Below are 56037 nucleotides of genomic sequence, written 5' to 3' on the forward strand. Positions count from 1 at the left end.
GCGCCACCGTCGGCATCACCGAATATGCCCAGGACCAGCTGGGCGACATCGTCTTCGTGGAACTGCCCACGGTCGGCGACAACGGTCGAAAAGGGCAAGGAAGCCGCCGTGGTCGAATCCGTCAAGGCGGCGAGCGACGTCTACGCGCCGATCTCGGGCGAAGTGACCGAGATCAATTCCACGCTCGAGGACGAACCGGGCCTCGTCAATTCCTCTCCGGAAGAGGACGGCTGGTTCTTCCGCGTCAAACGTCTCCGACGAAGGCGAGTTCGAAGGGCTGATGGACGAGGACGCCTACAAGGAATTTCTCGCCAACCTTTGAGGCTGCGGCTTCGTAGCTTCGTGCGCTTCGCCCACCTCTCCACCAACAGGGCCTGAAACCATGCGTTACCTTCCTCTCACCGACACCGACCGCAGCGAAATGCTGGCCAAGATCGGCGCGAAATCGATCGACGACCTGTTCGTCGACGTGCCCGCGGTCGCCCAGCTCGACGGGCCGATCCACGACCTGCCGATGCACGCCAGCGAGATGGCGGTCGAACGCCACATGAAGGCCCGCGCGGCGAAGAATCTCGCGGCGGGCGATGCGCCCTTCTTCCTCGGCGCAGGCGCCTATCGCCACCACGTGCCCGCGACGGTGGACACGGTGATCCAGCGCGGCGAGTTCCTGACCGCCTACACGCCCTACCAGCCGGAAATCGCGCAGGGCACGCTGCAGATGCTGTTCGAGTTCCAGACGCAGGTCGCGCGGCTTTACGGCTGCGCGGTGGCGAACGCCTCGCTCTACGACGGGTCGACCGCGTGCTGGGAAGCGGTGGCGATGGCGACCCGCGTGACGAAGAGGAAGCGCGCGGTGCTGTCGGGCTCGCTCCACCCGCATTACGCGCAGGTGGTCAAGACCATGGCCCAGTTCACCGGCGACGAGATCGCGGACGCGCAGCCCGCGATCACTCCGGAAGTCGATCTCGACGGCCTGATCGCGCGGATCGACGAGGACACGGCCTGCGTCGTGGTGCAATATCCCGACATCCTCGGGCGCGTGTGCGACCTCTCGAAAGTGGCCGAGGCGGCGCATGAAAGGGCGCTCTGCTGGTCGCGGTCAACACCGAGCCGGTGGCGCTGGGCGCGCTCAAGTCGCCCGGCGAGATGGGCGCGGACATCGTCGTGGGCGAGGGCCAGTCGATCGGCGTCGGCCTGCAGTTCGGTGGGCCTTACCTCGGCCTCTTTGCCGTGCGCGATCCCAAGCACGTGCGCCAGATGCCGGGCCGGCTGTGCGGCGAGACGGTGGACGCGGCAGGGCGGCGCGGCTTCGTCCTGACGCTGTCCACCCGCGAACAGCACATCCGGCGCGAGAAGGCGACGAGCAACATCTGCACCAATTCCGGCCTGTGCGCGCTCGCCTTCAACGTCCACATGACTCTGCTCGGTGAAAAGGGCCTGCGCGAACTGGCGGCGGAAAACCACCGCCTCGCCTGCCTCGCCGCCGACCGGCTGGCGAAGGTTCCCGGCGTCGAAGTGCTCAACAATTCGTTCTTCAACGAATTCACCCTGATGCTCGGCGGCAAGCCTGCGCGCGAAATCGTGCGCGACCTTGCCGACAGGGGCGTGCTCGGCGGCGTGTCGCTGGGCCGGCTCTATCCCGGCGTCGAGGCTCTGGAACACGCGCTGCTCGTCGCCGTGACCGAGATGACGACCGAAGAGGACATCGAAACGCTCGCGAGCGAACTCGAAACACTGGTCAGGAGACCGACTGATGAACGCGCCCAACAAGTCCGGATGGAAGCCCGCGATGGAAGTCGCCGAGGACGGGATGCATAATGGTCCCGCGACGACGACCGGCAACCGCGCGCTGATGCTGGAAGAACCGCTGCTGTTCGAAATCGGCCATGCCGAGACGACCGGCGTCGACCTTCCCGAAGTCGATCCCGAAGCGCCCAATCGCCTCGGCGGGTTCGAGCGGGCCGAGCCGATCGGCCTCGTCGGCCTGACCGAGCCGGAAACCGTGCGCCACTACACGCGCCTGTCGCGGCAGAACTACGGCATCGACCTCGGCTTCTTCCCGCTCGGTTCGTGCACGATGAAGCACAACCCGCGCCTCAACGAAAAGGTTGCGCGCCTGCCCGGTTTCGCCGACATCCACCCGCTCGCCCCACAGGCCACCGTGCAGGGCGCGCTTCAGGTGATCCATGAACTGGGCGAATGGCTGTGCAAGCTGACCGGGATGCCCGGCGTCGCGATGAGCCCCAAGGCGGGCGCGCATGGCGAGCTGTGCGGCATCCTCGCGATCCGCGCGCGCGCACGAAGCGCGCGGCGACGCGCGCGAGGTCGTACTCGTCCCCGAAAGCGCGCACCGGCCCGCCTTCGCGCGCGCCGGATACCGGGTGGAAGACGCCCCGTCGCCGGCCGGGTGGCCGAGGCCAAGACTTGCCAAGATCAGGAGCGGCTCGGGCCGGACGTCGCCGCGGTGATGATCACCAATCCCAACACCTGCGGCCTGTTCGAAAAGGACTTCCGCGAAATCGCCGATGCGGTCCACGAGGCGGGCGGCTACGTCTATTGCGACGGGGCCAATTTTAACGCGATCGTCGGCCGGGTGCGCCCCGGCGATCTCGGCGTCGATGCGATGCACATCAACCTGCACAAGACCTTCTCCACCCCGCATGGCGGCGGCGGTCCGGCTCCGGCCCGGTCTTTTCGGAAGCGCTGGCTCCTTACGCCCCGCTGCCCTTCGTCAAGAAGCAGGGCGAGGACTATTACCTCGTCGAGGAGGAAAACCGCGAGGAGCGCGGGCCTTCGTTCGGCCGGATGACCGCCTTCCACGGGCAGATGGGGATGTTCACCCGCGCGCCCTCACTGCCTATGCTCTCCACGGTGCGGACGGGCTGAAGCAGGTCGCCGAGGACGCGGTGCTGAACGCGAACTACATCCTCAGGAGCATGGAGGACATCCTCCACGCACCCTTCGCCGACAGCGGCCCGTGTATGCACGAGGCCCTGTTCGGGGACAGGGACTTCGGCGGCGACCTCTCGACGCTCGACCTTGCCAAGGGGCTGATCGACGAGGGCTTCCACCCGATGACGGTCTATTTCCCGCTGGTGGTCCACGGCGCCATGCTGGTCGAGCCGACCGAGACCGAGAGCAAGGCGAACATGGACCAGTTCATCGCCGCCTTCCGCAGCCTCGTCGAACGCGCGCGCGCCGGGGACGAGACGCTCAAGCACGCGCCCTACTATGCGCCGCGCCGCCGTCTCGACGAAACGACCGCGGCGAGGAAGCCGAAACTGAGCTGGACCGAAGACGCGTAAGGCTTACGGGCGGGGCCGGGCGTCCTCCGGCTCCGCCTCCTCGCCTTCCGCCATCGCCTCGCCCCCCACGGCCTCACCGACAAGGATGCGGATTTCCTTGAGGTTTAGGATCGCGACGTAAAAGCCGATCACGGCAAGGCTGCTCGCCCCCAGCACGGCGAAGGCCGCGCCCTTGGCCCCGTTCCAGTCGATCGCCACGTCGAGCAGCACCAGCGAAAGCACGGTCGGCACCGCGCGCACGATGAAGGCCGTGCCTGCGCGCCCCGCCGAAACGAGCAGCGATTCAAGGCTCGCGCCCACCAGTTCGACCGCGCCTGCAATGCTGAGAATGACCATCGCCCAGTAATAGGCGCTGAAATCCTCCTCCGCGATGGTCGCCAGCGCCCAGCGCCCGCCCAGCAGCGCCGCGACCACGGCGATCACGCCCGCGATCACCGCGATGTTCGCCATGCGCCGCGCGATCGACAGCGCGTTCTCCTCGTCGTGGACGAGCTCGGGCAGGATCGCCTTGGAGATCGTCTGGGCGAGCGTCACCAGCGCCTGCCCCAGCTGCGCCGCGACGCGAAAGCCTCCCGCCAACGCCGCCCCGCCGAACGTCCCGACCAAGAGCACGATCACCTGCTTGCCCGCGATGTTGAGCGAGCCCGACATATTGGTCGACCACACGAAGCGCCAGGCATCCGGGTGGCGCGCGGGAATGCGGGTGAGGCTGAGAGCGGAGAGGTCTATCGGCGCATCGCGCGTCGCGACGATCCATAGCGCGGCGGCGACCGCGACTTCGGCGGCGGCCCAGGCGAGGATGAAGCCGAGCACGTCGGGCATCATGAACCACGCCAGCACCGCCCCGCCGGCGCGGATCGCGGGCTGCACCGCCTCGGCCGCGGTCGCACTCGCATAGCGGAAACGCAGCCGCAAAAGCCCCGTCGGCGTGGTGCGGATCGCGGCCAATGAAACGACGCAATAGCCGAAAGCGACCCACAACAGGTCTTGCGGAAGCGGCAGCCACAAGGGCGCGCTCCATACAAGCAGCGCCGCCGCCGCGGTCCCCATGACCACCGAAAGCAGGTCCAGCGCGATGGCGAAGCCCGTCGCCTCGCCCGCGCGCGCCGGGTCCATCACCGGCTCGCCCTCGGCGTCGCGCCCCTTCGCCCCCCAGCGCACGATGAACTGCCACGTCTGGAAATTGGCGAGGCCGGTGACCGTCTGCCCCAGCGCGACGATGATCGCGAAATGGCCGAAGCTTTCGATCCCCAGCGCATTGGTGGCGAGGTAGATGTAGACGAGGCTCATCGCCGCGTTGAAGCCGCGCCCGCCGAGGAGCCAGCCGATATTGGCGAAGAGGCGCTTCATCGCATCCTGCTCTTGTCGTGCGCGCGGGGCTACGCCGCGGGAGCGCTCCCGCTCCGGTCCCCTTCACGGCGCTTCAGGATCTTCTCGGTCACGCCGAGCGTGCGCTCCTCGTCGACATCGATCGCGTAATGCCCGTCGGACAGCACCACGGGGACCAGCTTGAACCCGAAGCGGCGCGAGATCTGGGCGAACAGCTTTTCCTTCGTCCCCCAGCCGAGCCGGAAGCGGATCAGGTTGACGAGGCCGAACGCCTTGATGATGCGGCTGGGGTATTTCATGAACTGCCCGCCCTCGCGCATGATCTCGGCCGCCGACAGCGCCTCGCGGCTGCCGATCCAGTACATGTTGCAGTTGGAATAGCCGCCGTCGGAAAACTCGTAGAACCGCTTCTGCCCGACCGGGTCGGCTTCCTGCACCGCTTCGCGCGTGGCGAGCCCGGCGGCGCCCTGCGCGTCTTCGGCGAGGCACTTGGCGATGAATTCGCGGTAGCCTTCGGGGTGACGAGGCAATTATCGGCGGTCGTGATGAGGAGCGGGAAATCCACCCCTTGCGCGCCCGACAGGACCGAATCGACGATGTTGAACCTGCCTTCGGCGAAAGCGAGGCGGCCTTCCTCCATCAGAGCGGCGATCAGCGGGATCGCGGCGATCTCGTCCGGTTCGTGCGCGACGATACGGATCGCGGCGACCTCGGGGCAGGCGGCGACCGCGGCGACGACGCGCTCGATCATCGGCACGCCGTTGACCGGCACGACCGCCTTCTGCGCGACGCCCGCCGCCTCGGCGAGGGGATCGAGCGCGCCCGAACGCTTGCCCGCCATGACGAGTGCGGTGACGGGGGCGGTGATCTTGGTGTGAGTGGCCATTGCGGAGCGCGCCTTAGACCGGGCGGGCGGGGTTGCCAAGCGACAGGCGCGCACCTTGTGCCTGTTCCCCGCGCGCGGCAGGGTCGGGGCCATGAAGATCGTGTTTTCGCGCAAGGGCTTCGACAGCAGCGCCGGGGGCGGGCCGTCCCCGATCGTGGCCACCAATGACGAATGGGGCCGCCCGGTCAGCCTGCCGATCCCTGCAGGCGCGGCGAGCGTCACGACCTATGGCGACCTCGGCCTCGGCGAGCACGCCGCGCGGGCGAGCCGGGGAAGCTCGGGGCGGGGGACAAGTGCCATCACGACCCGATGTTCACCGAGGACGGCGAGTGCCTGTTCGGCCAGTGCGGCGCGGCGCAGACCCATCTCGAGCGGCAGGGCGTGGGCGTGGGTGACGTGTTCGTCTTCTTCGGGCTTTTCGCGGAGCAGGGGGGCGGCGAGCCGCATCACCGCATCTTCGGCTATCTCAAGGTCGAGGAGATCGTCCCGCTTGCGCCCGGCGCCCCGGCGGAGCTGGTCGAAAGGGGCCACCCCCACGCGCTCGCCTTGCACGCGCGGAACGACTGCATCTGGCGGGGCGAGGGGCGCGTTGCGACGCGCGCGAGCGAGGCGCTGCGCCTCACCGTGCCGGGCGGCCCGCCCAGCCTGTGGCGCCGCCCGGACTGGCTGAAGCGCGGGGGGCTGTCCTACCACGACCGGGCGGATCGCTGGTTGCGCGCCAAGAACGGACAGCGGCGGTTGAGGGCGGTGTCGCGCGGGCAGGAATTCGTCGCCGATGTCGGGCGACGACGTGCCCCGCGCGAATGGCTCGAAGCCGTGATCGCCGCAATCAGAGCGTCCTGATGATGCCTGAGAAATCCACCCCGCCGTGCTCTTCGGCAAAGGCTTCGTAGATCGCCTTGGCGTGGGAGCCGAGCTCGGCTTTCGCACCCGCTTTCTCCGCCGCTTCGATCGCTAGGCGCAGGTCCTTGACCATCAGCGCGGCGGCAAAGCCAGGGGCGTATTCGCGGTCCGCCGGGCTTTCCGGGCCGACGCCGGGGACCGGGCAATAGCTCGTCATCGACCAGCACTGGCCCGAGGACACGCTCGAGATGTCGTAGAAGGTCTGCGCGTCGAGCCCCAGCTTTTCGGCCATGGCGAAGGCTTCGGCCGTGCCGATCATCTGGATCGCGAGCAGCATGTTGTTGCAGATCTTCGCCGCTTGTCCGTTGCCCGCGTCGCCTGCGTGGATCACGGCCTTGCCCATCGCCTCGAGGATCGGCTTGGCGCGTCCGAACGCCTTGTCCGACCCGCCGACCATGAAGGTGAGCGTGCCCGCATTGGCCGCCGCGATCCCGCCGGAGACGGGCGCATCGACCATGTCGTATCCGTGCGCCTCGGTCACTTCGATGACTTCGCGCGCGGTGGCGACGTCGATGGTCGAGCAGTCGAGCATCACCGCGCCTTCGGGCGCATGGCCGATGACGTCGTCCCAATAGACCTGTTTCACGATTTGGCCGTTGGGCAGCATGGTGACGACCGCTTCGGCCTCCGCGCAGGCTTCCTTGGCGGTGTCGAAGGTTTCGCACCCCGCGTCCTTCGCCGCGGCGAGCGCGGTTTCGCTGAGGTCGAAGGCGCGCACCTCGTGCCCCGCCTTCACAAGGTTGGCGGCCATCCCGCCGCCCATGTTGCCGAGGCCTATGAAGGCGATTTTCATAGCTAGTCTCCGATCAGATTAGGAACGAGGCGATTCCGATGAGAATGAGGATGATGCCGAACACCAATAGCTGCTTGCCGAAAGCGAATTTCTCCATTCGTTTCCAGCCGATGGGCTGACCTTTCTTGTCGAACCCGACCATTGTAAGGAAAAAGGTCTGCTCGATGTCGTCCTCTTCCTCGGAACCTTGATCGTTAATCCAGCCGATCAGAGCCATCAGAGCACCTGCCGGAATTAAGAACCAACCGAGCACGCTAGCGCCCCTTCCAATTCCCCTCGCGCTTCTCGATGAACGCCGCCATGCCCTCGGCCTTGTCCTCGCTGGCGGTGAGGATTTGGAAGATGCGGCGTTCCACGATCAGCCCCTGGTCGAGCGTCATCTCGAAGGCGGAGTTCACCATCTCCTTGTTCGCGATCACCGCCATCGGCGGCATCGAGGCGATGGTGGCGGCGGTCTTGAGCGTCTCGGCAAGCAGATCGTCATGCGGCACGACCTTCGCGACGAGGTTCGCGCGTTCGGCTTCCTCCGCGCCCATCATCCGGCCGGTGAGGCACATTTCCATCGATTTCGACTTGCCGATCGCGCGGGTGAGCCGCTGCGAGCCGCCCATGCCGGGCGCGACGCCGAGCTTGATCTCGGGCTGGCCGAATTTCGCGTTTTCGCTCGCAATGATGAAATCCGCCATCATCGCCAGTTCGCACCCGCCGCCGAGCGCAAAGCCGTTGACCGCCGCGATCCACGGCTTGCGGGTCTTCTTGACGATCTCGCTCGTCCACGGGCTGAAGAAATCGTCGAGGTAGAAATCGGCCGCCGCCTTGTCGTGCATCTCCTTGATGTCCGCGCCCGCGGCGAAAGCCTTGTCGCCGCTGCCCGTCAGCACCGCGCACAGCTGGCTCTCGTCGGACTGGTAGTCGGCGAAAGCCTCGATCAGTTCGGCGAGCACCTGCGTGTTGAGCGCGTTCAGCGCCTTGGGCCGGTTGAGCGTCATCAGGGTGACGCCCTTCGACCCTTGCGCGTCCTTTTCGACCGTTATCGTTTCAAAGCTCATAGCGGTTTCCATTCCTCTTCAGGCGGGAGGGGGGCGAAGATCGCGTCGAGCAATTCCTCGCTCACGCCCTCGGGGGTTGCGGGGTCCCACTTGGGGTCGTTCGTCTTGTCCACGATCACCGCGCGCACGCCTTCGGCGAAGTCGGGGCGCAGCAGCACGCGGCTCGCGATGCGGTATTCCATGCGCATATTGTCGGCGAAGTCGGTCAGCTCGCTGGACGCGGCGATCTGGCGCAGCGCGACCTTGCAGGTCTGCGGGCTTTTCGTGCCGAGTGTGTCGCGCTCCTTCAGCGCCCAGTCGTCGCCCGCATCCGCCGCCTTGTCGAGGCTGGCGAGGATGTCCTCGTAGGTGTCGGAGGCGAAATGCTTGGCGATCTTGTCGGCATTGCCCTTGATCTTGGCCTCGGGCGGTGTGCCGGTGGGTTCGGAGAGGATCCCTGCGATCCGGTCGGGATGCTGGGCGATGCGCGCCTTGATGTCCTCGAGCAGGGCGTGCTCGACGTAATGCGTCGCGATGCCGGTCCACAGGCATTCCGATCCGTCGAGCCGCGCGCCGGTCAGCGCGAGGAACTGGCCGATCCGTCCGCCGATGCGCGCGAGATACCAGCCGCCGCCGACATCGGGGAACAGGCCGATCCCCGATTCGGGCATGGCGAAGCGCGTGTTCTCGGTCGCGACGCGGAACTTGGCGGGCTGCGAAATGCCCACGCCGCCGCCCATCGTGATGCCGTCCATGAAGGCGACGATGGGCTTGGCGTAGGTGAACATCTGGTGGTTCAATTGGTATTCGTCGTGGAAGAACCTGCGCCCCGAAACGCCGCCGTCGTTGAGCGCCGAATCGCGCAGCATGGCGATGTCCCCGCCCGCGCAGAAGCCGCGCCCCTCGGCATGGTCGAGGATCACCGCCTCGACCTCGTCGTCGTTCTCCCATTCGCTGAGCGCCGCGCTCATCGCGTGGCACATTTCCAGAGTCAGGGCGTGGATCGCCTTGGGGCGATTGAGCGAGATATGGCCGACGCGGCCCGTTTTCCTCGTGAGGACTTGGTCTGTCATTCCTGTTCTTTCGCTTCGATGAGGTCCCAGCGATTGCCGAAGGGGTCCTGAAATACGGCGACGAGGCCATAGGGCTCGTGGCGGGGTTCCTCTTCGAACACCACGCCCGATGCTGTAAAGCGTGCATTGCTTTCCGCAAAACTGTCGGTTTGGAGGAAGAACCCGACGCGCCCGCCCGCCTGCCGGCCGATGGCGGCGGCTTCGGTGTCGTTCTTGGCGCGGGCCAGCAGCAGCCGCCCGCCGCCCGGAGCCTCGATGACGACCCAGCGTTTCCCGCCGCCCATGTCGGTGTCCTCGACGAGCGCAAAGCCGAGCGCGCCGACATAGAATTCGAGCGCGGCGTCGTATTCGGGCACGATGAGCGTGGTCATGGTGAAGGCGAGGGTGGTCACTCGAACACCTCGGCGAGCGGCGCGACGGGCTGCCTCGGGGGATTGCGATACCACGCGATGAACCAGAAGGTCATGGCCGAGGCTACCGACGGCGCAGCCAGAGCGAACCAGGCCCATAGCTCACCGTTGCTGCCGAACCATTCCAGCAGGCCAATGACGAGCGCCGAGCAGGCGATTCCGGCGAGAAGGAAAACCCACCACGGCCCCTTGCCCCATCGCTCGGTCGCAAGGATTGTCGGCACCGCGACCGGGGCCGCGACCGTCGCTCCGAGGGCGGCAACGAAGACGGGAAGGATCGCGAGGAAGAAGGGCGACCCGCCGCCGTCGCGGAGGGCGACGATCGCAATAAAGGCAACACCGCCCGCCAGCGAGGCGGCGAGGTAGGCGAGCAGGAGGAGCGGCACGCGTCTCACTCGCGCCCGCGCTCCGGGACGACCTCCGGGGAGCGATGACGCAGTGCACGCATCCGGATGGACCGCTCGCTATCCCTCACTGCCGCAGCAGGTCCCGCCCGACGACCATCCGCATGATCTGGTTCGTCCCTTCGAGGATCGAATGGACGCGCAGGTCGCGCCAGAACCGCTCCACCGGGTAGTCCTGCAGGTAGCCGTAGCCGCCGTGGAGCTGCAGCGCGCGGTCGACGATGGCCGAGCCGCTGTCGGTCGCAAGCCGCTTCGCCATGGCGGAAAAGCGCGTCTTGTCGGGCGCGTTGTCGGTGACTTTCGCCGCCGCAAGATACAGGAGAGCGCGCGCGGCCTCGAGGTCGGTCGCCATGTCGGCGAGCGTGAACTGCGTGTTCTGGAACTCGGCGACCGGCTGGCCGAACTGGGTGCGCTCCTTGGTATAACGGATCGCCTCGTCGAGGCAGCGCTGCGCTCCGCCAAGCGAACACGCGCCGATGTTGAGCCGCCCGCCGTCGAGCCCCTGCATCGCGATGCGGAAGCCTTCGCCCTCGCCGCCGACGACGTTCTCGGCAGGCACGCGCACGTCCTCTAGGATCAATTGCGCGGTCGGCTGCGAGTGCCAGCCCAGCTTCTTCTCGTTCGCGCCGAAACTGACGCCGGGCATATCCTTCTCGATCACCATGCAGGTGATGCCCTTCGGCCCGTCCTCGCCGGTGCGGACCATGGCGACATAGACCTCGTTCTCGCCCGCGCCGGAAATGAACTGCTTGGTGCCGTTCAGGACATAGTCGTCGCCGTCCTTCCTCGCCGTGGTCTTGAGCGCGGCGGCGTCGGAGCCGCTCGAAGGCTCGGTCAGGCAGTAGCTCGCGATGTGTTCCATCGTGATGAGCTGGGGGAGATACTTGTCCTTGACGCGCTGGCTGCCGAAGCGGTCGATCATCCACGCGGCCATGTTGTGGATCGAGATGAAGGCGCTGGTCGAGGGGCAGCCATAGGCCATCGCCTCCATGATGAGCGCGGCTTCCAACCGCCCGAGGCCGATCCCGCCCGATTCTTCCGAGACGTAGATCGCGCCGAAGCCGAGTTCGGCGCTTTGCGTGATGACGTCGCGCGGGAAGATGTGCTTTTCATCCCATTCGGCGGCGTTGGGGGTGATGTTGTCGGCGGTGAAGCGGCGGGCGACCTCCTGGATCGCGAGCTGGTCTTCGGTGAGCTGGAACTGTCCTGTCATGGCCCATGCCCTTAGCGAGCGCGCGGGGGGAGGGGAAGGGCGCGCGGCGCGCGTGGCCTTGCAGTTTTTGCTAGCGCTTGCGCGGCTTGCTTGCGACACACGGGGGCATGGCCAGAGACGACGCTTCCGAACCCGCCGCCCGCCTGATTTTCGTCTACAATGCGGACAGCGGGGTGTGGCCTTGGATCGAAGGCATGGCGCAGAAACTGTTCGCGCCGGAGCGCTATCCCTGCTCGCTGTGCCTGCTCACCTACGGGCGGCTGATGATGTATTCGGACTGGCGCCGCTTCGTGTTCCGCCTGCCGCTGGAAAAGGTCTTCCTCCACCGCGACGAGGCGGCGAGGAAGGGGCTGTCGGCGGAATGGCCCGCGGTGCTGCTCGACACCGGGCGGGGGGAGCCGATCGTGCTGGTTTCGGCGGCGGAGTTGAACGCCATGCAACACAGGCAGGCGCTGATGGCGCTCTTGTTGGAGCGCTTGAAGGAAACCGGCGTGCTCGCGCGGTAGGATCGGCCCTCGGCGGTTCCAACAGCCGAAAACGCAAGGGCGTCAGGGGGTATGACCGACGCGCACTTGCACGGCCCGCACGAAAAGGGGTCAGTCGAGGATCGCCTCGGCTTCGATCTCGACCTTCCATTCGGGGCGGCACAGCCACGCGACGCCCGCCATGGTCGCTGCCGGGGGATGCGCGCCGAAGAAGCGAGCATGGACCGCGCCGACCGCGTCCTGCTCCGCCGGGTCGGTCAGCAGCATCCGGGTGCGCACGACGTGCCGGGCCGAGCCGCCGAGCTGCTCGATCGCGGCCACGATCAGGGTGAGGCAGCGCTCGGCCTGCGCGGCGGCATCGCCCGGCGTGGTGGTCCCGTCCGGCTCGATCGGCCCGGTCCCGGCGACGACGATCCGCTCGCCCGTCCGCACCGCGCGGCAGAAGCCGAAGGCGCTTTCGTAGGGCGAGCCGGAGGTGGCTCTTTGCCGGCTGCTCATCCGCAGGTGATCGCCTCTATGACCATGTCGTCGTCGTAGCGCACGTTCACCCGGTCGACCCGATAGTCCATCGTCCACGCGCTGCGCGGCGGCCCCCAGCGCAGGGTGCGCGCGCCGGTTTCGGAGAGGATGCGCTCCCCGATTTCGGGGGTGGCCTTCTCGCCGACAAGGTTCTGTACGGGACCGGCATCGCAGACCATTTGCCCGGGCTCGACCGGGTTCGGGTTCGGGGCTGGTGCAGGGGCAGGCTCGGCCATGGCGCAGCCCGCGGCGGCGAGGGCGGCAGGGGCGGCAAGGGCAACAGGGACAAGGCGGTGCATCATGCTCTCCTCTCGCCCCGGTATTGCCACGCAGGCGGCATCCCCGGCAAGGGTGTCCGCCTGCCGGTCACCCCATGGTCGGGATGACGAAGGCGTTGGACCCGTCACCGCCACCATCGGGCCAGCGCTGGGTGACCTTCTTCTTCTTCGTCCAGAAGGCGTATCCTTCGGTCCCGTACTGGTCGATGTCACCGAAGCCCGACCGCTTCCACCCGCCGAAGGAATGGTAGGCGACCGGCACCGGGATCGGCACGTTGATGCCGACCATGCCGACGTTCACCCGGTTCGCGAACTCGCGCGCGGCGTGGCCGTTGCGGGTGAACAGCGCGACGCCGTTGCCGTATTGGTGCTCGGACGGCAGGCGCAGCGCTTCCTCGAAATCCCTGGCCCGCACGATCTGGAGCACGGGGCCGAAGATCTCCTCCTGGTAGCTCTTCATCTGCGGGGTGACGCGGTCGATCAGGGTCGGTCCGACAAAGAAGCCGTCCTCGTGCCCCTGCAGGCTGAACCCGCGCCCGTCGATGACGATTTCCGCGCCTTCCGCTTCCGCAGTGTCCACCCACTGCTCGATCCGCGCCTTGTGTTCGGGCGTGACGACGGGGCCGTAATTGGCATCCGGGTCGGTCGAGACGCCGATCCTCAGCGCATGGATCGCGGGAATGAGCTTTTCCTTGAGCCGCTCGGCCGTGTCCTCGCCCACCGGGACCACGACGGGCAGCGCCATGCAGCGTTCGCCCGCCGAGCCGAAGGCCGCGCCCGCAAGGTCGTTCACCACCTGGTCGAGATCGGCATCGGGCATGACGACGCCGTGGTTCTTCGCCCCGCCGAAAGCCTGCACGCGCTTGGCCCGCTTGCAGCCTTCGGAATAGATGTAATGCGCGATGTCGGAGGACCCGACGAAGCTGATCGCGGGGATGTCGGGATGCTCGATGATCGCATCGACCATCTCCTTGTCGCCGTGGACGACCTGCAGCAGCCCCTCGGGCGCGCCCGCTTCGAGGAAGAGCTCGGCGAGCCGCACCGGCACGCTCGGGTCGCGCTCGGAAGGCTTGAGGATGAAGGCATTGCCCGCCGCGATCGCCATGCCGAACATCCACATCGGGATCATCGCGGGGAAGTTGAACGGGGTGATCCCCGCCCCGATGCCGAGCGGCTGGCGCAGCGAATAGACGTCGATGCCGGGGCCTGCCCCTTGCGTATATTCACCCTTGGAAATCTGGGGCACGCCGCAGGCATATTCGATCACTTCAAGACCGCGCTGGACGTCGCCCTTGGCATCGTCGACGACCTTGCCGTGCTCGCTCGACAGCAGTTCGGCGAGTTCCTGCATATTGGCCTCGACCAGTTCCTTGAACTTGAACAGCACCCGCGCGCGCTTCTGCGGATTGGTCGCGGCCCATTCCGGCTGGACCTTTTTCGCGGTCTCCACCGCGCGGTCGAGCAGCGCGGCATCGCCGAGCGCGACCTCGGCCTGGACCTCGCCGGTCGAGGGATTCCAGACCTTGTGCTTGCGGGTGGGGGCGGGGCTTTCGCCGACGATGAAATGGTCGATCTGGCGCATGGGGTGAGTCTCTTCCTGTGCGGTTCTGTCCTTGGCGGGCCAAATGCAACCCTGCCGCGCCGCTGGCAAGGGCAAGCGGCCTCTCCAAAGTGGCAGCGGGCCCATGCCGAAGGGCCGTGCGGGCGGATAAACCGGCGAACCGGTCAGGGGCCGCGATAGGGCACGGCGGGCAGGGCGGGCAGGTTGTCGAGATTCCCGCGCCGGCGGCGTTCGGCGATCAGGCTCCGGATGCCCGGATCGGCAAAAAGCGCGTGGTAGCGCGGGTGCGCGCGGACCGCTTCGGGCCATTCCTCGCGCGGGGTGTCGAGGAAATCCACCAGCCACCGGCGCATCATGCCGGGCCTGCGGAAATAGCCGCTGAGCCGGTCGAGCCCCGCCTCGTATTGCCCGAATTCGCCGAGATACATCCCCTCGTGGATCGTATCGCCGTATTCGGACAGGGGGAGCGGGTTGGGGCTCCCGTCCCGTATCGCCATGAGGACCGGGAAATACTTGTCGCTGACCGATTCGGGCAGGCCGATCGCGGTCATACGCTCGCGCACGCGCGGCACGTCGCGGTCGTAAAGTTCGGCCTTCCCGGCATAGGCGAGGGCGTGCAGCCAGTACGCCGACGTCACGGTGCAATAGACGCATTCGCCCGCGAATGTGCGGACCGCGGAATAATTGCCCGTGGCGAGCAGGCTTTCGGCGTAGCGATGGCGGGTCGGCCCATGGGCCGGATCGAGGTCGAGCGCGGTGCGATAGGCCGCGATCGCCGCCTCGTGCTCGCCGATCTCCGCCAGTGTCCGGGCATGGAAATGATGGGCGAGGCCAATCTCCGGCGCTTCGCCGGTGATGGCCTCGAACTCCAGCAGGGCCGCAGCGATGTCGCCCCCATAGACCGCCGGCAACCGCGCCCGCACAATCCGTGCGAGAAGGTTTTCACCGTCGAGCGCGAGCGCGGTCGCGATCGCCTTGGCCGCGATGGCCTGCCTCTTTTCGGCTTCGTACCCGGAGATGATCGCAAGCGCGCGCCCGGCATGGGCATCGGCGAAATCGGGATCGATCCGGCTCGCGCGGGTGAAATCGTCGAAGGCGTCCTGCTTGTTGCGGATGTCGCCCACGAGACTCTTCTGCAGCCCCTCCTGGAAGGCGGCATAGGCTTGCGGGTCCACTCCGTCGGGCGAGGGCATGGGAAGCGATCCGACACCGGCGTAGACCTGCAGGGCGCTGACCAGGGCTTCGAGCGCAAGGTCGCCGAGGGTGGGACGCGAGATCGCGTCGGTGAATCGGTCGCGCCACAAGATCGTCCCGCTCCCCGCCTCGACCAGCGCAAGGTCGAGGAAGGTCTGGTCGAGCGCCGTGCCGACTTCGCCGATGACGAGATGGGTCGCGCCGAGCGACTGTGCGAGTTCGGCCTGGGTCCGCGTCGTCTCGGCCGCCTCGGTAACGCGCGGGCCCGGCACGAGGGCCATGCGTTCGATGAGGGCGAGATGGCCCGACATGGTCCGCGACAGGTCGGTCGCGAACTGCCGCACATCCTCGCCGTCGGTCTCGGCGGTTTCGAAGGGCAGCACGGCGAGCGTGACCTTGCTTGCCGCCCCTCCGGTATCGCCGGACGTCGGCGCGCCGAGGAAAGCGTAGAGGCCAAGGGCCAGCGCGACGACGACCGCCAGCACCGCTGCCGCGAGCGGCCAGCGCCGCCGTCCTGCCTCCGGCGCTTTTTCCGCCGGTGTCGCTTTTTGCGTCGCCGGCGCCGCCTTCGCCGGAACGGGGCCGGGCTCGGCGGCGGCAGGAGCGGCTTTCGCTTCGCCGCCTGCCGGTTCGCCGCGCGCGGCGTGCCCTTCGTGCAGGCAATAGCCGACGCCGCGAATGGTCTCGAGCAACGCCGCGTCCTCGCCCAGCGCCTTGCGCAGCGAGGCGATGTGGACCTGCAGCGCGTTCTCCTCGACGATCGTGTCGGGCCAGACTGCCGCGAGCAGTTCGTCCTTCGTCACGACCTCGCCCCGGCGGCGGGCGAGAACCGTCACGATCCCGAGCGCGCGGGGGCCGATCGCGACTCGCTCGCCGTCCTTCAGCAGCTGGCGATCCGGCTGCAGGATGTGGGATCCGATCGCTTGCTGGTCCATCGCCCGCCCGTTCAGACTTTCGCTCGCCTTAAGCTTATGCCGCCTCCTCTCGCCCTGTCACCCCCGGCGAAGATTTCAGGAAGGGAAAACAGGACGGCGCGGTCAATCGAGTGATCCTGTAAATCGCTGATACCGCGTGATTAATTCGCACACCTTCAGGAAAACAACAGGTTTCAGGCGCTCTTCACGCAAGCTTCACCGGAACGCCAAGGATCGAATTGGGGGGCTGGCCTAGTCCTTGGGTCGTCGCCGGGACACAGCGCCGCACAGCACAGCGCATCGCTCCGGGGCAGGACACAGGCAAACGCACGACCACACAGGAGACTATCGATGTTCAAGACCCTTTACGCCGCCGCCGCTCTCGCCACCCTCGCCGTCGCGGCCCCCGCCAGCGCCAAGGAAGAAGCGGTGAGCGTCACCGTCAGCTTCGCCGGCCTCGACATTGCGAGCAAGGACGGCTTCGCCGCGTTCGAGCAGCGCATCGACACCGCGATCGACCGCGCCTGCCGCATCAACGGGCGCCGCACCCTCGCCGAAATGCGCGCGGTCCGCGACTGCAAGGCGAGCATGACCACGAGCGCCGAACTCGCGGTGGCCGAACTGCTCGCATCGCCCGAACGCTTCGCCTCGGCGAACGAAATCACCCTTCGCGGCTGATCTTCACGTCCCCGAAGACCAACCCGCGAGAAACGGGAAGGGCGGCGCCAAAGCGGATGGCGTCGCCCTTTCTTTCGTCTGCGGCAAGTCGCGCCTGACGCGCGGCCCGGGTCACAGCAGCGCCGGTTTCGCCAGCATCCAAAGCGCCATGCCGATCATGAAGAGGTTTTCGGTCAGCGAGACGAAGCCCAATGGCACATTGCTGTCCCCGCCGACACAGGCGCACTTGAGTTCGCGCTTTTCGACATAGACCGCCTTGAACACGCTGACAGCGCCGATGGTGCCGATCGTGAGCGCGAGCGGGATCGAGACGATGTCGAGCACGTGCGCGGTCATCAGGAGCCCCGCCAGCCCCTCGGCGTGCGGATAGACATAGCCATAGGGCACCCAGCGCTTCGCCAGCAGGTCGTAATTGAGGAACATGGTCGAGAAGCTCTCGACATCGCGCAGCTTGAGGTAGGCGAGGCCGACCATCGAGAAGCTGACGAACCATTCCGCGGCAAGGAGCGAGAACGCCGCGCCGGTCGCGACATAAGCCGCACCCGCCGCCATCAGCGCCATCAGCGCGAACAGCGCGATCACGGGGCGGTAGGTCGTCCCCTCGGTCTTCGCGGGCTTGCCGAAATGCGCGGCGAGATCGGTGTAACCGCCGATCCGCTCTCTCCCGATGAACGCCTGCGGAGTGGTCTTGACGCCGTGCTCGGCCTTGAAGGCGTCGGTTTCGGCGCGGGTCGTGAGGTGGTGGTCCTCGACCGCATAGCCCTCGCGTTCGAGCAGCCATTTCGACTTGATGCCGTAGGGGCAGACATGGCCCGGCATGACCATGCGGTAGAGTTTGGCGGTGCGGGGCTGTTTCATTGTGAATCAGTGCCTTACTTGCGACCTCGTTCCAAAAGGTCGACCAGTTCCTCGAACTTGGCGCGCTGCTCGGCCTCGTCGCCGCTGGCGATCGCCTCGGCGACACAGCAGGCGGCGTGGTCCTTCAGGACCTGGCTTTCGACCTTGGCGAGCGCGGACTTGATCGCGGCGATCTGGTGGAGGATGTCGATGCAGTAGCGGTCGTCCTCGATCATCTGCGCGACGCCGCGCACCTGGCCCGCGATGCGGTTCAGCCGCTGCACCTTGGCCCTGGTCTTCTCGTCCATCACGATCGCCTCCGCTTGATACCCTAGGGGGGTATGTAGACGTCCGGAGCCGGATGGCAAGCCCGCAAGGAGGCTGCACGAAAGCCGATCAGTGTTCGTGGCCGCCCTCGAAGCCCGCATATTGCTCCGCGGTCATGCCGGGCATGGCCTTGACGAAGGCGGCGATGTTCCAGAGCGTCCTATCGTCATGGGGCGGGCCGAAGGCGGGCATTCCGCTCATCTTGACCCCGTGCTTCACCATCCAGAAGATCTCGCGCTCGCTCCATTGATCCGCCACTCTTGCGAGTGCGGGCGGATGAGGCCGCATCCCGGCGGCCCATCCGGCCTTCCCCGCGCCGACGCCGCCGTGGCAATGGGCGCAGTATTCCTTGTATTCGCCCGCCCCGGCCTCGATCATCGCGGGGGTGAACTGCGGCGGAGGCCCGACATCGCCCGCGCGCGCCTCGACCCCGTTGTGCATCGCGGTGTCGAGCGCCCAGCCGACAGCGGGATTGTGGCGGTCGGTCGCGGCGACATTGTAGGCGCCGGTCAATATCACCGCGAGGCCGATGGCGAGAAGCAGCACCAGCATTCCGATCGCTCCGACGAGTGCGCCCTTGGTGGATGGCTTCATGTCGCATTCCTTTCCGTGCAGTCGACGAAGCCGGCATATCCCAGTTCGTCTTCGGCCCCGGGAACGAGGACGATCATGTCCATGCCCGAAAGCCCGGCATCGCCGCGTTCGTCGCGCGGTCGCAGGAGGACGCTGAGGTCGCCCCTTGCAAACCGGCCTTCGCCCGCGGCGGGAAGCGGGACGAGCTTGCCGTTCAGCTTGATCGTGCCGGTGCCGCCCGGTGCGAACACGAAGGAGGGATAGGCGAGTTCGGTCAGCCGGACGGCGCATCGCCCCGCCAGACCACCGACCGCCGAAAGGTCGGCCACCGACATCGTCTCGGGCTTGACCAGCGCGGGCGAGACATTGGCGAGCGTGGCTTCGGGGGCCATGACCGGCGCCGGGCTCGGTGCGGCCTCAAGCTGGGCTTCGCGGTCGTTGCCGATCGCGGTGTTGCGGTTGCAGCCGGCGAGCGCGAGGATCATGGCGACAAGGGCGATCGCTCTCATTGCCGCGCCTCCTCGGGCAGCCGCTCGGCGACCCGGACCCCGTTTTCCTCGATGTCCTCGAGAAGGTAGCGCATCTGCGCGATCTCGCGCCGCTGGGCGAGGATGATGTCGTGGGCGAGCTTGCGCACGCGCGGGTCGCGGATGTGGGCGCGTTCGCTGGTCATGATCGCGATCGAATGGTGCGGGATCATCGCCGCCATGTATTCGCTGTCGGTCACGGTCGTCTGGCTCCGCAGCAGCCAGAGCGCGACCGAGAACACCAGCGCCGCCACGGCGAGGATCAGCGCGTTCTTCGCCCGGCTCGGATACAAGCTCCACATGAAGAGCAGCATCACAACCATCATCGCCGACCCCATCACGAAGGCCATCCAGAAGCGCGTCTCGCTCCAGAACACGTGGTCGATGGTGAAGGTGTTGATATACATCAGGCCGAACATCACGGCCGTGCTGGTGCCGATCATCGCCATGAAGCGCCAATAGGGATCGCGCCTCTCGCTTTCGCCGCTTTTGCCCTGTTCTTTCAAACTTCTTCTCCCTGTCGATGGGGCAACGGGGCGGGCCGTGGAAGGTTCGCCCGTCAGCGGCGCACCGCGCCTGATGGGCCGCGAGCCGAGTGCCTTCGTCGATCCTCTTGAAATACCCTCGGGGGGTATATATTCGGCCTGTATGAGCAAATCCCCCCGGCTCGCTGCGCCCGTCTCGCGCCGCGGCCTCATCACCAGCACCGCCGCCCTTGCCGCCGCCGCCGCGCTGCCCATGCCCGGCTGGGCGAAGGGCCGCTCACTGTCGCGCGCGGCGCAGGGCTTCGGCGAGCTTTCGGGCGAGGACATCGCGCTCACCATCGGCGAACATCACTTCATGACCGGCGGACGCGCGGGGCACGCCGTGGCGGTGAACGGGTCGGTTCCCGGCCCGCTGATCCGGCTGCGCGAAGGGCAGGACGTGCGGCTCCACGTCACGAACAATCTCTCTGAGGACAGCTCGATCCACTGGCACGGCCTGCTGCTGCCGTTCCAGTTCGACGGGGTGCCGGGCGTCAGCTTTCCCGGAATTCGCCCGGGGGAGACTTTCACCTATTCCTTCCCCGTCCGCCAGAGCGGGACCTACTGGTGGCATTCCCATTCGGGGCTGCAGGAACAGGCGGGGCATTACGGCCCGCTGGTGATCGAAAGCGCCGATCCGGACCCGCGCTACGACCGCGACTATGTCGTGCTGCTGTCCGAATTCACCCCGCTCCACCCGCACGACATCATGCGCAAGCTCAAGGTCGGGGAGCACTACTTCCAGCGTCAGATGCAGACCGCATCCGAAGGCGAGATGCCGGGCGATATGCGGCGGATGTGGGGCCGGATGCGGATGAATCCGCGCGACATCGCGGACGTGACGGCGAACACCTACACCTATCTCGTCAACGGGCACGGGCCCGCCGACAAGCTCGAATTGGCGTTCCGCCCGGGCGAGCGGGTGCGCCTGCGCGTCATCAACGGCTCGGCCATGACTTTCTTCAACGTCCGCATCCCCGGCGTGCCGATGACCGTCATCGCCGCCGACGGGCAGGAGGTGGACGAGGTCGAGGTGGACGAATTCCAGATCGGCGTCGCGGAAACCTACGATGTGATCGTAGCGCCCCCCGCCGGAAGCCACGCGATCGTCGCCGAAAGCATGGATCGGAGCGGCATGGGCGTCGCCAGCCTCACCAGCCACGCCGGCCATATCGCGACCCCGCCGCCGCTGCGCGAAATCCCGACGCTCACCATGACCGACATGGGAATGGGCGGGGGCATGATGGACCACGCCGCGATGGGTCACGACATGGAGGGGATGGAGGGCATGGACCACTCCATGCGCGACACCTCGCTCCTGCCCGCCGACGTCAAGGCGGGGCCGGGCATGGACATGGTCGCGCCCATGCCGTCCGACCGAATGAATTTTCCCGGCCTCGGCCTCGACGAGGTCGAGCACCGCGTCCTGCGCTATACAGACCTCAGGGCGAAGCGGATGAACCCGCACCGCGAGGTCGACCGCGAGATGGAAATCCACCTCACCGGGAACATGGAACGCTATATGTGGTCCTTCGACGGTCGGAAATTCACCGCCGTCACCGATGACCCGATCCGTTTCGGCTATGACGAGCGCGTGCGGGTGAAGCTCGTCAACCAGACCATGATGGCGCACCCGATCCACCTCCACGGCCATTTCTTCGAGCTTGTGAACGGGGCGGACCATATGCACCAGCCCTTGAAGCACACCGTGGTGGTCCAGCCGGGCGGCACGGCGACCTTCGATCTCACCGCCAACGAGCCGGGCGACTGGGCGTTTCACTGCCACCTCCTCTATCATATGCACGCCGGCATGATGCAGGTCGTGACCGTGCGGCCCTTCCCGCAGAACGGGCGGGCGTGATGCGCCTTTTCCTGCTGGTTCCCGCCGCGCTCGTCGCGGCGCCCCTGCACGCACAGGACCATGCCGGCCACGGCGCGCCCCCTGCCGAGACCGCGAGCGAGCTGGACCACTGCGCGATGGGCCACCTGCCGCCCGAACAATGCCCGCCGCAGGACGAAGCCGAGGAAGATCATTCGGCCCACGGCGCGATGGAAGACATGGCCGAGGACGAGAGCGCCATGCCCGGCATGGACCACTCCGCCCACGAAGCCGCGCCCGACAAGTCCGCTCCCGGTGCCGCGAGCGAAACCGCCGTCCCGCCGCGGGCCTTCGAAGGCCCGCGCCACGCCGCCGACGCGGTCTGGGGCGAGGCGGCCATGGCCCCGGCCCGCGCCGCGCTGGCGCGGGACAGCGGCGGATTTCGCACCGGCATGGTGATGATCGAACGGTTCGAAGCGCGCCTTGCCGCCGATGGCGGCGCCGATGCTTTCCTGTGGGACGCCCAGGGCTTTTACGGCGGCGACATCAACCGCTTCGTCATCAAGACCGAAGGCGAGGGCGAGTTCGGCGGCGATCTCGAAAACGCCGAGGCGCAGGCGCTCTACAGCCGGGCGATCGGCCCGTTCTTCGACCTTCAGGCGGGCGTGCGCGTGGACGACGCACCCGACACGCGCGCGCACTTTGTCGCGGGCATACAGGGGCTTGCGCCCTATATGTTCGAGCTCGACGCGGCGCTGTTCCTGTCCACCGAGGGCGACCTCACGGCGCGGATCGAGGCCGAATACGACCAGCGCATCACCCAGCTCCTGATCCTCCAGCCCCGCATCGAGGTCGAGCTTGCCGCGCAGGACATTCCCGAGCGTGCGATCGGCGCAGGCTTCACGAAAATCGAGCCGGGCGTGCGGCTGCGCTACGAATTCCGCCGCGAATTCGCGCCCTATCTCGGCATCGAATACGAAGCGAAGGCCGGGCGCACAGCCGACATCGCGCGCGCCGCGGGGGAGGACCCCGACGGGATCAGGCTCCTCATCGGCCTGAGGACATGGTTCTGACCCGAAAGGGCCACCGTCGAACCTGTATTGACCGCTTGCGAATTATCGTGCCAAGGGGCGAGCGCATTGCGGGTGTAGCTCAATGGTAGAGCAGAAGCTTCCCAAGCTTAAGACGAGGGTTCGATTCCCTTCACCCGCTCCAGCCCCCGCGGCATTTCCCCGCCATCCTCGCCGAGCCGACGCTGCCTAGCCCGCCTGTGCCGCCTCTTCCTTCATGAAGCCGAGGTCGGGTTCGTCGAAATTGCCGATATTGGGCGAAACGAGCGGGATCTCGGCGTCGGACACGCCGAACCACTTTGCCAGCGTTGCCGAATACTGGTCGACCGATGTCGTCGGCAGCAGGCGTCCCTGGCCCACCTGTCCGTCGTCCTCGACCGAGATCGTCGGCGCGGTGCCGTAGAACTGCCCTCCCCGGACCGCTCCGCCGAGCACGAAATGATGCGATCCCCAGCCATGGTCCGAGCCGTCGCCGTTCGAGGACAGCGTGCGCCCGAAATCCGATGCGGTGAAGGTCGTCACCCGGTCCGCGACGCCGATCTCGACCATTGCCCGGTAAAAGGCGTCGAGCGCGAAATCGACACCGGCGAGCAGACCCTCATGCGTGCCGATCAGGCCGTCATGGTTGTCGAAACCGCCCGTGGCGACGAGGAAGACCTGCCGCTTCACGCCCAGCTGGTTGCGGCCCGCGATCAGCCGCGCAACGATCTGGAGTTGCGAGGCGAGGCTGTTGCCGCTGCCGAAATCGGTCGCGAGGTTCACGCCCGAAATCGCGTCGTTGATGAAGCCCGAATACTGGATCGAGCGGGCGTTCATCGTCGCATAATCGGCCGCGAACACGTGGTTGCCCTGGGCCGTGATCAGACTGCGCAGCGCATCGCTCGCCGCCCCGGAGCCATAGAAATTGCGCCCGAGCGCGCCGATCTCGATCGCGCCGGCCGGAGCAATGCCGTAAGGCTGCACCTCGTCGCCTGAAAGGAACACCGCATTGCCGGTCGCATTGATCGCGGTGAACATCGAATTGGTGTTGCTGCTCGCCGCGAGGTCGCCGATCCGCCCGCCCCAGCCCGAGGTCGACCCTTCGGGCCGGCCCGATTGCCACGTCGATTGCTGGTCGTTGTGAGAGAACAGCTTTGCCGGGCGGGGGAAACTGGTGATGTTTTCGCTTTCGAACTGCGCCCTTGTCAGCGGCACGATCAACGGGCCGACATTGAGCAGGGGCGCCATGGCGCCCTGGTCGAAGCGCGATTTGAGCCGCGGCATGGTGGGGGCGAGCGCGAGCTGCATATCGTCGGTCAGGGTCTGCTCTTCGAGCGGGCTGAGCACCTGTCCCGTAAGCGCCGCGCGGTCGATCGCGATGCCTCCATTCGCCGGCAACCCGCCCCGGATCGCGGAATAGCGCGCATAATTGGCGGCATCGAAGGGGATAAGCGTGTTGGCGTGATCGTTCCCGCCAAGCAGGAACACGCAGACCAGCGCCTTGTAGCCGTCGCCGCTCGCAAAGGCCGCCGCGTCGGACAGGCCGGCCAGGCCGAGCGCATAGCCCGATGCCGCCCCCATCATCGCGAGCTGCCCCGATCGCCGCATGAAGGCGCGGCGCGATATTTCCCCGGCCTTGCCGATATGGACCATCCGCCGCTCCTCTACTTCTGCACCAGGTAATCGTTCGAGACCATCACTAGCAGCACCGCGCGGTGGATCTGCGCAAGCTTCGCCGCCTCGCTGCTCGCCGGGCTCACCGGAGTGGCGCCGAGCGCATCGGCAATGGTCGTGCGGGTCGATTGCGACAGCTGCCCGGCGGTGAGCAGCAGGTCGAGGCGGTCGAGCAGGGCATCGATATCGTGCACGATATCGAGTTCCTGGGCGTAGGTCGCCCTGACATCGAACATCCATCCCCCGCGCCCGTCGATCGTGCGCTCCATGAAATTGATGTAGCTGGCAGCCGTCGTCTCGTTGACGATCTGGAATTCGGGCGCGACGAGATCCGCCGCGGCGGCCTGCGAATTCGCGGGCGTGTAGCCGGGGCGGAAGAAATTGAAGACCGACGGCGAGCGAAGCGGCGACTGGCCGAGCCGGTTCGCGCTCTGCGACAGGTTCTGCATCAGCCACGCGCCCGTGTCGCTGCGCGCGCCGAAGGTCCGGCCCCACTGGGCGAAGCGCAGCATGGGCTCGCGCAGCTTGCCGAAGGTCGTGCTGGTGAGCGAGGCGGGCGAAAGCGCCTCGTCGTCGAGCAGCACCGCCTTGAACACGGCCCTGAGGTCGCCGCGAACGCCCGAACCATTGTCGTCGAACGCCTGCGCGACCCGGCGGACGTAATCAGGCGAGGGATTGCTGGTGACGAGGCGCTGGATCATCTGCCGGCCGAAGAACGGCCCGACATTGGGGTGATTGAACAGCGTGTCCATCGCGATCCGCAGCGATTCGGGCGCCCCCGTCCCGGCGGGGATCGTGGTGCCGAGGAAGCGCTTTTCCTCCAGCGAATGCGTGTCGCGGCCGAAGGGAAAGCGGCGCGCCGGGTCGGCCGTCATCGGGGCGCGCAGCAGCCGGGCTTCGGGCACGTCGAGGTCGGGCTGGGACGGCGGGGAGGCGAACTTGATGTCGCCCGAATAATCGTAATTATACCCGGTGAAGACCTTGGCGATCCCGGTCACGTCGTCATTGGTGTAGGTCTCGATCGGCTCGCCCGCGCCATCGGTGCGCACCGTGCCGTCGGCGTTGAGCTCGAACAGCCCGATCGAGAACAGCTGCATGACTTCGCGGGCGTAGTTCTCGTCGGGGACGCGGCCCGTCGTCGGATCGGCTTTCTGGTTGCCGAGCGTGTTGAGGAAGACGCCCATCGCCGCATTGAGCGTGATCGCCTCGATCAGGTCGCGGAAATTGCCGAAGGCGTGGCTCTTGAGGATGTCCCAATAGGCGCCGATCGCGCTGCTCGGCCAGATCGTGATGTTGTTGACCGAGACGACGAAGAATTCGGACAGCGCGAGCGCAATGCGCTTGCGGACCGAATTGCGGCCCGACAGCAGCTGGCTCCAGATCATGTAGTCGGCCGGGTCCGAACGGAAGAACCACTGGTTGTCGTCGACATCCTCGAAGCCCAGGCCCGAGAGGAACTGCTCGGCGGTCTGTTCGATGGACTGGTTTATCTCGCGGTCGAGCCACGCCTCGTAGCCTTCCGAGCGCAGCTCGAGAACGTCGCCGGGGCTCACCGAAAGCCCGGCGTGCAGGGCGAAGCGGGCCGCTTCCTCGTCGGTCTGCGGCTTCAGCACGGTGGGCGGGGCCGCGCCGCCGCCCCCGCCTGCCGAGGCGGAGCCGCCAGGCGATCCCGAACCGCCACCCCCGCAGGCCGCCGTGGCAAGACCGAGCGCGAGCGCGGCCGTGCCGGGCGCGGCGATTCCGGCGGGCTTTGCGGGTTCGTCCTGCGTGTTGGAGGAAGGTTCCGGCGACCCGGCGGGGCCGCTTTCGGCCGCTATGCGCTCTTCGGGCTGTTCCAGCGTGTCGGACACTCGCGCTCCCCCTCCCTGTCGTCGCGCTATCAACGTGAAAGGAACGGGCGGGTCTGTCAAACCCTTCGCCGGGCAAGGTTATTGCAGGGTCGCGCCCTTCGCCGGATCGCCCGCGCGGAAGATCAGGGTTTCGACTTCGGTGCCGCTGCCGATGTTCACCCGGTTCTCCTGCCGCGCCCACACGTCGGTGAGGATCAGCGAGCGCACGGTGAGGCGCGCGCCGGGGCCGGGCGAGGGCGCTTCCTGGTAAATGACGAGGCTGCCCCCGTCGATCTCGCTGCCGAGCAGCGTGAAGGCGACCGGCTCGCCCGCGTGGGTGACGGTGAAGCGTTCCGCGATGTAGCGCACGAATTCGCGGCGGCTGGGGATGTCGCCGATGATGTCGGGCGCGGCGATCCCGCGCCGCTTCAATGCGTGTTCGGCATCGTGGAGCGGCACGCGGTGGACCACTTCGAGCATCCCCGTGCGCGCATTGTGCGAGACGATCGAGATCGCGGTCTTCTGCTGGTGCGCCGATGCCGGCAGCGCCAGCACCAGCGCCGCGAGGAGCGCGAGCAGCCAGCGGATCATTGCGAACCCTGGCTTTCCGCCATCAGGTCGCGGCCCGTGCGCGAGCTTGCCTCGGGCGACTTGAAGGCTTCGACCCGGCTTTCGATGATGCGGCGCGGATAGTAGTTGTTCTCGACGTCCGCATCGGCGGTTTCCCAGTCGGGATCGACGACGACGCTGGCGAGCCGCTTGCCCTTGGGAAAGACGAGCAGCTTGCTCACCTCGCGCGAATTGCGCCGCCAGATTTCGGCGGGGATCGTCATGCGTTTGGTCGAGCCGTCCTCGAAGGTTAGGCCAAGGATGATCGGCATGACGAGGCCGCCCTTGTTCGAGAAGCTGAGGACGTAATAATTCGCGTCCTCCTTGACCGCGCGGTCGAAGGTCCGCCGCTCCCACGGCTCGAGGCTGTCGAGGAAGCTCTCGTAGCTCTCGCGGTCCTTCGGCGTGACGGTGAACTGGTCGTTTTCGTCGTAGAAATCGGTCACGCCGGGGTTTTCGAGCACCCAGATCGGCACGCCCTGTTCCTCGTTGAGGCGCACGCCGACCTTTTCCGGCTCGCCCAGCAATTCCTCGCGGCGGCGCTTCAGGTCGATGTCGGGGTTTTTCGTGTCGAGCCGCAGGCGGTGGATCGCATCCAATGAGATGTCGACATGGTCGGTGGTGTAGAACCAGCCCCGCCAGAACCAGTCGAGGTCCGTGCCCGAAGCCTCTTCCATGGTGCGGAAGAAATCGGCCGGCGTCGGTCGCTTGAACTTCCAGCGGCGGGCATATTCCTTGAGCGCGAAATCGAACCGCTCGCGCCCGATCACCGTGTCGCGCAGGATGTGATAGGCCGCCGACGGCTTGCCATAGGCGTTGGGGCCGAGGTTCAGGACGCTGTCCGACTGGGTCATGATCGGGACCTGGTTGGTCGAGGTCATGTAGGGGATGAGATCGCGCGGCAGGCTGCGGCCCCAGGGCAGGTCCGGATCCCATTCATAGCCCGCGACGCTGTCGAGGAAGGAATTCAGCCCCTCGTCCATCCAGGTCCACTGCCGCTCGTCCGAATTGACCGTCATCGGGAAATAGATGTGCCCGATCTCGTGGATCACGACGCCGATGAGATAGACCTTTTCCGAGAGCGAATAGGTCCGCGTCCCGTCCTCGTTGAGCGTCGTGCGCGGGCCGTTGAAGGTGATCATGGGATATTCCATCCCGCCCACGGGCCCGTTGACGCTCTGCGCGACCGGATAGGGATAGTCGAAGCTGAAGCGCGAATAGACCTTCATCGTGTGGACCACCGCAGCGGTCGAATACTTGCGCCATAGGTCGCCGCCTTCCTTGGGCCAGAAGCTCATCGCCATGACGAGTTCGTTCTCGGCGCCCGGCTGGCGGTGGCCCTGTGCGTCCCAGATGAACTTGCGGCTCGATCCCCAGGCGAAATCGCGCACGTTTTCGGCGGTGAAGCGCCAGGTCTTGGTGCCGCTCGGCCCGGTGCGCTCGTTGGCGGCGGCTTCTTCCGGCGTGACGATGAATACCGGCGAGTCCGCGCTGCGTGCGGCCTCGAGCCGCTGGCGCTGCGCGGCGGTGAGCACTTCGCCCGGGTTCGCGAGCACGCCGGTCGCCGAGACGATGTGGTCGTCCGGCACGGTCATGGTCACGTCGTAATCGCCGAATTCGAGCGTGAACTCGCCGCGGCCGAGGAACTCCTTGTTGTGCCAGCCTTCATAGTCCGAATAGGCGACGAGGCGCGGGAACCACTGGGCGAAGAGGAAGATGTCGTTGCCGCCCTTCCTCGGATCATCGGGGAAATGTTCATAGCCCGAACGCGCGAAGATCGTGTTCTCCTCGACGATGTTGAACGCCCATTCGATGTCGAAGCTGACCTCTTCGCCCGACGCGAGCGGAGTCGGCAGGTCGATCCGCATCAGCGTGCCGACGATGGTGTGGGCGAGCGGCGTCCCGTCGGCCAGCCGGACGGCCTTGATGTCGTAGCCATAGGAATTGTCGGCCATGGCCTGCTGGCGCCGCAGCTCCTCGAGGCTGAGGCGTGCGGGTTCCCCGCCGCGCGCCGCGTCGATGCGCGGACCGCGCCTGCCGGGGCCGCCGAAAGTCGTGGTCATCTCCGCCATGCTGTCGGTGCGGAAAATGTTCTGGTCGAGCTGCATCCAGATCCACGGCAGCGTGTCGGGCGAATTGTTGACGTAGCGCACGCGGCCTTCCGCCTCGAGCCGACGCTTGTCCTCGTCGAGACGCGCGCGGATCGTGTAGTCGGCCTGCTGCTGCCAGTACTGGTGCCCCGGCGCGCCGCTCGCGTTGCGGTAGACGTTGGGGTCGGGGAGCACCTCGTCCAGTTGACGGAACTTGTCCTCGAAATCGCCCTTGGTCTGCTGGATGCCCTGTGCAGCGGCGGGGACTGAGAAAAGGAAGGCGATGATAAGGGCGATCAGGCGCAAGGGTCTGGTCCTTCGGTCGGGTCTGGTCCGGTGAGGCGAAAGCATCGACTCCGCCAAGGGGAATCGCTTGCTTTTGCGCGGGATGGATGGCGCGACCCTCGCGCTCCGCGCGCAAATGTCAATCGCCTGTCGCCGAACCTGTTTGCCCCTTCCGCTAAGAAAAGCGCCCGGCAGGTCCTTTGGGGGACCGCCGGGCGCAGCGCGCTCGCCTTGGGAGAGGTTCAGGCGGCAGCGCGGAAAATGGCCTCGATCTCCTCCTGGTTGGCGGTCCGGGGATTGGTGAAGCCGCAGGCATCGTTCATCGCGTTCGCGGCGAGCGTGGCGATGTCGTCCTCCTTCATTCCGAGCTGGGCGAGGCCCGCCGGGATACCGATATCGGCCGAAAGCTGGCGGATCGCCGCGATTGCGGCCTCCGCGCCCTGGCGTTCGTCCATGTTCGAGACATTGACGCCCATCGCCGCCGCGACATCGCGCAGCCGCCCGGCCGAAACCGCCGCGTTGAAAGTCTCGACATGGGGCAGAAGCACCGCGTTGCACACGCCGTGGGGCAGGTCGTAGAAGCCGCCCAGCTGGTGCGCCATCGCGTGGACATAGCCCAATGATGCGTTGTTGAACGCCATCCCTGCGAGGAACTGGGCATAGGCCATCGCCTCGCGCGCCTCGAGATTGGTCCCGTCGGCCACGGCATCGCGCAGGTTCTGCGAGATCAGCGCCATCGCCTTGAGCGCACAGCCATCGGTGATCGGCGTCGCCGAGGTCGAGACATAGGCTTCGATCGCGTGGGTCAGCGCATCCATGCCGGTCGCGGCGGTGAGGGCGGCGGGCTTGCCCACCATCATCGCGGGATCGTTGACCGACAGGAAGGGCGTCACGTGCTTGTCCACGATCGCCATCTTCACGTGCCGCTCGACATCGGTGATGATGCAGAAGCGGGTCATCTCCGCAGCCGTCCCGGCGGTGGTGTTGATCGCCATCAGCGGCACCTGCGGCTGCGGCGACTGGTCGATGCCTTCATAGTCGGCGATCTCGCCGCCATTGGCCGCGACGAGCGCGATGCCCTTGGCGCAGTCATGGCTCGACCCGCCACCGAGCGATACGACGAGGTCGCATTCGTGGTCGCGTAGCAGCGCAAGGCCGTCCTCGACATTACCGGTCGTGGGATTGGGCTGCGCCCCGTCGAAGATCGCGGCGCGGATGCCTGCATCTTCGAGCACTTTCGCGACGTCATCGGCGACGCCGAGCCTTGCGAGCCCTTCGTCGGTGACGATCAATGCGCTGGTGAAGCCGCGCCCGGTGAGCGTCGCAGCGGCATCGGCGAGAGCGTTCTCGCCCATGATGTTCATCGACGGCATGATGAAAGCGGTAGACATGATAATCCTCCTCCCGTTTGCGGGTTGGCTGTTGTTGACGGCATGACCGGGCGTCGGTGCGACCCTCGAGAGGCGCCCGGTCATGGCCGTTTCTTCTTCCTTCAGAAGAACCCGAGCTTCTTCGGCTCGTAGGAAACCAGCATATTCTTGGTCTGCTGGTAGTGGTCGAGCATCATGCGGTGCGTTTCGCGCCCGATGCCCGATTGCTTGTACCCGCCGAACGCGGCGTGGGCCGGGTAGGCGTGGTAGCAATTGGTCCACACGCGGCCCGCTTCGATACTGCGGCCCATGCGATAGCAGCGATTGACGTCGCGGCTCCACACGCCCGCGCCGAGGCCGAACAGCGTGTCGTTGGCGATCGAAAGCGCGTCTTCCTCGTCGCGGAAAGTCGTGACCGAGACGACGGGGCCGAAGATCTCCTCCTGGAAGACCCGCATCTTGTTGTGGCCTTTGAGGACCGTGGGCTGGACGTAGAAACCGCCCTCGCATTCGCCCGAAAGCTGCGCGATGCCGCCTCCTGCGAGCACTTCGGCGCCTTCTTCGCGGCCGATGTCGAGATAGGACAGGATCTTCGCCTGCTGTTCGGCCGAAGCCTGCGCGCCCACCATGGTCGCGGGATCGAGCGGGTTGTCCTGCTTCAGCGCGGCGACGCGGGCGAGGACGCGCTCCATGAAGCGGTCATAGATCGATTCCTGCACCAGCGCGCGCGAGGGGCAGGTGCACACTTCGCCCTGGTTCAGCGCGAACATGACGAAGCCTTCGATCGCCTTGTCGAGATAGTCGTCGTCCTCGAACATGACATCGTCGAAGAACAGGTTGGGCGACTTGCCGCCCAGTTCGAGCGTGACCGGAATGAGATTCTCGGACGCATATTGCATGATCTGCCGCCCGGTCGTCGTCTCGCCCGTGAAGGCGATTTTGGCGATGCGCTTGGATGAGGCGAGCGGCTTGCCCGCTTCGAGGCCGAAGCCGTTGACGACGTTGACGACGCCATCGGGCAGGAGGTCGCCGATCAGTTCCATCAGTGCCATGATCGAGGCCGGCGTCTGTTCGGCGGGTTTCAGCACCACGCAATTGCCCGCGGCCAGTGCCGGGGCGAGCTTCCACGTCGCCATCAGCAGCGGGAAGTTCCACGGGATGATCTGGCCGACCACGCCCAGCGGCTCGTGGAAGTGGTAGGCGATGGTGTTCGCGTCGATTTCCGAAATGCTGCCTTCCTGCGCGCGGATGCAGCCGGCGAAATAGCGGAAATGGTCGATCGCGAGCGGAAGGTCGGCGGCCATCGTCTCGCGGATCGGCTTGCCGTTGTCCCAAGTCTCGGCTTCGGCCAGCGCAGCGAGGTTCTCCTCCATCCGGTCGGCGATGCGGGTGAGGATCAGCGCGCGTTCGGCGACCGGGGTCGCGCCCCATGCGGCGCGGGCGGCGTGGGCGGCGTCGAGCGCGGCCTCGATGTCCTCGGCCTGCGAGCGCGCGACCGTGCCGATCACCCGGCCGGTGACGGGCGAGACGTTCTCGAAAGTCGCGGCGCTTTTCGCCGGAACCCAGCGCCCGCCGATGAAATTGTCGTAATGCTCTTTCAGCGAAGGCCGCATCAGTGTCGCGGCATTGGTCTGCATATCCATGGGGTTTCCTCCTCCCGCTTGTGCGCTCCGGTTGGCCCGGGGCGTCGTTGGTGACGGGGAGCAGGATGCCTCAACGGACGCTGCGGGGAAGGGGGGCGAGGTCGCTCGCCGCCCCCAAGTGTCTCACCGGTGAGACAGGTCCGTAAGGAAAAGCGCAGCGCTGCCCTGCGCGAAAGGCTCAATCGAGCCCGGCGCGGGCCATGCGGCGGTAGAAGGTCGCCCGCCCGATACCGAGATCGCGCGCCGCGGCGGCGACATTCCCGCGCGAACGGGCGAGCGCCTGGCGCAGCACGCGGCGCTCGGCAGCGGCAAGCGGGTCTTCGTCGGGCACGCCGAGGATATCGGCGACGGGAACCGGGTCTTTCGCGCTCACCTTGCAAAGCAGGTCGCGTCGCCGTGCGTTGCGATCGGCACCGATTACGAGATCGTCGCGATCGATCGCCACCAGCCCGCCTCCGCTCGGCCCTGCGTGCCCTTCCCCGTCGAGATGGACGATACGGCAGCCTTGATAGGCCGCGCCGAACAGCAGCCGCTCGAGCTCCTGCGCGGCACCCGCCAGCACGTTCATGATGAGCGCCGCCGTGTCGCGGTCGTGGTCATAGCGATTGGTCGAGACATCGAGCGCGCCGACGAGGCTCCCGCCCGCGTCGTAGATAGGCACGCCGTGGCAGCTCACCGCCACGTTGGCGGACAGGAAATGCTGGTCGCGGTGAATGACGACGGGTTTTTCATCGGCGAGACAGGTGCCGATCCCGTTGGTCCCTTCGGCCGCTTCGGACCAGCATTCGCCCGCCACCAGCCGCGCTCGGTCGAAATGGACGCGGTCGGCGTCCTCCATGCGCTCTTCGAGGATCAGGCTGTCGGCATCGGTCAGCAGGATGCAGCGCCCGCTGCGCACCAGCGTCTGCGCGATCCGGTCGAGCACCGGGCCGGCATGGCGGATGAGTTCCTCGCGCGCTCCTCTGGCGAGAGCGAGGCGGCTTGCATCGAGGCGGTCGGCAGCCGGGCCCTTGGCGGGGTCGAGCCCGTGATGCAGGGCAGATCGGCACCAGGATGCGGCGAGCGTCGAGCGTCCCGCCTGGTCCGACGAAACCGCTTCGCGCACGAGCTGGGCGTGCTCGTCCTCCAACCTGTTCTCCCTCTCCCCGCACCGCGCAAGCTATCAGAGGGGAGGGGCTCCCACAAGCGAGCCCTGCCGCGACCGGGGCGCGGCTAGCGGGCGAGCACTACGTCGCGCCCGATGTCGAGGTCCTTCTCGACTGCATCGACCAGGTAGGCCGCGACATCCGCGCGGCTGACGATGCCGTTGTGCCAGCCCGATGGATCGCGCTTGACCTTGGCCTTGCCCGATCTCGGCCCGCCGGTGAGGATCACCGGGCGCACGATCGTGTATTGCAGCGCGGAGTGGAGGATAATCTGCTCCTGCCGGTCCTTGTCGGCATAGACCCGCCCGAGCAGCGCGCGGTGGCCGAGCCGCTCCAGCGTGCTCATCGCTTGCCTGGAGCGGCCCGCGCCGTAGCCCGTCACCGCGACGAGCCGACGCACGCCGGCCTCGCTCATCGCCTCGACGAGGATTTCGGTCGTTGTGGAGAACAATGTCTCCTTCTGCCACAGCATCGAGACGCTCTCCGAAATGCCCAGCGCGTAGATAACCGCGCGCACGCCCTTCAACGCATGGGTGACGTCGGCGCTGTCGGTGGCATCGCCGGGAAAGGGTTCGACGAGGCGGGTCGTCTCGAGGCTGTCGGCGCTGCGGGCGAATGCGCGCACGGGAAGCTCGCGCCGGACGGCCTCCTTCACCGCGAGCTTGCCGATGCCCGAGGTCGCGCCCATGACGAGGATCGGCGCGCTCACGGGCGGCCTCGCGCGGCTGGCGGGAGAGATGGTTGCGTGCGTGAGATTACAATCATGCCGGCCCAACGAGCGAGCCCGCGCGAAGTGCCGAAAAGGCCGCGTCCGGCTTCATTTGACACCGACGGCTTCGATTGAGAGACTCGCGCGCGAGACGAGATGCCCTGCGCGCGCCTGCGCGAATGGACCGGTTTCGGGCTGCCGGAGAACACGAACATCCGGATAAGGAAAGGATTACAATGGCAACCGCAAAGACCGGCGATACCGTCGCGATCGATTATGTCGTCAAGACGAGGGAAGGCCGAGTCGTCGGCGGGACCGAGGGGCAGGGGCCGCAGACGCTCACGCTCGGCAATGACGAGATCTTCCCGCAGATCGAAAGCGCGCTGACCCAGATGGAAGTCGGCGGAGAGGACACGGTGACGATCGATGCCGAACACGCCTTCGGCCCGCGCCGCGAGGAACTGATCGTGGAGATCCCGCGCGCCAACCTTCCGCCCGATGCCCAGCCGCAGCCGGGCATGACCCTGTCGGCCCAGCAGAACGACGGCCAGCCGATCCAGCTCGTCATCACCGACGTCAAGGAAGATTCGGTCACCGCCGACGGCAACCATCCGCTCGCGGGCGAGGATCTGATCTTCGGCCTCACGCTGGTCGAAATCAAGCAGGCGGCATAGGCCACATCCCGACAAGGCCGGGCGCGCCAGCGCCCGGCCCCCTCACCAGGCGCGCCGGATGCACCCGCATCCGGCGCGTTCGCTCATTCGGAAAGCGTGATCGTCTCGCCGATCGCCTCGGCTGCGATCTCTTCCTCGTCGAAAGGCAGGCGCACCCACTGCTTGTCCGAGAACAGGCGGGTCTGGTCGTCGAAATGCGGCGAGGCGGGGTTGGTGGACTGCGAATAGGTCAGGATCGCATCGGCAACCGGGCCGTCCTCGTCGAAGCCGACGATCTGGATGTAGCTCGACCCGTGGAGCGGCTCGAGCCCGCCCGGCACCTTCATCGCATCGACGATCACCTGCATATTGAGCACGCCCGCCTGGTGCGGGCCGCCGTGGATCGCGATCTCGCCTTCGGGCGCGCGAAAGGCGAGCACGTCGCCCCAGCGCGCATCGAGCGCGATGCCGTTTTCGCTCAGCTCGGCCACGGCCTCGCCCAGAGCATCGAGCAGCTTTTCCGCCGCAGCGCCGCCGTCCGCCAGATCGCGCGGGGTCGCGACCGGGTCGGTGGGGTCGAAGGCGACCTGCCACAGCCCCGGCATCCGCTCGGCCTTCATCCAGAATTCGGCGAAAAGGTAGGCGCCGCGGCTGTCGGCATCGAACCGCCGGTCCCAACCGGCAAGCGCCGCGCAGGCTTCTTCCAGCGTCTCGCGCGTTGCGCACAGGTCCAGCACCGTCTCGAGCGCCATGTCGGCGGCAAGGCTCTTGTTCGCCAGCACCAGCCGCTTCGCCCGCTCGTGGTCGATCTTGCCGCCGGCAAGCAGCGCCTCGGTCTCGAGGAAATTCGAGCGCGTCCTCAGGGAAAGCGCCTCCTCGTGCTTGCCGAGGATGGGCGACAATTCCGGATGCGGCGCGCGCGGGTTGCTCAGCCAGTAGCTGTCATTGCTGTTGGTGAGATAGTCGCGCCTTATGGTCGAGGCCTGGTCCGACGCGGGCATCAGGCCCGGCACCGCCGTCCCCTCGGCCACGTCCCACGCGCATTGCGAGCGCGACCCGTCGAGCAGCGTCACCCGCGCGGCGGCGAGCGCGGTGAAGGGTGTCGAGCATTCCTCGATCTTCGCCGCCGACACGTTCGGGACGGCGGTGATATCGGCATGGAGCGCGTCGCCCGCGCGGTCGGCCGCGATCGTGTTGACCCAGGAAATGCCCAGCGTCTCGCTCACCGCGTCCTCGATCTCGTGCACGGTTTCCGACTTGCCGATGCGGATCCACGCCTCGAAGGCGCGCTGGTTGAACCGGTTGGCGTCGCGGATCGCGAAGGCCATCGACTTGCCCCATACGAAAGGCGTGCCGGGGATCGAGACGACCGGGCCGAAGCGGGTGAAATAGACCGTGCGCGTCACCGGCTCAGCGCCGCCGGGCATCGGCACGGCGACCTCGCGCGCCTCCATGTCGATCGTTTCGCCGTCGAGGACATAGCGCGTGGGATCGGCGGGATCGAGCGTCAGCGCATAGACCGTGAAATGGCGCGCGGCGGTGACGGTGTGAGTCCAGGCGACATCCTTGTTGAAGCCGAGGAAGGGCAACGGCGCCCCCGCTAGCCCGACGCCCATCACGTCGTATTCGCCGGGGATGGTGGTGTGCATCTGCCAGAAGCGGTTGGGCCCTTTCCACGGGAAGTGCGGGTTGCCGATGACCATGCCGCGCCCGTTCGCGGTCGCCTCGCCGCCGAAGGCCCAGCCATTGCTGCCCAATTCGGGTTTCACCGGGTAGGGGAAGGCGTCGAAATCGAGCGATGCAGCCTTGGCGGGCGCCTCGGCGGGTTCGGGCGGGGCGGCGTTGGCGATGCCGCTGCCCAGAGCGAGCAGGCCGCCCATGATCATCTGCCTTTCGAGATAGGCGAGCATATCGTCTTCGCCGATCGGGCGGACCCATTCCTCGCCCCGACACGCCTCGGGAACGCCCTCAGGCCCGGCATCGGCGAGGAAACGGTTGTAGCCTGCGACATAGCCTTGCGCGACCGCACGCGCTTCGGGTGCGGCATCCTTCCATCCTTCGCGCAGGGCTGGCAGATCGATCGCGGCGCGGAAGAAGACGTCGGATTCGAGATTGCCCATGTCCGGATTGCCCGGCCCGAGCCGGCCTTCGGGGCCGAAATGGAGCGATCTCTCGCCCCGGACGGTGACGAATTGTTCGGCCATGAGGCACAGGTTGTCCTGGGCATAGGCATAGGCGACCCCGTAGCCGAGCCCGCGCCAGTCGGGCGCGACGATATGCGGGATGCCGTAGGTGGTGCGGGTGATTTCCGCTTCGTAGCGCGGCTCGGCCTGAGCGCCGGTGGCCGCCATTGCCGCGACGCTCGCCGCCGCGAAAATCCATTTGCGCACGATTCTCTCCCTTCGCGTGACTTGCGAAGGGAGTTTAGAAAAGCGGGCAGGCTCCGGCAATCGGCTGCTTGCCGGTCATGGCGCGACCCACAGCCGCAGCAGCCACGCGACAAGTCCCAGGACGGCCACGCTCGCGCCCCAGATCGCCGCCATCCATGCAAGGCGCTGCCACAGCGGTCTTTCGTCTGCGGGGATCTCGGCGGGGGTGTCCTCCGGCTCAGTGATAGCCTTCATCCCCCACCTTTCCGCGGAACACCCAATAGGCCCAGCCGGTGTAACCGATGATGAGCGGCATGGTTATGACCGTGCCGACCAGCATGAAAAGCTGGCTCGAAACCGGTGCGGCCGCGTCCCAGATCGTGATCGAGGGCGGGGCGACATGGGGCCACAGTGTCACGCCGACGCCCGCCATGCCGAACAGGAACAGCGCGAGCGAGAGCCAGAACGGCTTGGAGTGCCGGTCGGTCGACAGCGCGCGCCACAGCATCACCGCCACCGCCGCCGTCAGCAGCGGGACCGGCCAGACGTAGTAGATTTCCGGCGCGGTCAGCCAGCGCGCGGCATATTCCTCGTTGAGCAGGACATTGGCGATGCTCACCGCGCCCATCAGCACGATCGTCGCCGCCGCCGCCCACTTGCCCAGCCGCCGCGCATGGTCCTGCGCCTCGCCGTCCAGCTTCCACACCAGCCAGGTCGCGCCTAGCAGGGCATAGCCTGCGAGCGTGCCGACCCCGGTGAGCAGGGTATAGGGCGTGAGCCAGTCGAACGGCCCGCCCGCGAAGGCGCGGCCCTCGACCTCGATCCCCTGCAGCAGCGCGCCCAGCGTCATGCCCTGCGCCATCGCGGCGACGATGCTGCCGCCGGTGAAGGCCGCGTCCCAATAGCGCCGGTGGCCGGGATCGCGCCAGCGGTACTCGAAGGCGACCCCGCGAAAGACGAGGCCCAGCAGCATGGCGATGATGAGCGGGTAGGTCGCGGGAAGGATCACGGCATAGGCCAGCGGGAAGGCCGCGAACAGCCCGCCGCCGCCGAGCACCAGCCATGTCTCGTTCCCGTCCCATACCGGCGCGATCGAGTTCATCGCCCGGTCGCGCTCGCGCCCGGCCTCGAAGAACTTGAACAATATGCCGATGCCGAGGTCGAACCCGTCCATCACGACATAGGCGAAGACGGCAAAGGCGATGATGAAGGCCCAGACGGCGGTGAGGTCGACGCTGTAGGTCATTCGGCCGGCTCCGCCAGCACGCCGACATTCCCGTCATCGCCCGGGTTGTGCGACAGGCCAGGCGCGATCCCCGCGGTGCGGATCGGGCCCCTGTCGCCGCGCTTGACCCCCGGCTCGCCGGTATGCGGCCCTGCGCCCATGAGCTTCAGGATATACCACACGCCCGCGCCGAAGACGGCGAAATAGATCACCACGAAGGCGACCAGCGAACTGCCGACCGCGCTCGCCGAAAGCGGGCTTGCCGCCTCGGCGGTGCGCAGCGCGCCGTAGACGACATAGGGCTGGCGGCCGACCTCGGTGGTGATCCACCCGGCGAGCACCGCCATCAGCCCCGACGGCGCCATGACGACCGCCGCGCGGTGTAGCCAGGGCCAGTCGTAAAGCTTGCCGCGCCAGCGCGCGATCAGGCTCCACAGCCCGACGCCCAACATCAGGAAACCGAGAGCGACCATGATCCGGAAAGACCAGAACACGATGGCCGTCGGCGGCTGCTCGTCGTCGGGAATCGTATCGAGCCCGGCCATCGGCGCGTCGAGATCGTGCTTGAGCACGAGGCTCGACAGTTTCGGGATGCCGACCGCGTAATCGAGCCGCTGCTCCTCGTCATTGGGAATGCCGAACAGGTAGAGCGGCGCGCCGTCGGGGTAGGAATCGTAATGCCCCTCCATCGCCATCACCTTCTGCGGCTGGTGTTCGAGCGTGTTGAGCCCGTGATAATCGCCCGCGACGATCTGCAGCGGCGTGACCAGCGCGGCCATCCACATCGCCATCGAGAACATGGTGCGCGCGTGACGATTGGGCTCGCCCGCCTCTCCCTTGCGGCGCGCGGCCCGCTCACGCAGCAGGTGGAACGCGCCCACGCCGCCGACGATGAAGGCGGTGGTCAGGTAGGCCGCCAGCACGGTGTGGACGAGGCGATAGGGGAATGAGGGATTGAAGACGATGTCCCACCAGCTGCCGCCGGGGAGCATCTGTCCGTTCGCGCCGATTTCGAAGCCCGTGGGCGTCTGCATCCAGCTGTTGACCGAAAGGATCCAGAAGGCCGACAGGAACGTGCCCCCCGCGACCATGCAGGTCGCGGCGAAGTGAAGCTTCTTGCCCACCCGGTTCATCCCGAACAGCATCACGCCGAGAAAGCCCGCTTCGAGGAAGAAGGCGGTCAGCACCTCGTAGGCCATCAGCGGGCCGATCACCGGCCCGGCCACGTCCGAGAAGACCGACCAGTTGGTCCCGAACTGGTAGCTCATCACGATGCCCGAGACGACGCCCATGGCGAAACTGATCGCGAAGATCTTAAGCCAGAACTTGTAGAGGTCCATGAACCGCTGGCGACCGGTCTTGAGCCAGAGCCCTTCGAGCACGGCAAGGTAGCTGGCGAGCCCGATCGTGAAAGCGGGGAAGAAGAAGTGGAAGCTCACCGTGAAGGCGAACTGGATGCGGGCCAGCAGCAACGCGTCGGCTTGTTCAAACATTCTCGGTCCTCTTCGAGGGCAGGCGAATGGCGCGGTCCGATTTCAATCCCGTGACGAAGGCGATAGCGGCTTTGATCGGGTAATCTCCCGGTTTCGCTTCGGCATCACGAGGGCGGCGGCTCCACGCGGAAACGGCCGGACGGGCCGGTCCGTTCCCCGCGCGGATGGCCGCGGCCGGTGTCATTCGACCCGGGTGGTCCGCAGGTAGGGCTTGATCGTCTTGAATCCCTGCGGGAAGAGCTTGCGCGCCTCCTCGTCGCCGATCGAGGGCGGGATGATGACGTCGCCACCGGGCGTCCAGTTGGCAGGAGTGGCGATGCGCGCGCGATCTCCCAGCTGGAGGCTGTCGATCACGCGCAGGATCTCGTCGAAATTGCGCCCGACGCTCATCGGATAGGTCATGATGAGGCGGATCTTCATATCGGGATCGATGATGAAGACCGAGCGCACCGCGGCGGTTTCGCTCTCGTCCGGGTGGATCATGTCATAGCTGCGCGCGATGGTGAGATCGGGGTCGGCCACGATCGGGAATTGCAGGCTCACCCCTTGCGTCTCGTCGACATCGGCGATCCAGGCGCGGTGTTCCTCGACCGTGTCGGTGGACAGGCCGAGCGGCTTGACATTGCGCCTCTCGAATTCGTCGGCGAGCTTTGCGGTCATGCCCATCTCGGTCGTGCACACGGGAGTGAAATCGGCCGGGTGGCTGAAAAAGAAGACCCAGCTGCCCTTCGCCCATTCGTGCAGGGTGATGGGGCCGGTGGTGGTGTCGACGGTGAAATCGGGGGCGGTATCGCCGATGTGCAGGCTCATGTTCGTTTCCTCCTTGGTTGGGTGGAGACGGATTAGCGTGACTCGCCGAGGGAAGCGATGTCATTTACACGATTACGATAATCGAATTTTCAGGAACAGCCTTTTTTGCGCAATCCGGCTTTCCGATTCTGCAATTGGCACTTTTCAGTTGCGGAAATTCGCAATCGAATATCGCTTTGGAACGTGATCGCCGCCCGAATGCAAGAGCGCCCCCGCGCCGAGGCGCGGGGGCGTTCCCGTCCCGCCGGACTAAGACGGGCGGACGCGCCATCGGCTGGAAGGTGCGCCCGCCCGGTGTGCCTCAGAAGGAGAAGCCGGCGGTCAGCTTGTAGAAATCGCCGTCGTTGCCGTCCTCGATATCCGCGCCGGCCGTGAAGCGGGCGAAGAAGCCGTTGTCGGTCGAGAACTGCACATAGGGCCCGACCCACTGATACGCGACTGCTGTCGACCCGCCGGGGAAAGTGTTGCGGGTGTTGCTGAGCAGCTCGTAGTGCGCGCCGGCGGAGACATTGTCCGAGAACTTGTAGCCCGCGTTGATCCAGGTGTGGAGGAAGTCGAGCGCGGCGTCGTCGTTCCGGTTGCGCAGCGCCGCGTAGTAGCCGCCGTAGAATTCCGCCTCGAACATTTCGCCGGAATAATTGACGGTCAGGCTCGGCACGATGCCGTCGGCGAAATTGCCGCCGGTCCCGGTCGGCACGTCGTTCGCATCGAGAACGCCGCCCGAAAGCAGCGCCCCGTTGGTGATGCCGATCTGCGGCTTGATCACGAAATCGCCCGAATAGATCGCGACGCCCGCGCCGAATTCGGTCCACAGGTCGCTGCCGAGGCCGGTTCCAAAGGCGTCGGTGGTCCAGATGATGCCGTAGAAGCTGAAATCGACATTGTCGCTGATCGGGATGAGCCCGTTGAACGCCGGGTAGAAGCCGAAGAAGGCGTCCTGGTTGAGCGTGACGGTGAAGCTGTCCGAACGCCCGCCCGTTTCGCCCTGCGCGGCGGCGGCCGCAGCGGCAGTCACGGCGATTTCGCTGGAAGCGGGGGCGGTCGCGGCAGCCGAAGCCGAGGCCGAAGCCGAGGTCAGGGCGAAATCGCTGGCGCCCAGCGTGCCGGTCGCGGTGCTTTCGAGAGCGATGGTCTCGCTGCCGGCGGCCGCATCGGGCGCGATCGCGTCGAGCCGTTCGGCCAGCTCGATGGCGGCCTCGTCGTCGGCGATCGCGAGCGCGGAGGCGGCCGAACTCACCGGCAGCGCATCGCTCTTGGCCATGGCCGGAGCCGAAGCCGCGGCGATCGCGAGGACCAGCGGGGCGTGGATATAGGTCTTCTTCATGTGGAACGCTCCTTGAAAGAGAGGTGGTGCGTTCCGCCTGCGATATTTCAATGCCGGACCTCTTTTCAGAGCGGGCCCGTGCAACGGCTGCAAGCTGTCACATCAATGACACCGCTTGCGCAAGCGTGTCATGGTATCAGGTCTCACGATTTTTATGTTGCGTTGCACAAACGCCACACGCAGTTTTGCTACGCGGATTGTCCGGACAATTTGCCGAAAATGACCCTCGCGCGGTCAGTCCGCGCGCAGGCTCTCCATGTCGATCACGAAGCGATACTTGACGTCGCTCGCCTCCATCCGGTCGTAGGCTTGCGGAACCTCGTCGATGCGGATCGTCTCGATCTCGGGAAGGATGCCCTTTTCGGCGCAGAAATCGAGCATCTCCTGCGTTTCGGCAAGCCCGCCGATCCCGCTCCCTGTGAGCACCTTGCGCCCCAGCAGCACGGCGCTGTGCATCTCGGGCAGCATATCGATCACGCCGACGAGAACCTGCACCCCGTCGACTCGCAGCAGGTGGAGATAGGGCGTGACGTCATGGCGCACGGGAATGGTGTTGAGCACGAGGTCGAAATACCCCGCCTTCGCCTTCATCTCCGCCTTGTCGGTGGTGTTGAGGAAAGCGTGCGCGCCGAGGCTTTCCGCGTCGGCGCGCTTGCTTTCGCTGCGGGAAAGCACGGTGACTTCGGCACCCATCGCGGCGGCGAGTTTCACGCCCATGTGCCCGAGCCCGCCGAGCCCGGCGACCGCGACCTTCGTGCCGGGGCCGACCTTCCATATGCGAAGCGGCGAATAGGTGGTGATCCCGGCGCACAGCAGCGGCGCGGCCTCGGCCATCGGCAGGCCCTCGGGAACCTTGAGCACGAATTCCTCGCGCGCGACGATGCGTTCGGAATAGCCGCCATAGGTCGGTGTCCCGTCGCGCCGGTCGGTTCCGTTATAGGTCCCGGTCATGCCCCCATCGAGGCAGTACTGCTCGAGATCGGCCTCGCAATGGGTGCATTCCATGCAGGAATCGACCATGCACCCGATCGCGACCCTGTCGCCGACCGCGTGGCGCGTGACCTTGTCGCCGACGGCGGCCACCGTGCCGACGATCTCGTGGCCCGGCACGATCGGATAGGTCGTGCGCCCCCAGTCGTTGCGCGCCGAATGGAGGTCGGAATGGCAGATGCCGCAATGGCTGATCTCGATCAGCACATCGTCCTCGCGCAGGCCACGCCGGGTGATTTGCATCGGCCCAACGCCGCTGTCGGGCGACGTCGCGCCATAGGCACGGGTCGGATATTCGTTCGTCTGCGTTGCCATTGTCCGTCCTTCCAATGATGTGCGCTTAACGAGCCAGAGGCTCGCAAGCGCGACTGCGCGCCGGCCGGTCAGGCCGCCCCCGCGCAAGGCGTCGGGGAAGCCGACTGGCCGTGAGCGCAAAAAACTCCGCGCGGGGAAAAATCAACGGGGCGGCATCCGGATTGCCCCGTCGAGCCGGAACTGGTGCCCGTTGATGTAGGAATTGCGCGCGATCTCGAGGATCAGCGAGGCGAATTCCTCCGGCTCGCCGAGCCGCTTGGGGAAGGGGACCGAGGCGTTCAATTGCTCCCACATCGCCGGGTTGCGATCCTTCATGCCGAGCATCAGCGGAGTCGCGAAGATGCCGGGCATGACCGAGTTCACGCGGATGCCGACGTCCATCAGGTCGCGCGCCATCGGCAGGACGAGCCCGTTCACCCCCGACTTGCACGAACCGTAGATGACCTGCCCGATCTGCCCGTCCTGCGCCGCGACGCTCGCGGTGAGCACGATCGCCCCGCGCTCGCCGTCCGCGTTCAAGGGCTCGGCATTCGCCATGCCGAGCGCGGAAATGCTGGCGACGCGGTAGCTCGCGACGAGGATGCCCTGCGCGCCGAATTCATAGTCCTCGGTCGGCAGGCGCTTGTACCCGCCGCTTGCCTTGTCCCAGCCGAGCGTCTTGCCGCGCTTCGATGCCATCGCGCAGTGGACCGTCACGCGTTCCTGCCCGTTGGCCGCGCGGGCGGCGGCGAAGCCTTCCTCCACGCTCTCTTCGTCCATGATGTCGACATGGTGGAACGTCCCGCCGATCTGCGCGGCGTGCTGCTCGCCCGCCTCGTCGTTGATGTCGAAGATCGCGACTTTCAGCCCCGCTTCGGCCAGCGCCGCCGCGCTCGCCTTGCCCAACCCCGACGCGCCTCCGGTTACGACGGCGGCCATTCCCTGTTCGAGTTTCATTGCCTCTCCCTTGAACCTTGCGGCGAGAGCCTAGGCGCGAAGCGCGCGCCGCGCCACCTGTCGATTTGCAGGGACGCAGGCCGTTTCGCTCGCGCGCGGGGGTGGTAAGGATGGGGGGCATGGACAGTTTCCTCTTCACCCTGCTGCTGGTCTTCGCCATCGCATTGGGCGGGCGCGACCAGTTGCTCGTGGCGGAGCTGTCCGATGCGCTGGGAAAATCGGGCGCGCTGCTCGCGCTCGGCCTTGCGTGTTCGCTGGCGAGCGCGGCTTTCATGGCGTGGGCGGGCGCGGGCCTTGCCGGCATCCTGCCGCAGCGCGCCGCCGAAATGCTGGTCGCCTTCGCGCTCGCCATCGCGGCCTTCGAACTCGCTTGGCCCGCGCGGGTGAAGCGCCCGGCCGAGCCGACCCGCTCGCTTGGCGCGATCGGGATTGTCCTGCTCGCCCGGCAGGTTGGGGACGCGGCGCGCTTCGCCGTGTTCGCGCTGGCGGCCGAGGCGGTCTACCCGGTCGTGACGGTGATCGGCGGGGCGATCGGGGGCGGGGCGGCGGTCGCGCTCGGCTGGTTCGCCGGAGCGCGCGACCTCGCCCGCGTTCCGCTGCGCGCGCTGCGGCTGGCGCTGGCGGTCTTGCTGTTCGTTGCGGCGCTCTTCATCGGATTGAACGCGCGTTACGCGGTTTGGTGATCGACTTAGCCGATCATTGCAACCTGTCTTTTCGGGGAAACGATCTGCGCCTTCGCCCGTTGATCCCATGAAACATAATGATGCAAGTCTTTGCAATTCATTCGCAATCACGGATGCGCATCTGAACCTAGGACGCAGAAAAGGAGAAAAGCCCATGGCCGACCAATCGAATTCGAAAGCCGCCCTCATCGCCGAGTTGAACGGGCTGCTTGCCGATCACTTCGCCCTGTTCACCAAGACCAAGAACTTCCACTGGCACGTCAAGGGTCCGCGCTTTCGCGACCTGCACCTGCTGTTCGACGAGCAGGCGATCGAGATCCGCGACCAGATCGACGACATCGGCGAACGCGTGCGCAAGCAGGGCGGCGACACGCTGACCTCGATCGGTTCGATCGCCAAGCACACCGCGATCAAGGACCAGGACGCGACGACGCTTTCGGCGGAGGACATGGTCGCAGAACTGCGCGACGACAACACCAAGGTCATCGACCGGCTCAAAAAGCTGAAGGGCCTGTGCGAGGAAACCGGCGACAACGCGACCGATGGCCTCGTCGACGACTGGACCGACATGGCGGAGGAGCGCGTGTGGTTCCTCAACTCGATCCTCGGCTGATCGGATCCGGCCACACCATGCGAGGGGGCCGCTGCGGCTTTGCCGGCAGCGGCCCCTTTTTCATGTCCGCACTGGCTGGTAGGGGGCACACGTGATCGAATTCCTGCCCGATGCGGATACAGCCGCGATTGCCGATTTCATCGAACGCGCGCTCGGCGAAGCGCTCGCGGCGGGGGAAGGCGAGGTTGCGATCAGCGTGCCGGGCGGCTCGACCCCGTTCCCGGTGTTCGAGACGCTGGTGCAGCGTGACCTCGACTGGAGCCGCATCGCTGTCTGGCCGGGCGACGACCGCATCGTGCCCGAGGATCACCCGGCCTCGAACACGGGCCGCATCCGCGCTCTCTTCGAGCCGGTCGGCGCGCGCGTCGTCGCGCTTGCCGAGGACGCGATACCTCCGCATTTCGCGCTGACATGGCTCGGCATGGGCGCGGACGGGCACATCGCCTCGCTTTTCCCGAACACCGATCCCGACTCGCACGACCCCCGGCACGTGCGGCGGTTGACTCCCGACCCGCTGCCGCCCGAAGCGCCGTTCGACCGGATCACGCTGACCATCCCCGCCCTGCTTCGCACCGGGCGGCTGATGTTCGTCATCCGGGGCGAGGACAAGCGCGCCGTGTTCGAAGCGGCGGCGCGCGGGGAAAGCGACCTTCCCGTCGCCCGCCTGCTTGCGCGCGCCGCGCAAGAGGCCATTCCGGTTCAATGCTTCACCTGATCGCGAAGGCGGTCGAACGCCTCCTTCCACCCGCGCTCCATCGCGCCCTGTTGCCGCTCGCCTTTCACGTGCGCCACCGCTGGCGGCTCTGGCGCGGGACGCGGCTCGCGGGCTGCGCGGTCGTGATCGAGAACGGTGCGGGTGAAATCCTGCTGCTGCGCCATTCCTACGGCCCGCGCGGCTGGATGCTGCCCGGCGGCGGCATCGACAGGGGCGAGGAGCCCGAGGCCGCCGCGCGCCGCGAGATCGCGGAGGAACTGGGCATCGAGCTCTCCCGGCTCGAACTCGTCGCGGTGATCGAGGAGGTCGTCTCGGGCTCGCCCCACAGCGCGCATCTCTTCGCCGCCACCAGCACGGCGCGGCCCAGGCCCGACCGGCGCGAGGTGATCGAGGCGCGCTTCTTCCCGGCCGATTCGCTGCCCGAACCGCTGGGGCCCGTCACCGCAGCGCGGATCGCGGCGTGGAAGGCGCAGGGGCGGGCGCGCGGCACAGGGCGCGGCTAGAGCAGCGAGAGCTGCGCCTCGTCGCGGCGCGGCTCCTGCGCCTTGCCGCGGTCGAGATTGGAGAGGGTCAGCCCCATCAGCCGGATCGGCATGGGCAATGGCAGCGCCTCTTCGAGCAGGTCGCGCGAAAGCTGCGCGAAGCGGGCCTTGTCCTCGACCCAATCCCCGGGACGAGAGGGAATCGATTTCGCCCGCGTGACAATGCGGAAATCGATGTATTTGAGCTTGAGCGTCACCGTCCGCCCGCGCGTCTCGGCCCGCTCGATCCGCTCCCACACGATGTCGATGATGTCCTCGAGCGTGTCGCGCAGCGCGTCCGCACCGCCGATGTCCTGCGAGAAGGTGCGCTCTCCGCCGACCGACTTGCGGATGCGGTGCGGGCGCACGGGGCGCAGGTCGATGCCCCGCGCGGCGCGGAAGAGATATTCGGCGAAGGAGCCGAAATGTTCCCGCAGGAAGGCGATGTCCTTGCCCGCGAGGTCCGCGCCGGTTTCGATGCCGAGGCGCTTCATCTTTTCCTCGGCCTTGGGTCCAACCCCGTGGAAGCGCCTTATCGGGAGTCCCGCGACGAAGGCCGCCCCTTCGCCCGGGCGGATGACGCACAACCCGTCGGGCTTGTTCTGGTCGCTGGCGAGCTTGGCGAGGAATTTGTTGTAGGAGACCCCCGCGCTCGCCGTGAGCTGCGTCTTGGCGCGGATTTCCTGGCGGATCAGTTCGGCGATGCGGGTCGCGCTGCCGATGCCGAGGCGGTCCTCGGTCACGTCGAGAAAAGCCTCGTCGAGGCTCAGGGGCTCGACCAGCGGGGTATGGTGCTCGAACACGGCGCGGATCTGGCGGCTCGCCTCGCGGTAGGCGTCGAAGCGGCTCTTGACGAAAATGAGATCGGGGCACAGCCGCTTCGCCGTGACCGATGGCATGGCGCTTCTTACCCCGAACGCCCGCGCCTCGTAGCTCGCGGCGGCGACCACCCCGCGCCCGCTCGCGCCCCCTACCGCGACCGGCTTGCCGCGAAGCTCGGGATTGTCGCGCTGTTCGACGCTGGCGAAGAAGGCGTCCATGTCGACATGGATGATCTTGCGCAGCCCGTCCGCTTCTTCGGGCAGGGCGTCATCGTCGAGGGCGGGCGGGTCGGGCGGCACGCGCGCGACGATAGGCTGCTCGCCATGCGGGGAAAAGTTTTCTCCTGCTACCCATTGGAACTTTTCCATGCGATTGCGATTTTGTGCATATGCGAAAAGAAGAGTGGTCAAGCGGCGAGCCTGCGGGCATGGGGCCGGGCATGGCGACGACTGCCCAACCCTCTGCTGCGCCCGCGCGCCTGGGCGAACGCGAGCTGATCTGGCTGATGGCGCTGCTGATGGCGCTGCAGGCTTTCGGCATCGATGCGATCCTGCCCGCGCTCGACGAGCTTGCGCTCGACCTCGGTGTGCCGGGGAACGAGCGGCAATTCGTGATCGGGGTCTACCTGCTGACTGCGGGCATCGGCGCGCTGGCTCCGGGCGCGCTGGCCGACCGGTTCGGGCGGCGCCCCGTGCTGCTCGTGTCGATCGGCATATACATCGCCCTCAGCCTCGCCAGCGCGCTCGCCCCCACGTTCGACGCGCTGATCGCGATTCGCGCGGCGCAGGGCTTTTTCGCGGCGGGGATCATCGCCCTGCCGCCCGCGATCATCCGCGACCGTGTGGGTGGGGACAAGATGGCCCGCATGATGAGCCTCATCTTCGTCATCTTCCTGATGGTCCCGGCGGTCGCGCCGAGCATCGGGGAGCTGATCCTGCTGGTCGCCGACTGGCGCGCGGTGTTCGGCGCGATGGCGCTTTTGGGCGCGGCGGTCGGCGGCTGGGTTTGGTTCCGCCTGCCCGAAACGCTCGCGCCCGAGAACCGCCAGCCGATCGAGGTCGTCCCGATCGCCCGCAACATGGCCCGCGCGCTGAGCCTGCCGAGCGTGATCGGCTATGTCTTCGGCTCCTCGCTGGTGTTCGGCGCGCTGTTCGGCTTCATCAATTCCTCGCAGCAGCTGATTACCGAGACCTTCGGTGCGGGCGATCTGTTTCCCGTCGTGTTCGGCGTGTGCGCCGGTTCGATGGCGCTGGCGAGCTGGTCCAATTCGCGGATCGTCGAACGTTTCGGCGCGCGGCGGGTCAGCCACACCGCGCTGTTCGCCTTCATCGCGGTCGCCTCGGTGCAGGTCTTCTTCGCCTTCCAGCCGGATGAAAGCCTGTGGCAATTCGTCCCGCTGATGGCGATCAACATGGCACTGCTCGGCTTTATCGGGAGCAATTTCGGCTCGATCGCGATGAACCCCTTTTTCGCCATCGCCGGGGCGGCGAGTTCGGTCCACGCCTTCGTGCGGATGACGACCGCGGCAGTGCTGGGCGCGGGAATCGGCTATGCTTATGACGGGACCGCGCAGCCGCTCGCGCTGTCGCTGCTGGCGGCGGGGCTGACCTGCCTCGCGCTGGTGCTGTTCAGCGAGAAGGGCAAGCTGTTCGGCCCGCCCGAGCCCGCGATGGGCTTCGGCGCTGAGCCTGCGTCCTGATCTGCGCACCCGCATCCGCGGGTGCGATTTCCTCGCTCTTGCGACCTGAAGGCCGCATCGCTGCGGGCGTCCTTGCAGGTGTGCTGTGCACGTCTGCGCCTTTGGCTTCGACTCCGGACTTGCGGCCCTTCGTTCCGGTCTAGCGTTCGCTTTCGAGCCTGCGCCAGGCGAGCCCCGCGAATTCGCACAGCAGGGGCCGGGTGTCGCGCGGGTCGATGATGTCCTCGACGTTGAAGCGTTCGGCGCTGCGGAAGGGGCTGGTGACTTTCGCCAGCCTTTCCCTGATCGCTTCGAGTTCGGCTTCGGGGTCTTCGGCGGCTTCGAGTTCGGCCTTGTAGGCGACCTCGAGCCCGCCCGCGATCGGCAGGCTCCCCCAGTCGCCGCTCGGCCAGCAGAAGCGGTACTGATACCTCTCCGCATTGCTCATCGCGCTGCCCGCGATGCCGTAGGCGCGGCGCATGACGACGCTCGCAAGCGGGACGCTGGCCTTGTAGATCGCGTTCATCGCCTGCACGCCGTAGCGGATGGTCCCGGCCATCTCCGCCTCGCGCCCGATCATGAAGCCGGGATTGTCGACGAGGTGGACGATGGGCAGGCGGAACTGGTCGGCAAGCTTCACGAAGCGTTCGACCTTTTCGGATGTCTTCGCCTCCCACGACCCGCCGAGATAGCTCGGATCGCTCGCCACCACTGCGACCGGCCAGCCGTCGAGCCGCGCGAGCGCGGTGATCGCGGCGCGGCCCCAGCCCCGCCCGATCTCGAACACCGTGCCTTTGTCGAGGATCATCTCGAGCGCGCGGCGCATCGAATAGACCTGTTTCGGATCGTGCGGGACGAGGGAAAGCAGCGCTTCCTCGCGCCGGTCTGTGGGGTCCGAGCATTCCGCGCGGCGGGCGAGCTGGCCGACGTGTTCGGGCATGAAGGAGAGGAAATGCCGCGCCCGGGCGAAGGCTTCGGCCTCGGATCCCACCTCGTCGTCGACCACACCGTTGCGGGTGTGGATCGCGCTGCCGCCCAATGCTTCCTTGGCGTCCTCGTGGCTGGCCGAGCCGTCCTTGTACGCCTCGCCCATCGCCTCGACCACGGCTGGGCCGGCGGCGAAGATTTGCGACAGGCCCTTCACCATGATCGAGTAATGCGAGGCGACGGTCCGCGCCGCGCCGAGGCCTGCGGTCGGACCGAGCGCGAGCGCGACGACCGGCACGGTGTCGAGGTTGGTCACCACATCGCCCCAGCCGGGCACGGCGGGGATATAGGTCGCGCCGATCTGCTCCAGCGTCTTGACGCTGCCGCCGCCGCCGGTCCCGTCGATCATGCGGATGATCGGCAGGCGAAGCTCGTGCGCCATCTGTTCGGCCTGCACCATCTTGCGCGCGATGCCTGCGTCCGCCGCGCCGCCGCGAATGGTGAAGTCGTCTGCGGTGGCGACCACGGGCCTTCCGTTGATGAGAGCCTTGCCGAAGAGGAAGGGGGCGGGGGTGACGCTCTCAAGATCGCCGTTTTCGTCGTAGTGCCCGCGCCCCGCGATCTTGCCGATCTCGCGGAAGGAGCCTTCGTCGACGAGCGCCGCGAGCCGCGCGCGGGCGTCCATCTTGCCGCGAGAGTGCTGCCGCGCGACCTTGTCCGGCCCGCCCATTTCCTCCGCCAACGCCTCGCGGCGCTTGAGTTCCTCGAGTTCCTTCGCCCAAGTCATGAGTCTGTTTTTCTGCACGCCATCCGGCGTGCGAAATCCTCGCGCCTTGCGGCGCTGCGGGCGGGCGGTCGCCCTTGCGGTTGCTGCGCAACCGATTGGGATGCGCAGGCCATTGTCATTCCCCCGCAGGCTCCACCACGCACAGCACCGCCTCGACCTGCACCTGCCCGCCTTCGCTGGCCTCGAGGGCGGTCACGGTCCCGTCGAAGGGCGCGGTGAGGGCGTGCTCCATCTTCATCGCCTCGAGCACCATGAGCCGCTGGCCTGCGGTGACGGCCTGACCCTCTGCGACATCGACCGCGATGACCTTGCCCGGCATGGGAGCGATAATCGCGCCATCGGCGGCGGAGGCTTGGCCGGTGCCGTCGTGGCGCGCCGCGCTGAACAGCCCCGACCAGCCGTCGTTGTTGCTGACGAATATCCCATCGGCCTTCGCCCGGGCAATCGGCACATCCCATATGGATTGCGTGCTGACGTCCACCTCGACCACCTCATTACCGTGCCTAACACGGACTGACAGCGGCTTGGGCTCGGCATTCAAGCGGAAGCCCACCATCCGGGGGCGCCACGTATCGTCAAGGTCGAGCGAATCCTCTGCCTGTTTTCCATTCGCCATTGCAGCGATCAGCAGGCCCGCAGCTTCGAGCGCATCGTCGGGTGCCGCAGTCGGCGGGATCAGTTCGGCGAGATTGCGTTCAATGAACCCTGTGTCGAGCTTCGCAGCCTTGAAGTCCTCGGCGAGGACGAGGTTGCGAAGCAAGCCCGCGTTCCATTTCACCGGGTAGCAATGCGAACGGCCAAGCTGTGTCGCCAGCGTCTCAATGGCTTCGAGGCGGGTCGGGCGGTGGCAGATCATTTTGGCGATCATGGGGTCGTAGAAGGGCGAGACTTCCGTGCCTTCCTCGACGCCCGTATCGACGCGCAGGTTGCCGTCCCGCCGATTGCGCTGGGCCAGATAGAAGTCCTCCAACCGCCCCGTACTCGGCAGAAACCCCTTCGCCGGGTCTTCCGCATAGAGCCGCGCCTCGACCGCGTGACCGTTGATGGAGAGGTCGTCCTGCTTCAGCGGGATCGGCTCCCCGCTTGCCACGCGCAGCTGCCATTCGACCAGATCGACCCCGGTGATCTCCTCGGTGACGGGGTGTTCGACCTGAAGGCGGGTGTTCATCTCCATGAAGAAGATGCGGTCGGCGCGTAGGCCTTCGCTGGCATCGGCGATGAATTCGATTGTGCCAGCGCCTTCGTAATCGACCGCCTTGGCGGCGCGCACGGCGGCGGCGCAGATTTCCTCGCGGGTCGCCTCGTCCATGCCGGGGGCGGGGGCTTCCTCGATCACCTTCTGGTGGCGGCGCTGCAGCGAGCAGTCGCGTTCGAACAGGTGGACGACGTTGCCGTGCGAGTCGCCGAACACCTGCACCTCGATATGGCGGGGCGAGGTGATCCACTTTTCCAAAAGCACTTCGTCATTGCCGAAGCTCGCGCGCGCCTCGCGGCGGCAGGATTCGAGTGCGGCTGCGAAATCGCCGGGGGCATCGACCTTGCGCATCCCCTTGCCGCCGCCGCCCGCGACCGCCTTGATGAGCACGGGGTAGCCGATGGCTTCCGCTTCCTTGGCGAGCCGCTCGACCGACTGGTCCTCGCCCTCGTAGCCCGGCGTCACCGGGACGCCCGCCTCGCGCATCAGCTTTTTCGCGGCGTCCTTCAGCCCCATCGCCTCGATGCTGGAAGGCTTCGGCCCGACCCAGATGAGCCCGGCGTCGATCACGGCCTGCGCGAAGGCAGCGTTCTCCGACAGGAAGCCGTACCCCGGATGCACCGCCTCAGCGCCCGTTTCCTTGGCCGCCGCGATGATTTTCTCGCCGACGAGGTAGCTTTCGGCGGCGGGCGAGGGGCCGATATGCACCGCCTCGTCAGCAGAGCGCACGTGCAGAGCCTTCGCATCGGCGTCGGAATAGACCGCGACCGTCGCCACGCCCATGGCGCGCGCGGTGCGGATGATGCGACAGGCGATCTCGCCGCGATTGGCGATGAGGAGCTTTGCGATCATGCGCCCAGCCCCGGCGCGCCGATCTCGGCACATTTGCCGGGCGGCTCCATCGTGAAGCTGGTGTTGCCGACCATCCACTTGCCGTCGCGCTTCACGAGGCTCAGCGAATTGATCCCGCAATGGCTGATCTCGCCCTCGACGCGGAAGGCATAGGGCCCCCAGATCTGCGCCATGTCGCCTTCGACGAGGACCAGTTCCATCGCCATCTCCTCGGACACGCGGCGGGTCGATTTCGCCCACCGCGCGAGGTGATCGGCGGCCGGGATGATCGTGACTTTGGGGGTCGCCGGGTCCATCCGGTCATGCACGAAGATCGTCGCTTCGGGGATCAGGTGATCGGCGAGCGCGGCCTTGTCCTCGCTCCCGATGGCCTGCATGAAGGCTTGCGCGGCGAGGATGGCCTCGGCCTCCTCAGGCGGCTGGTTCTGGGCGGCGAGCGGCGCGGCGGCAAGGCCGAGCAGCGCGGCGGCGAAAATGGGGGTTCCTCTCATGCCGCCAGCGCTACGCCAGCGGCCTCACCGCTTCAAGCCGGATCGGGCCGGAAATCCTTGATGCCCCAGGTGATCGGACCGTCGGGATGCTTCTCGCGGTTGATCGCCGCCGACAGGAATGCGCGCGCGCCGTAGAGCGCCTTTTCCCAGCGCGGCACGTAGGTGCGCGAGTTCCACGCGTCGGTCCCGCGCTTGGCGACCTTGCGCCCGATCGCGCCGTAGATGCGCGCGGCGGACAGGACGGCCCAGCGGCTGCGGAAGGGCAGGCGTTCAGCCCCGATGCGCGCGGCGGCCTCGTGCTTCTCGACCAGCGCGACGAGGCGCGCGGCCATGGCGGCGAGTTCGCGGCGGTGGTGCGGCTTCGTATGCTGGCCCGGCTCGATGTCCTGTTCGACCAGCCATTCGATCGGCAGGTAACACCGCCCCGCCGCGTCGTCCTCGACGATGTCGCGCGCGATGTTCGACAGCTGGAAAGCAAGGCCGAGATCGTTCGCCCGGTCGAGCGTGTCGCTGTCCGCAGGGTCCACCCCCATGACCACCGCCATCATCACGCCCACCGCGCCCGCGACGTGGTAGCAATAGCGCATCATGTCGGCCTCGGTCCGGGGGCGCCAGTCCTCCGCATCGAGCTGGAATCCGGCGATCACATCCTCGGCCATGGCGGGAGTGAGGCCGCATTCCTTCGCCACCACGCCGAGCGCATCGAAGGCGGGATCGCCGGTCGGCTGGCCGGCGAAGGCGCGCGCGGTCAGTTTGCGGATATGGGCAAGGCGGGTGGCGAGATCGGACTGGTCGCCCAGCTCGCCGCCCATCACCTGATTGTCCGCGATGTCGTCGCAGCGGCGGCACCAGGCATAGAGCAGCCATGCGCGCTCGCGCGTCGGCTTGTCGAACAGGCGGGCGGCGGCGGAAAAGCTCTGCGAGCCATGCTTGATCGCAAGGCGCGCGTGTTCGACGAGCGCCTCGCGGCGGGTCGGTTCGAAGGATGGCTCCACCCCCATCGCGCGCCGTGTCCCCTTACAGGTCCTCGGCCTTCATGCGGAAGATCGGGGTGTGAGGCTCATAAGCTTCCATCTTGTCGAGCAGGTCGGGCAGCCGCGTCGCATGGATCAGGATGTTCTGGTGCGCGGGCCTTACGAAGCCGACTTTCGCCATATGCGCGTTGAAGGCGATGAGATCGTCGTAGAAGCCGTAGGCGTTGAGAAGGCCCACCGGGTCCGAGTGGTAGCCCAATTGCGCCCAGCTCATCGCTTCCCACAATTCGTCCATCGTGCCGACCCCGCCCGGCAGGGTGACGAAGCCGTCGGACAGGTCGGTGAACTTCTGCTTGCGCTCGTGCATACCGCCGACCGCGATCAGTTCGTCGCAGTCGTGGTTGGCGACCTCGGCGCGCACGAGGCTTTCGGGGATGATCCCGATGACCTCGCCGCCTGCCGCCTTCGCGCCTTTCGCCACCGCGCCCATCAGGCCGAGGCGGCCGCCGCCATAGACGACCCCGATCCCGCGCTGGGCAAGAGCGGCGCCGACATCCTCGGCGAGTTCGATATAGCGCGGATCGGCGGGCGAGGCGGAGCCGCAATAGACGGCGAGGCGCCGCATGGGCCGTTTCATTCCATTCATGCGGTCGCTTTAGCGGCCAAATCCTCCAGCACAATGCCCGCCGTCGCCTTGGCGCTGCCGACCACGCCGGGGATGCCTGCGCCCGGATGCGTGCCTGCGCCGACGAGGTAGAAATTCTCGATCACGTCGTCGCGATTGTGGCCGCGCAGGTAGGCGCTCTGCCACAGGACCGGCTCGAGGCTGAATGCGCTGCCCATGTGGGCCGACAGGTCCTGCGCGAAATCTTTGGGCGCGTAGCTGAACTTGGTCACGATCCGGCTGTGGATGTCGGGGATCAGGCGGCGTTCGAGCTCGTCGAGGATCATCTTCTCGAGCCTCGGGCCGACCTCGTCCCAGTCGACCGGCATCTTGCCCATGTGCGCGACGGGCACGAGCGCGTAGAAGGTGCTCATGCCTTCAGGCGCCATCGACGGATCGGTGACGGTCGGGTGGTGAAGGTAGATCGCGAAATCTTCCGGCAGCACGCCGTTCGAATAGATGTCGTCGAGCAGGCCCTTGTAGCGGTTGGCGAACAGGATCATGTGGTGCGCGATGCCCGGCCACGTGCCCTCGAGCCCGAAATGGACCACGAAGAGGCTCGGGGAATAGCTCTTGCGACCGAGCGACTTCGCCATTTTCTGACCCCTCTGCGAGCCCGATAGCAGGTCCTTGTAGGAATGCATGATGTCGGCATTGGAAGCGACCGCGTCGAAGCGCTCCTTCCAGCCCGACTTCGTCTCGACCTCCGTGGCGCGCGTGCCGAGCGTGTGGACCTGCACCACCGGGTCGCCGACGCGCATCGTGCCGCCGAGCCGTTCGAAATGGCGCACCATCCCTGCGATCAGCCGGTTCGTGCCGCCGCGCGCCCACCACACGCCGCCGTCTTTTTCGAGCTTGTGGATGAGCGCATAGATGCTGCTCGTCTTCATCGGGTTGCCGCCGACCAGCAGCGTGTGGAACGAGAGCGCCTCGCGCAGCTTCTCGCTCTTCACATAGCTCGACACCATCGAATAGACGCTGCGCCATGCCTGTTCCTTGACCAGCGCGGGGGCGGCC

52 protein-coding genes, 1 tRNA gene and 4 pseudogenes (1 of these 57 only partly in view) are annotated in these 56037 nt (G+C 66.9%); 16 read left to right on the plus strand and 41 right to left on the minus strand.

What is annotated here, in order from left to right; genetic code table 11:
- Positions 1-2 precede the first annotated feature (2 nt).
- From gcvH to gcvPB, 3 pseudogenes are all read left to right on the plus strand, one after another.
- Positions 3-322 (plus strand): annotated as a pseudogene (gene gcvH / locus G9473_RS00005) (glycine cleavage system protein GcvH); the annotation flags it as partial.
- 60 nt (positions 323-382) lie between these two features.
- A pseudogene (gene gcvPA, locus G9473_RS00010) lies at positions 383-1740 on the plus strand (aminomethyl-transferring glycine dehydrogenase subunit GcvPA); the annotation flags it as partial.
- A 49-nt stretch (positions 1741-1789) separates the two neighbouring features.
- Positions 1790-3305 (plus strand): annotated as a pseudogene (gcvPB, locus tag G9473_RS00015) (aminomethyl-transferring glycine dehydrogenase subunit GcvPB).
- 3 nt (positions 3306-3308) lie between these two features.
- Here gcvPB and G9473_RS00025 read toward each other — a convergent pair.
- A complete protein-coding gene (locus G9473_RS00025) occupies positions 3309-4655 on the minus strand; it encodes a lipopolysaccharide biosynthesis protein (RefSeq protein WP_291134765.1) in 1347 nt (448 codons plus the stop codon).
- 29 nt (positions 4656-4684) lie between these two features.
- Positions 4685-5164, minus strand: coding sequence for a hypothetical protein (locus tag G9473_RS00030; protein WP_291138557.1), 480 nt, complete (start codon positions 5162-5164; stop codon positions 4685-4687).
- 66 nt (positions 5165-5230) lie between these two features.
- Between G9473_RS00030 and G9473_RS16020 the strand changes: the two genes are divergently transcribed.
- Complete coding sequence (locus G9473_RS16020) at positions 5231-5512, plus strand: hypothetical protein (RefSeq protein ID WP_367159118.1); 282 nt, start codon at positions 5231-5233, stop codon at positions 5510-5512.
- Positions 5513-5611: 99 nt separating this feature from the next.
- A pseudogene (locus G9473_RS00040) lies at positions 5612-6363 on the plus strand (hypothetical protein).
- Here the strand turns inward: G9473_RS00040 and mmsB are convergent.
- From mmsB to G9473_RS00075, 7 genes are all read right to left on the minus strand, one after another.
- Positions 6350-7216, minus strand: coding sequence for a 3-hydroxyisobutyrate dehydrogenase (mmsB, locus tag G9473_RS00045; RefSeq protein WP_291134771.1), 867 nt, complete (start codon positions 7214-7216; stop codon positions 6350-6352). The pseudogene G9473_RS00040 and the gene mmsB sit on opposite strands and share 14 nt — an antisense overlap.
- 13 nt (positions 7217-7229) lie before the next feature.
- Positions 7230-7469, minus strand: a complete 240-nt coding sequence (locus G9473_RS00050) for a hypothetical protein (protein WP_291134773.1) — start codon at positions 7467-7469, stop codon at positions 7230-7232.
- A 1-nt stretch (position 7470) separates the two neighbouring features.
- The gene (locus tag G9473_RS00055; RefSeq protein WP_291134775.1) at positions 7471-8265 is read right to left on the minus strand and encodes an enoyl-CoA hydratase-related protein; all 795 of its coding nucleotides are present in this window, start codon (positions 8263-8265) and stop codon (positions 7471-7473) included.
- Entirely contained in the window at positions 8262-9317 is a 1056-nt protein-coding gene (locus G9473_RS00060; RefSeq protein WP_291134777.1) for an enoyl-CoA hydratase/isomerase family protein, read from the minus strand. Before G9473_RS00060 ends, G9473_RS00055 begins: the two co-directional genes overlap by 4 nt.
- Positions 9314-9688, minus strand: coding sequence for a VOC family protein (locus tag G9473_RS00065; protein WP_367159826.1), 375 nt, complete (start codon positions 9686-9688; stop codon positions 9314-9316). The genes G9473_RS00060 and G9473_RS00065 overlap by 4 nt, the downstream gene beginning before the upstream one ends.
- Positions 9689-9705: 17 nt before the next feature.
- The gene (locus tag G9473_RS00070; RefSeq protein WP_291134781.1) at positions 9706-10122 is read right to left on the minus strand and encodes a hypothetical protein; all 417 of its coding nucleotides are present in this window, start codon (positions 10120-10122) and stop codon (positions 9706-9708) included.
- A 76-nt stretch (positions 10123-10198) separates the two neighbouring features.
- On the minus strand, positions 10199-11344 hold the full coding sequence (locus tag G9473_RS00075; RefSeq protein ID WP_291134783.1) for an acyl-CoA dehydrogenase family protein: 1146 nt from the start codon (positions 11342-11344) through the stop codon (positions 10199-10201).
- A gap of 107 nt (positions 11345-11451) precedes the next feature.
- On the opposite strand from G9473_RS00075, the gene G9473_RS00080 reads away from it, so the two are divergent.
- Positions 11452-11850: a hypothetical protein gene (locus G9473_RS00080; protein WP_291134785.1), complete on the plus strand. Its 399-nt coding sequence runs from the start codon at positions 11452-11454 to the stop codon at positions 11848-11850.
- Positions 11851-11940: 90 nt separating this feature from the next.
- On the opposite strand, the gene G9473_RS00085 is transcribed toward G9473_RS00080, so the two are convergent.
- From G9473_RS00085 to G9473_RS00100, 4 genes are all read right to left on the minus strand, one after another.
- Complete coding sequence (locus G9473_RS00085) at positions 11941-12327, minus strand: RidA family protein (protein ID WP_291134787.1); 387 nt, start codon at positions 12325-12327, stop codon at positions 11941-11943.
- On the minus strand, positions 12324-12584 hold the full coding sequence (locus tag G9473_RS00090; RefSeq protein WP_291134789.1) for an I78 family peptidase inhibitor: 261 nt from the start codon (positions 12582-12584) through the stop codon (positions 12324-12326). The genes G9473_RS00085 and G9473_RS00090 overlap by 4 nt, the downstream gene beginning before the upstream one ends.
- A gap of 130 nt (positions 12585-12714) precedes the next feature.
- Positions 12715-14208 (minus strand): CoA-acylating methylmalonate-semialdehyde dehydrogenase, encoded by a 1494-nt coding sequence (locus G9473_RS00095; RefSeq protein ID WP_291134791.1) that lies wholly within the window; start codon positions 14206-14208, stop codon positions 12715-12717.
- A gap of 143 nt (positions 14209-14351) precedes the next feature.
- Positions 14352-16316, minus strand: coding sequence for a winged helix-turn-helix domain-containing protein (locus tag G9473_RS00100; protein WP_291134793.1), 1965 nt, complete (start codon positions 16314-16316; stop codon positions 14352-14354).
- A gap of 330 nt (positions 16317-16646) precedes the next feature.
- Between G9473_RS00100 and G9473_RS00105 the strand changes: the two genes are divergently transcribed.
- On the plus strand, positions 16647-16973 hold the full coding sequence (locus G9473_RS00105; protein WP_291134795.1) for a UrcA family protein: 327 nt from the start codon (positions 16647-16649) through the stop codon (positions 16971-16973).
- A gap of 111 nt (positions 16974-17084) precedes the next feature.
- Here G9473_RS00105 and G9473_RS00110 read toward each other — a convergent pair whose 3' ends face one another.
- The 5 genes from G9473_RS00110 to G9473_RS00130 form a co-directional block, all read right to left on the minus strand.
- Entirely contained in the window at positions 17085-17831 is a 747-nt protein-coding gene (locus G9473_RS00110; protein WP_291134797.1) for a glutaredoxin, read from the minus strand.
- A gap of 14 nt (positions 17832-17845) precedes the next feature.
- Positions 17846-18118, minus strand: coding sequence for a metal-sensitive transcriptional regulator (locus G9473_RS00115; protein WP_291134799.1), 273 nt, complete (start codon positions 18116-18118; stop codon positions 17846-17848).
- 88 nt (positions 18119-18206) lie between these two features.
- Positions 18207-18731: a cytochrome c gene (locus G9473_RS00120; protein WP_291134801.1), complete on the minus strand. Its 525-nt coding sequence runs from the start codon at positions 18729-18731 to the stop codon at positions 18207-18209.
- Complete coding sequence (locus G9473_RS00125; protein ID WP_291134803.1) at positions 18728-19219, minus strand: DUF6692 family protein; 492 nt, start codon at positions 19217-19219, stop codon at positions 18728-18730. The genes G9473_RS00120 and G9473_RS00125 overlap by 4 nt, the downstream gene beginning before the upstream one ends.
- Positions 19216-19680: a DUF305 domain-containing protein gene (locus G9473_RS00130; RefSeq protein ID WP_291138545.1), complete on the minus strand. Its 465-nt coding sequence runs from the start codon at positions 19678-19680 to the stop codon at positions 19216-19218. Before G9473_RS00130 ends, G9473_RS00125 begins: the two co-directional genes overlap by 4 nt.
- Before the next feature lie 205 nt (positions 19681-19885).
- Between G9473_RS00130 and G9473_RS00135 the strand changes: the two genes are divergently transcribed.
- From G9473_RS00135 to G9473_RS00145, 3 genes are all read left to right on the plus strand, one after another.
- The gene (locus G9473_RS00135) at positions 19886-21622 is read left to right on the plus strand and encodes a copper resistance system multicopper oxidase (protein ID WP_291134804.1); all 1737 of its coding nucleotides are present in this window, start codon (positions 19886-19888) and stop codon (positions 21620-21622) included.
- Positions 21622-22653 carry a copper resistance protein B gene (locus tag G9473_RS00140; RefSeq protein ID WP_291138548.1) on the plus strand — a complete coding sequence of 344 codons (1032 nt, stop codon included), beginning with the start codon at positions 21622-21624 and terminating at the stop codon, positions 22651-22653. The genes G9473_RS00135 and G9473_RS00140 overlap by 1 nt, the downstream gene beginning before the upstream one ends.
- A 68-nt stretch (positions 22654-22721) precedes the next feature.
- Positions 22722-22795: transfer RNA gene (locus tag G9473_RS00145), tRNA-Gly, on the plus strand.
- 44 nt (positions 22796-22839) lie between these two features.
- Here the strand turns inward: G9473_RS00145 and G9473_RS00150 are convergent.
- The 8 genes from G9473_RS00150 to G9473_RS00185 form a co-directional block, all read right to left on the minus strand.
- Positions 22840-24282: a DUF1501 domain-containing protein gene (locus G9473_RS00150; RefSeq protein ID WP_291134817.1), complete on the minus strand. Its 1443-nt coding sequence runs from the start codon at positions 24280-24282 to the stop codon at positions 22840-22842.
- 11 nt (positions 24283-24293) lie between these two features.
- Entirely contained in the window at positions 24294-26153 is a 1860-nt protein-coding gene (locus G9473_RS00155; RefSeq protein WP_291134806.1) for a DUF1800 domain-containing protein, read from the minus strand.
- Positions 26154-26231: 78 nt separating this feature from the next.
- Entirely contained in the window at positions 26232-26723 is a 492-nt protein-coding gene (locus G9473_RS00160) for a DUF6702 family protein (protein ID WP_291134819.1), read from the minus strand.
- A complete protein-coding gene (locus G9473_RS00165) occupies positions 26720-29137 on the minus strand; it encodes a M1 family metallopeptidase (RefSeq protein ID WP_291134821.1) in 2418 nt (805 codons plus the stop codon). Before G9473_RS00165 ends, G9473_RS00160 begins: the two co-directional genes overlap by 4 nt.
- 221 nt (positions 29138-29358) lie before the next feature.
- Entirely contained in the window at positions 29359-30471 is a 1113-nt protein-coding gene (yiaY, locus tag G9473_RS00170; RefSeq protein WP_367159830.1) for an L-threonine dehydrogenase, read from the minus strand.
- Between the two features lie 137 nt (positions 30472-30608).
- A complete protein-coding gene (gene adh, locus G9473_RS00175; protein ID WP_291134824.1) occupies positions 30609-32129 on the minus strand; it encodes an aldehyde dehydrogenase in 1521 nt (506 codons plus the stop codon).
- A 178-nt stretch (positions 32130-32307) separates the two neighbouring features.
- Positions 32308-33258 (minus strand): GAF domain-containing protein, encoded by a 951-nt coding sequence (locus G9473_RS00180; protein ID WP_291134826.1) that lies wholly within the window; start codon positions 33256-33258, stop codon positions 32308-32310.
- An 83-nt stretch (positions 33259-33341) separates the two neighbouring features.
- Positions 33342-33983 carry an NAD(P)-dependent oxidoreductase gene (locus tag G9473_RS00185; RefSeq protein WP_291134827.1) on the minus strand — a complete coding sequence of 214 codons (642 nt, stop codon included), beginning with the start codon at positions 33981-33983 and terminating at the stop codon, positions 33342-33344.
- 236 nt (positions 33984-34219) lie between these two features.
- Between G9473_RS00185 and G9473_RS00190 the strand changes: the two genes are divergently transcribed.
- Positions 34220-34657, plus strand: a complete 438-nt coding sequence (locus G9473_RS00190; protein ID WP_291134829.1) for an FKBP-type peptidyl-prolyl cis-trans isomerase — start codon at positions 34220-34222, stop codon at positions 34655-34657.
- Positions 34658-34740: 83 nt separating this feature from the next.
- Here G9473_RS00190 and G9473_RS00195 read toward each other — a convergent pair whose 3' ends face one another.
- From G9473_RS00195 to G9473_RS00230, 8 genes are all read right to left on the minus strand, one after another.
- Positions 34741-37026, minus strand: coding sequence for a penicillin acylase family protein (locus tag G9473_RS00195; RefSeq protein WP_291134830.1), 2286 nt, complete (start codon positions 37024-37026; stop codon positions 34741-34743).
- A gap of 75 nt (positions 37027-37101) precedes the next feature.
- Positions 37102-37221: a DUF2474 domain-containing protein gene (locus tag G9473_RS00200; RefSeq protein WP_291138551.1), complete on the minus strand. Its 120-nt coding sequence runs from the start codon at positions 37219-37221 to the stop codon at positions 37102-37104.
- 22 nt (positions 37222-37243) lie between these two features.
- On the minus strand, positions 37244-38251 hold the full coding sequence (gene cydB / locus G9473_RS00205; protein ID WP_291134832.1) for a cytochrome d ubiquinol oxidase subunit II: 1008 nt from the start codon (positions 38249-38251) through the stop codon (positions 37244-37246).
- Complete coding sequence (locus G9473_RS00210; RefSeq protein ID WP_291134834.1) at positions 38248-39723, minus strand: cytochrome ubiquinol oxidase subunit I; 1476 nt, start codon at positions 39721-39723, stop codon at positions 38248-38250. Before G9473_RS00210 ends, cydB begins: the two co-directional genes overlap by 4 nt.
- A gap of 180 nt (positions 39724-39903) precedes the next feature.
- Positions 39904-40533, minus strand: coding sequence for a peroxiredoxin (locus G9473_RS00215; protein ID WP_291134836.1), 630 nt, complete (start codon positions 40531-40533; stop codon positions 39904-39906).
- Positions 40534-40834: 301 nt separating this feature from the next.
- Positions 40835-41857 carry a DUF6733 family protein gene (locus G9473_RS00220; protein ID WP_291134837.1) on the minus strand — a complete coding sequence of 341 codons (1023 nt, stop codon included), beginning with the start codon at positions 41855-41857 and terminating at the stop codon, positions 40835-40837.
- Between the two features lie 234 nt (positions 41858-42091).
- Entirely contained in the window at positions 42092-43162 is a 1071-nt protein-coding gene (locus G9473_RS00225) for an NAD(P)-dependent alcohol dehydrogenase (RefSeq protein ID WP_291134839.1), read from the minus strand.
- 141 nt (positions 43163-43303) lie between these two features.
- On the minus strand, positions 43304-44098 hold the full coding sequence (locus tag G9473_RS00230; RefSeq protein WP_291134841.1) for an SDR family oxidoreductase: 795 nt from the start codon (positions 44096-44098) through the stop codon (positions 43304-43306).
- A gap of 119 nt (positions 44099-44217) precedes the next feature.
- Here G9473_RS00230 and G9473_RS00235 point away from each other — a divergent pair, with 119 nt between their 5' ends.
- The 4 genes from G9473_RS00235 to G9473_RS00250 all read left to right on the plus strand — a co-directional run bounded on the left by G9473_RS00235 (position 44218) and on the right by G9473_RS00250 (position 46612).
- Entirely contained in the window at positions 44218-44781 is a 564-nt protein-coding gene (locus G9473_RS00235; RefSeq protein WP_291134843.1) for a hypothetical protein, read from the plus strand.
- A 154-nt stretch (positions 44782-44935) separates the two neighbouring features.
- A complete protein-coding gene (locus G9473_RS00240) occupies positions 44936-45394 on the plus strand; it encodes a DNA starvation/stationary phase protection protein (RefSeq protein WP_291134844.1) in 459 nt (152 codons plus the stop codon).
- Positions 45395-45485: 91 nt separating this feature from the next.
- Positions 45486-46109 carry a 6-phosphogluconolactonase gene (locus G9473_RS00245; RefSeq protein ID WP_291134846.1) on the plus strand — a complete coding sequence of 208 codons (624 nt, stop codon included), beginning with the start codon at positions 45486-45488 and terminating at the stop codon, positions 46107-46109.
- Positions 46097-46612, plus strand: a complete 516-nt coding sequence (locus tag G9473_RS00250) for an NUDIX domain-containing protein (RefSeq protein ID WP_291134848.1) — start codon at positions 46097-46099, stop codon at positions 46610-46612. Before G9473_RS00245 ends, G9473_RS00250 begins: the two co-directional genes overlap by 13 nt.
- Here the strand turns inward: G9473_RS00250 and dinB are convergent.
- Entirely contained in the window at positions 46609-47820 is a 1212-nt protein-coding gene (gene dinB, locus G9473_RS00255) for a DNA polymerase IV (RefSeq protein WP_291134850.1), read from the minus strand. The genes G9473_RS00250 and dinB overlap by 4 nt on opposite strands.
- Before the next feature lie 71 nt (positions 47821-47891).
- On the opposite strand from dinB, the gene G9473_RS00260 reads away from it, so the two are divergent.
- Positions 47892-49151, plus strand: a complete 1260-nt coding sequence (locus tag G9473_RS00260; RefSeq protein ID WP_291134852.1) for a multidrug effflux MFS transporter — start codon at positions 47892-47894, stop codon at positions 49149-49151.
- Between the two features lie 139 nt (positions 49152-49290).
- Here the strand turns inward: G9473_RS00260 and G9473_RS00265 are convergent, their stop codons facing one another.
- The 6 genes from G9473_RS00265 to G9473_RS00290 all read right to left on the minus strand — a co-directional run.
- Positions 49291-50844: an acyl-CoA carboxylase subunit beta gene (locus tag G9473_RS00265; RefSeq protein ID WP_291134854.1), complete on the minus strand. Its 1554-nt coding sequence runs from the start codon at positions 50842-50844 to the stop codon at positions 49291-49293.
- A gap of 115 nt (positions 50845-50959) precedes the next feature.
- A complete protein-coding gene (locus G9473_RS00270) occupies positions 50960-52891 on the minus strand; it encodes an acetyl/propionyl/methylcrotonyl-CoA carboxylase subunit alpha (RefSeq protein ID WP_291134856.1) in 1932 nt (643 codons plus the stop codon).
- Positions 52888-53382 (minus strand): hypothetical protein, encoded by a 495-nt coding sequence (locus tag G9473_RS00275; protein ID WP_291134858.1) that lies wholly within the window; start codon positions 53380-53382, stop codon positions 52888-52890. The genes G9473_RS00270 and G9473_RS00275 overlap by 4 nt, the downstream gene beginning before the upstream one ends.
- 32 nt (positions 53383-53414) lie before the next feature.
- Positions 53415-54383 carry a phytoene/squalene synthase family protein gene (locus tag G9473_RS00280; RefSeq protein WP_291134860.1) on the minus strand — a complete coding sequence of 323 codons (969 nt, stop codon included), beginning with the start codon at positions 54381-54383 and terminating at the stop codon, positions 53415-53417.
- A gap of 16 nt (positions 54384-54399) precedes the next feature.
- The gene (locus tag G9473_RS00285) at positions 54400-54981 is read right to left on the minus strand and encodes a TIGR00730 family Rossman fold protein (RefSeq protein WP_291134862.1); all 582 of its coding nucleotides are present in this window, start codon (positions 54979-54981) and stop codon (positions 54400-54402) included.
- 17 nt (positions 54982-54998) lie between these two features.
- Positions 54999-56037, minus strand: partial view of a phytoene desaturase gene (locus G9473_RS00290; protein ID WP_291138554.1) — the 3' portion only. It continues 473 nt past the right edge of the window; the window shows 1039 of its 1512 coding nt (coding positions 474-1512); the start codon falls outside the window, past its right edge — the gene reads right to left on this strand; the stop codon is at positions 54999-55001.

It is taken from the genome of Erythrobacter sp., assembly GCF_011765465.1.
In the GTDB taxonomy this organism is placed as follows: Bacteria; Pseudomonadota; Alphaproteobacteria; order Sphingomonadales; family Sphingomonadaceae; genus Erythrobacter.

Excerpts from the sequence above, each read along its gene's own strand:
- G9473_RS00065 (WP_367159826.1), bottom strand. The coding sequence starts at position 9,688 with ATGACCACGCTCATCGTGCCCGAATACGACGCCGCGCTCGAATTCTAT.
- cydB (WP_291134832.1), bottom strand. The coding sequence starts at position 38,251 with ATGACCTACAGCGTCGACCTCACCGCCGTCTGGGCCTTCATCATCGCC.
- dinB (WP_291134850.1), bottom strand. The coding sequence starts at position 47,820 with ATGGAAAAGTTCCAATGGGTAGCAGGAGAAAACTTTTCCCCGCATGGC.
- G9473_RS00230 (WP_291134841.1), bottom strand. The coding sequence starts at position 44,098 with ATGAAACTCGAACAGGGAATGGCCGCCGTCGTAACCGGAGGCGCGTCG.
- G9473_RS00225 (WP_291134839.1), bottom strand. The coding sequence starts at position 43,162 with ATGGCAACGCAGACGAACGAATATCCGACCCGTGCCTATGGCGCGACG.
- G9473_RS00025 (WP_291134765.1), bottom strand. The coding sequence starts at position 4,655 with ATGAAGCGCCTCTTCGCCAATATCGGCTGGCTCCTCGGCGGGCGCGGC.
- G9473_RS00100 (WP_291134793.1), bottom strand. The coding sequence starts at position 16,316 with ATGGACCAGCAAGCGATCGGATCCCACATCCTGCAGCCGGATCGCCAG.
- G9473_RS00210 (WP_291134834.1), bottom strand. The coding sequence starts at position 39,723 with ATGTTTGAACAAGCCGACGCGTTGCTGCTGGCCCGCATCCAGTTCGCC.
- G9473_RS00215 (WP_291134836.1), bottom strand. The coding sequence starts at position 40,533 with ATGAGCCTGCACATCGGCGATACCGCCCCCGATTTCACCGTCGACACC.
- G9473_RS16020 (WP_367159118.1), top strand. The coding sequence starts at position 5,231 with ATGTTGAACCTGCCTTCGGCGAAAGCGAGGCGGCCTTCCTCCATCAGA.
- G9473_RS00060 (WP_291134777.1), bottom strand. The coding sequence starts at position 9,317 with ATGACAGACCAAGTCCTCACGAGGAAAACGGGCCGCGTCGGCCATATC.
- yiaY (WP_367159830.1), bottom strand. The coding sequence starts at position 30,471 with ATGGGCGAGAACGCTCTCGCCGATGCCGCTGCGACGCTCACCGGGCGC.
- G9473_RS00115 (WP_291134799.1), bottom strand. The coding sequence starts at position 18,118 with ATGGACGAGAAGACCAGGGCCAAGGTGCAGCGGCTGAACCGCATCGCG.
- G9473_RS00285 (WP_291134862.1), bottom strand. The coding sequence starts at position 54,981 with ATGCGGCGCCTCGCCGTCTATTGCGGCTCCGCCTCGCCCGCCGATCCG.
- mmsB (WP_291134771.1), bottom strand. The coding sequence starts at position 7,216 with ATGAAAATCGCCTTCATAGGCCTCGGCAACATGGGCGGCGGGATGGCC.
- G9473_RS00120 (WP_291134801.1), bottom strand. The coding sequence starts at position 18,731 with ATGAAGCCATCCACCAAGGGCGCACTCGTCGGAGCGATCGGAATGCTG.
- G9473_RS00080 (WP_291134785.1), top strand. The coding sequence starts at position 11,452 with ATGGCCAGAGACGACGCTTCCGAACCCGCCGCCCGCCTGATTTTCGTC.
- G9473_RS00095 (WP_291134791.1), bottom strand. The coding sequence starts at position 14,208 with ATGCGCCAGATCGACCATTTCATCGTCGGCGAAAGCCCCGCCCCCACC.
- G9473_RS00105 (WP_291134795.1), top strand. The coding sequence starts at position 16,647 with ATGTTCAAGACCCTTTACGCCGCCGCCGCTCTCGCCACCCTCGCCGTC.
- G9473_RS00130 (WP_291138545.1), bottom strand. The coding sequence starts at position 19,680 with ATGATCGGCACCAGCACGGCCGTGATGTTCGGCCTGATGTATATCAAC.
- G9473_RS00110 (WP_291134797.1), bottom strand. The coding sequence starts at position 17,831 with ATGAAACAGCCCCGCACCGCCAAACTCTACCGCATGGTCATGCCGGGC.
- G9473_RS00055 (WP_291134775.1), bottom strand. The coding sequence starts at position 8,265 with ATGAGCTTTGAAACGATAACGGTCGAAAAGGACGCGCAAGGGTCGAAG.
- G9473_RS00135 (WP_291134804.1), top strand. The coding sequence starts at position 19,886 with ATGAGCAAATCCCCCCGGCTCGCTGCGCCCGTCTCGCGCCGCGGCCTC.
- G9473_RS00260 (WP_291134852.1), top strand. The coding sequence starts at position 47,892 with ATGGCGACGACTGCCCAACCCTCTGCTGCGCCCGCGCGCCTGGGCGAA.
- G9473_RS00140 (WP_291138548.1), top strand. The coding sequence starts at position 21,622 with ATGCGCCTTTTCCTGCTGGTTCCCGCCGCGCTCGTCGCGGCGCCCCTG.
- G9473_RS00090 (WP_291134789.1), bottom strand. The coding sequence starts at position 12,584 with ATGGCCGAGCCTGCCCCTGCACCAGCCCCGAACCCGAACCCGGTCGAG.
- G9473_RS00085 (WP_291134787.1), bottom strand. The coding sequence starts at position 12,327 with ATGAGCAGCCGGCAAAGAGCCACCTCCGGCTCGCCCTACGAAAGCGCC.
- G9473_RS00125 (WP_291134803.1), bottom strand. The coding sequence starts at position 19,219 with ATGAGAGCGATCGCCCTTGTCGCCATGATCCTCGCGCTCGCCGGCTGC.
- G9473_RS00190 (WP_291134829.1), top strand. The coding sequence starts at position 34,220 with ATGGCAACCGCAAAGACCGGCGATACCGTCGCGATCGATTATGTCGTC.
- G9473_RS00270 (WP_291134856.1), bottom strand. The coding sequence starts at position 52,891 with ATGATCGCAAAGCTCCTCATCGCCAATCGCGGCGAGATCGCCTGTCGC.
- G9473_RS00235 (WP_291134843.1), top strand. The coding sequence starts at position 44,218 with ATGGACAGTTTCCTCTTCACCCTGCTGCTGGTCTTCGCCATCGCATTG.
- G9473_RS00160 (WP_291134819.1), bottom strand. The coding sequence starts at position 26,723 with ATGATCCGCTGGCTGCTCGCGCTCCTCGCGGCGCTGGTGCTGGCGCTG.
- G9473_RS00240 (WP_291134844.1), top strand. The coding sequence starts at position 44,936 with ATGGCCGACCAATCGAATTCGAAAGCCGCCCTCATCGCCGAGTTGAAC.
- G9473_RS00150 (WP_291134817.1), bottom strand. The coding sequence starts at position 24,282 with ATGGTCCATATCGGCAAGGCCGGGGAAATATCGCGCCGCGCCTTCATG.
- G9473_RS00075 (WP_291134783.1), bottom strand. The coding sequence starts at position 11,344 with ATGACAGGACAGTTCCAGCTCACCGAAGACCAGCTCGCGATCCAGGAG.
- G9473_RS00275 (WP_291134858.1), bottom strand. The coding sequence starts at position 53,382 with ATGAGAGGAACCCCCATTTTCGCCGCCGCGCTGCTCGGCCTTGCCGCC.
- G9473_RS00250 (WP_291134848.1), top strand. The coding sequence starts at position 46,097 with ATGCTTCACCTGATCGCGAAGGCGGTCGAACGCCTCCTTCCACCCGCG.
- G9473_RS00220 (WP_291134837.1), bottom strand. The coding sequence starts at position 41,857 with ATGAAGAAGACCTATATCCACGCCCCGCTGGTCCTCGCGATCGCCGCG.
- G9473_RS00265 (WP_291134854.1), bottom strand. The coding sequence starts at position 50,844 with ATGACTTGGGCGAAGGAACTCGAGGAACTCAAGCGCCGCGAGGCGTTG.
- G9473_RS00280 (WP_291134860.1), bottom strand. The coding sequence starts at position 54,383 with ATGGGGGTGGAGCCATCCTTCGAACCGACCCGCCGCGAGGCGCTCGTC.
- adh (WP_291134824.1), bottom strand. The coding sequence starts at position 32,129 with ATGGATATGCAGACCAATGCCGCGACACTGATGCGGCCTTCGCTGAAA.